56 protein-coding genes and 1 pseudogene (1 of these 57 only partly in view) are annotated in these 54,384 nt (G+C 58.7%); 32 read left to right on the forward strand and 25 right to left on the reverse strand.

The annotated features are described in order from the left end of the window. Together rep and VSQ83_RS00010 are read left to right on the forward strand one after the other, a co-directional pair. Positions 1-2,010 (forward strand): DNA helicase Rep, encoded by a 2,010-nt coding sequence (gene rep / locus VSQ83_RS00005; protein ID WP_133075044.1) that lies wholly within the window; start codon positions 1-3, stop codon positions 2,008-2,010. Positions 2,011-2,066: 56 nt separating this feature from the next. Continuing rightward, positions 2,067-2,639: a xanthine phosphoribosyltransferase gene (locus VSQ83_RS00010; protein ID WP_133075045.1), complete on the forward strand. Its 573-nt coding sequence runs from the start codon at positions 2,067-2,069 to the stop codon at positions 2,637-2,639. 127 nt (positions 2,640-2,766) lie between these two features. On the opposite strand, the gene VSQ83_RS00015 is transcribed toward VSQ83_RS00010, so the two are convergent. The 6 genes from VSQ83_RS00015 to dadA all read right to left on the reverse strand — a co-directional run bounded on the left by VSQ83_RS00015 (position 2,767) and on the right by dadA (position 8,881). Continuing rightward, complete coding sequence (locus tag VSQ83_RS00015; protein ID WP_326424988.1) at positions 2,767-4,689, reverse strand: acetyl-CoA hydrolase/transferase C-terminal domain-containing protein; 1,923 nt, start codon at positions 4,687-4,689, stop codon at positions 2,767-2,769. A gap of 118 nt (positions 4,690-4,807) precedes the next feature. Further along, entirely contained in the window at positions 4,808-5,221 is a 414-nt protein-coding gene (locus VSQ83_RS00020; RefSeq protein ID WP_133075340.1) for a c-type cytochrome, read from the reverse strand. 181 nt (positions 5,222-5,402) lie between these two features. Then, on the reverse strand, positions 5,403-5,951 hold the full coding sequence (locus VSQ83_RS00025) for a cupin domain-containing protein (RefSeq protein ID WP_019828220.1): 549 nt from the start codon (positions 5,949-5,951) through the stop codon (positions 5,403-5,405). A 127-nt stretch (positions 5,952-6,078) separates the two neighbouring features. Next, positions 6,079-7,152: an alanine racemase gene (gene alr, locus VSQ83_RS00030; protein WP_326398751.1), complete on the reverse strand. Its 1,074-nt coding sequence runs from the start codon at positions 7,150-7,152 to the stop codon at positions 6,079-6,081. Between the two features lie 102 nt (positions 7,153-7,254). Next, positions 7,255-7,608 (reverse strand): RidA family protein, encoded by a 354-nt coding sequence (locus VSQ83_RS00035; protein ID WP_133075048.1) that lies wholly within the window; start codon positions 7,606-7,608, stop codon positions 7,255-7,257. Beyond that, entirely contained in the window at positions 7,580-8,881 is a 1,302-nt protein-coding gene (gene dadA, locus VSQ83_RS00040) for a D-amino acid dehydrogenase (RefSeq protein WP_133075049.1), read from the reverse strand. Before dadA ends, VSQ83_RS00035 begins: the two co-directional genes overlap by 29 nt. Before the next feature lie 156 nt (positions 8,882-9,037). Here dadA and VSQ83_RS00045 point away from each other — a divergent pair, with 156 nt between their 5' ends. Beyond that, positions 9,038-9,526, forward strand: coding sequence for an Lrp/AsnC ligand binding domain-containing protein (locus VSQ83_RS00045; protein WP_016782681.1), 489 nt, complete (start codon positions 9,038-9,040; stop codon positions 9,524-9,526). An 11-nt stretch (positions 9,527-9,537) separates the two neighbouring features. Here the strand turns inward: VSQ83_RS00045 and VSQ83_RS00050 are convergent, their stop codons facing one another. Next, positions 9,538-9,891, reverse strand: coding sequence for a YkgJ family cysteine cluster protein (locus tag VSQ83_RS00050; protein ID WP_133075050.1), 354 nt, complete (start codon positions 9,889-9,891; stop codon positions 9,538-9,540). Between the two features lie 146 nt (positions 9,892-10,037). On the opposite strand from VSQ83_RS00050, the gene VSQ83_RS00055 reads away from it, so the two are divergent. Further along, positions 10,038-11,339, forward strand: coding sequence for an NAD(P)/FAD-dependent oxidoreductase (locus tag VSQ83_RS00055; RefSeq protein WP_326424990.1), 1,302 nt, complete (start codon positions 10,038-10,040; stop codon positions 11,337-11,339). A 103-nt stretch (positions 11,340-11,442) separates the two neighbouring features. On the opposite strand, the gene VSQ83_RS00060 is transcribed toward VSQ83_RS00055, so the two are convergent. Further along, positions 11,443-11,676: a DUF1127 domain-containing protein gene (locus tag VSQ83_RS00060; RefSeq protein WP_133075052.1), complete on the reverse strand. Its 234-nt coding sequence runs from the start codon at positions 11,674-11,676 to the stop codon at positions 11,443-11,445. 169 nt (positions 11,677-11,845) lie between these two features. Between VSQ83_RS00060 and VSQ83_RS00065 the strand changes: the two genes are divergently transcribed. Together VSQ83_RS00065 and VSQ83_RS00070 are read left to right on the forward strand one after the other, a co-directional pair. Then, positions 11,846-13,267 carry an aminotransferase-like domain-containing protein gene (locus VSQ83_RS00065; protein ID WP_133075053.1) on the forward strand — a complete coding sequence of 474 codons (1,422 nt, stop codon included), beginning with the start codon at positions 11,846-11,848 and terminating at the stop codon, positions 13,265-13,267. 34 nt (positions 13,268-13,301) lie between these two features. Further along, positions 13,302-14,852 (forward strand): phospholipase D family protein, encoded by a 1,551-nt coding sequence (locus VSQ83_RS00070; RefSeq protein WP_133075054.1) that lies wholly within the window; start codon positions 13,302-13,304, stop codon positions 14,850-14,852. On the opposite strand, the gene VSQ83_RS00075 is transcribed toward VSQ83_RS00070, so the two are convergent. Together VSQ83_RS00075 and VSQ83_RS00080 are read right to left on the reverse strand one after the other, a co-directional pair. Continuing rightward, a complete protein-coding gene (locus tag VSQ83_RS00075; protein ID WP_133075055.1) occupies positions 14,847-15,995 on the reverse strand; it encodes an MFS transporter in 1,149 nt (382 codons plus the stop codon). The two genes, VSQ83_RS00070 and VSQ83_RS00075, sit on opposite strands and share 6 nt — an antisense overlap. 139 nt (positions 15,996-16,134) lie before the next feature. Then, positions 16,135-17,628: an aldehyde dehydrogenase gene (locus VSQ83_RS00080; RefSeq protein ID WP_133075056.1), complete on the reverse strand. Its 1,494-nt coding sequence runs from the start codon at positions 17,626-17,628 to the stop codon at positions 16,135-16,137. 169 nt (positions 17,629-17,797) lie between these two features. On the opposite strand from VSQ83_RS00080, the gene VSQ83_RS00085 reads away from it, so the two are divergent. Further along, positions 17,798-18,160, forward strand: coding sequence for a cupin domain-containing protein (locus tag VSQ83_RS00085; protein ID WP_133075057.1), 363 nt, complete (start codon positions 17,798-17,800; stop codon positions 18,158-18,160). Positions 18,161-18,389: 229 nt separating this feature from the next. Then, entirely contained in the window at positions 18,390-18,686 is a 297-nt protein-coding gene (locus VSQ83_RS00090) for an I78 family peptidase inhibitor (RefSeq protein WP_133075058.1), read from the forward strand. Between the two features lie 99 nt (positions 18,687-18,785). Here VSQ83_RS00090 and rpmG read toward each other — a convergent pair whose 3' ends face one another. Together rpmG and rpmB are read right to left on the reverse strand one after the other, a co-directional pair. Next, positions 18,786-18,941, reverse strand: coding sequence for a 50S ribosomal protein L33 (rpmG, locus tag VSQ83_RS00095; protein ID WP_003437824.1), 156 nt, complete (start codon positions 18,939-18,941; stop codon positions 18,786-18,788). Between the two features lie 11 nt (positions 18,942-18,952). Next, complete coding sequence (rpmB, locus tag VSQ83_RS00100) at positions 18,953-19,186, reverse strand: 50S ribosomal protein L28 (RefSeq protein ID WP_019410280.1); 234 nt, start codon at positions 19,184-19,186, stop codon at positions 18,953-18,955. Positions 19,187-19,688: 502 nt separating this feature from the next. Between rpmB and VSQ83_RS00105 the strand changes: the two genes are divergently transcribed. Next, positions 19,689-21,275, forward strand: coding sequence for an ABC transporter substrate-binding protein (locus VSQ83_RS00105; RefSeq protein WP_133075059.1), 1,587 nt, complete (start codon positions 19,689-19,691; stop codon positions 21,273-21,275). A gap of 3 nt (positions 21,276-21,278) precedes the next feature. On the opposite strand, the gene radC is transcribed toward VSQ83_RS00105, so the two are convergent. Continuing rightward, the gene (gene radC / locus VSQ83_RS00110; RefSeq protein ID WP_219262017.1) at positions 21,279-21,953 is read right to left on the reverse strand and encodes a RadC family protein; all 675 of its coding nucleotides are present in this window, start codon (positions 21,951-21,953) and stop codon (positions 21,279-21,281) included. 122 nt (positions 21,954-22,075) lie between these two features. Here radC and coaBC point away from each other — a divergent pair, with 122 nt between their 5' ends. The 4 genes and pseudogenes from coaBC (at position 22,076) to argB (ending at position 26,224) form a co-directional block, all read left to right on the forward strand. Beyond that, on the forward strand, positions 22,076-23,284 hold the full coding sequence (coaBC, locus tag VSQ83_RS00115) for a bifunctional phosphopantothenoylcysteine decarboxylase/phosphopantothenate--cysteine ligase CoaBC (RefSeq protein ID WP_326424993.1): 1,209 nt from the start codon (positions 22,076-22,078) through the stop codon (positions 23,282-23,284). A gap of 5 nt (positions 23,285-23,289) precedes the next feature. Further along, positions 23,290-23,745: a dUTP diphosphatase gene (gene dut / locus VSQ83_RS00120; RefSeq protein WP_019828201.1), complete on the forward strand. Its 456-nt coding sequence runs from the start codon at positions 23,290-23,292 to the stop codon at positions 23,743-23,745. A gap of 171 nt (positions 23,746-23,916) precedes the next feature. Further along, positions 23,917-25,293: pseudogene (locus VSQ83_RS00125) on the forward strand (phosphomannomutase/phosphoglucomutase); the annotation flags it as partial. 25 nt (positions 25,294-25,318) lie between these two features. Next, the gene (gene argB, locus VSQ83_RS00130) at positions 25,319-26,224 is read left to right on the forward strand and encodes an acetylglutamate kinase (RefSeq protein ID WP_019828199.1); all 906 of its coding nucleotides are present in this window, start codon (positions 25,319-25,321) and stop codon (positions 26,222-26,224) included. Positions 26,225-26,283: 59 nt separating this feature from the next. Here argB and pyrE read toward each other — a convergent pair whose 3' ends face one another. Next, positions 26,284-26,925 carry an orotate phosphoribosyltransferase gene (gene pyrE, locus VSQ83_RS00135; protein ID WP_133075063.1) on the reverse strand — a complete coding sequence of 214 codons (642 nt, stop codon included), beginning with the start codon at positions 26,923-26,925 and terminating at the stop codon, positions 26,284-26,286. An 82-nt stretch (positions 26,926-27,007) separates the two neighbouring features. On the opposite strand from pyrE, the gene VSQ83_RS00140 reads away from it, so the two are divergent. Continuing rightward, on the forward strand, positions 27,008-27,787 hold the full coding sequence (locus VSQ83_RS00140) for an exodeoxyribonuclease III (RefSeq protein WP_003437806.1): 780 nt from the start codon (positions 27,008-27,010) through the stop codon (positions 27,785-27,787). A 79-nt stretch (positions 27,788-27,866) separates the two neighbouring features. On the opposite strand, the gene VSQ83_RS00145 is transcribed toward VSQ83_RS00140, so the two are convergent. Continuing rightward, positions 27,867-28,235, reverse strand: a complete 369-nt coding sequence (locus VSQ83_RS00145) for a DUF4870 domain-containing protein (protein WP_019828196.1) — start codon at positions 28,233-28,235, stop codon at positions 27,867-27,869. 49 nt (positions 28,236-28,284) lie between these two features. Next, positions 28,285-29,007, reverse strand: a complete 723-nt coding sequence (rph, locus tag VSQ83_RS00150; RefSeq protein WP_016782701.1) for a ribonuclease PH — start codon at positions 29,005-29,007, stop codon at positions 28,285-28,287. Between the two features lie 195 nt (positions 29,008-29,202). Between rph and VSQ83_RS00155 the strand changes: the two genes are divergently transcribed. From VSQ83_RS00155 to VSQ83_RS00180, 6 genes are all read left to right on the forward strand, one after another. After that, positions 29,203-30,066: a YicC/YloC family endoribonuclease gene (locus VSQ83_RS00155; protein WP_133075064.1), complete on the forward strand. Its 864-nt coding sequence runs from the start codon at positions 29,203-29,205 to the stop codon at positions 30,064-30,066. Between the two features lie 13 nt (positions 30,067-30,079). After that, positions 30,080-30,700: a guanylate kinase gene (gene gmk / locus VSQ83_RS00160; RefSeq protein ID WP_019828193.1), complete on the forward strand. Its 621-nt coding sequence runs from the start codon at positions 30,080-30,082 to the stop codon at positions 30,698-30,700. A 168-nt stretch (positions 30,701-30,868) separates the two neighbouring features. Then, complete coding sequence (rpoZ, locus tag VSQ83_RS00165; RefSeq protein ID WP_016782707.1) at positions 30,869-31,132, forward strand: DNA-directed RNA polymerase subunit omega; 264 nt, start codon at positions 30,869-30,871, stop codon at positions 31,130-31,132. A gap of 60 nt (positions 31,133-31,192) precedes the next feature. Continuing rightward, positions 31,193-33,298 carry a bifunctional GTP diphosphokinase/guanosine-3',5'-bis pyrophosphate 3'-pyrophosphohydrolase gene (gene spoT / locus VSQ83_RS00170; protein ID WP_133075066.1) on the forward strand — a complete coding sequence of 702 codons (2,106 nt, stop codon included), beginning with the start codon at positions 31,193-31,195 and terminating at the stop codon, positions 33,296-33,298. A 24-nt stretch (positions 33,299-33,322) separates the two neighbouring features. Next, a complete protein-coding gene (locus VSQ83_RS00175; RefSeq protein ID WP_016782709.1) occupies positions 33,323-33,703 on the forward strand; it encodes a RidA family protein in 381 nt (126 codons plus the stop codon). 67 nt (positions 33,704-33,770) lie between these two features. Next, positions 33,771-34,520, forward strand: a complete 750-nt coding sequence (locus VSQ83_RS00180; RefSeq protein ID WP_326398732.1) for a hypothetical protein — start codon at positions 33,771-33,773, stop codon at positions 34,518-34,520. Between the two features lie 116 nt (positions 34,521-34,636). On the opposite strand, the gene VSQ83_RS00185 is transcribed toward VSQ83_RS00180, so the two are convergent. Further along, entirely contained in the window at positions 34,637-35,494 is an 858-nt protein-coding gene (locus VSQ83_RS00185; RefSeq protein ID WP_133075068.1) for an SDR family oxidoreductase, read from the reverse strand. 189 nt (positions 35,495-35,683) lie between these two features. Between VSQ83_RS00185 and exbB the strand changes: the two genes are divergently transcribed. The 6 genes from exbB (at position 35,684) to VSQ83_RS00215 (ending at position 42,478) form a co-directional block, all read left to right on the forward strand. Further along, positions 35,684-36,664, forward strand: a complete 981-nt coding sequence (gene exbB / locus VSQ83_RS00190) for a tonB-system energizer ExbB (RefSeq protein WP_133075069.1) — start codon at positions 35,684-35,686, stop codon at positions 36,662-36,664. A gap of 6 nt (positions 36,665-36,670) precedes the next feature. Then, positions 36,671-37,096, forward strand: coding sequence for a TonB system transport protein ExbD (gene exbD / locus VSQ83_RS00195; protein ID WP_019828186.1), 426 nt, complete (start codon positions 36,671-36,673; stop codon positions 37,094-37,096). Then, positions 37,093-37,839, forward strand: coding sequence for a TonB family protein (locus tag VSQ83_RS00200; protein ID WP_048361365.1), 747 nt, complete (start codon positions 37,093-37,095; stop codon positions 37,837-37,839). The genes exbD and VSQ83_RS00200 overlap by 4 nt, the downstream gene beginning before the upstream one ends. A 160-nt stretch (positions 37,840-37,999) precedes the next feature. Further along, positions 38,000-38,920, forward strand: a complete 921-nt coding sequence (locus tag VSQ83_RS00205; protein ID WP_133075070.1) for a hydrogen peroxide-inducible genes activator — start codon at positions 38,000-38,002, stop codon at positions 38,918-38,920. A gap of 8 nt (positions 38,921-38,928) precedes the next feature. Then, positions 38,929-41,004 carry an ATP-dependent DNA helicase RecG gene (gene recG, locus VSQ83_RS00210; protein ID WP_133075071.1) on the forward strand — a complete coding sequence of 692 codons (2,076 nt, stop codon included), beginning with the start codon at positions 38,929-38,931 and terminating at the stop codon, positions 41,002-41,004. Between the two features lie 79 nt (positions 41,005-41,083). Continuing rightward, the gene (locus VSQ83_RS00215; protein ID WP_133075072.1) at positions 41,084-42,478 is read left to right on the forward strand and encodes an aminoacyl-tRNA deacylase and HDOD domain-containing protein; all 1,395 of its coding nucleotides are present in this window, start codon (positions 41,084-41,086) and stop codon (positions 42,476-42,478) included. A gap of 181 nt (positions 42,479-42,659) precedes the next feature. Here VSQ83_RS00215 and VSQ83_RS00220 read toward each other — a convergent pair whose 3' ends face one another. The 4 genes from VSQ83_RS00220 to VSQ83_RS00235 all read right to left on the reverse strand — a co-directional run bounded on the left by VSQ83_RS00220 (position 42,660) and on the right by VSQ83_RS00235 (position 45,051). Beyond that, the gene (locus tag VSQ83_RS00220) at positions 42,660-43,040 is read right to left on the reverse strand and encodes a helicase (RefSeq protein WP_133075073.1); all 381 of its coding nucleotides are present in this window, start codon (positions 43,038-43,040) and stop codon (positions 42,660-42,662) included. A 190-nt stretch (positions 43,041-43,230) separates the two neighbouring features. After that, positions 43,231-43,506, reverse strand: coding sequence for an HU family DNA-binding protein (locus tag VSQ83_RS00225; RefSeq protein WP_016782719.1), 276 nt, complete (start codon positions 43,504-43,506; stop codon positions 43,231-43,233). Positions 43,507-43,695: 189 nt separating this feature from the next. Beyond that, positions 43,696-44,844: an NAD(P)/FAD-dependent oxidoreductase gene (locus tag VSQ83_RS00230; RefSeq protein WP_326424996.1), complete on the reverse strand. Its 1,149-nt coding sequence runs from the start codon at positions 44,842-44,844 to the stop codon at positions 43,696-43,698. A 39-nt stretch (positions 44,845-44,883) separates the two neighbouring features. Then, positions 44,884-45,051 (reverse strand): rubredoxin, encoded by a 168-nt coding sequence (locus VSQ83_RS00235; RefSeq protein WP_003437744.1) that lies wholly within the window; start codon positions 45,049-45,051, stop codon positions 44,884-44,886. Between the two features lie 203 nt (positions 45,052-45,254). Between VSQ83_RS00235 and VSQ83_RS00240 the strand changes: the two genes are divergently transcribed. Continuing rightward, entirely contained in the window at positions 45,255-45,818 is a 564-nt protein-coding gene (locus VSQ83_RS00240; protein WP_219262026.1) for a chorismate--pyruvate lyase family protein, read from the forward strand. Then, positions 45,818-46,708, forward strand: coding sequence for a 4-hydroxybenzoate octaprenyltransferase (gene ubiA / locus VSQ83_RS00245; RefSeq protein WP_133075076.1), 891 nt, complete (start codon positions 45,818-45,820; stop codon positions 46,706-46,708). The genes VSQ83_RS00240 and ubiA overlap by 1 nt, the downstream gene beginning before the upstream one ends. A 151-nt stretch (positions 46,709-46,859) precedes the next feature. On the opposite strand, the gene VSQ83_RS00250 is transcribed toward ubiA, so the two are convergent. Both VSQ83_RS00250 and VSQ83_RS00255 read right to left on the reverse strand, forming a co-directional pair. Further along, the gene (locus VSQ83_RS00250; protein ID WP_326424998.1) at positions 46,860-49,241 is read right to left on the reverse strand and encodes a penicillin acylase family protein; all 2,382 of its coding nucleotides are present in this window, start codon (positions 49,239-49,241) and stop codon (positions 46,860-46,862) included. 40 nt (positions 49,242-49,281) lie between these two features. Then, positions 49,282-49,866: a DUF6436 domain-containing protein gene (locus tag VSQ83_RS00255; protein WP_326425000.1), complete on the reverse strand. Its 585-nt coding sequence runs from the start codon at positions 49,864-49,866 to the stop codon at positions 49,282-49,284. A gap of 108 nt (positions 49,867-49,974) precedes the next feature. Here VSQ83_RS00255 and VSQ83_RS00260 point away from each other — a divergent pair, with 108 nt between their 5' ends. Then, a complete protein-coding gene (locus VSQ83_RS00260) occupies positions 49,975-50,916 on the forward strand; it encodes an alpha/beta hydrolase (protein WP_326425002.1) in 942 nt (313 codons plus the stop codon). Between the two features lie 29 nt (positions 50,917-50,945). Here the strand turns inward: VSQ83_RS00260 and VSQ83_RS00265 are convergent, their stop codons facing one another. After that, positions 50,946-51,698, reverse strand: a complete 753-nt coding sequence (locus VSQ83_RS00265; protein ID WP_133075080.1) for a DUF2059 domain-containing protein — start codon at positions 51,696-51,698, stop codon at positions 50,946-50,948. Positions 51,699-51,850: 152 nt separating this feature from the next. Between VSQ83_RS00265 and VSQ83_RS00270 the strand changes: the two genes are divergently transcribed. The 3 genes from VSQ83_RS00270 (at position 51,851) to VSQ83_RS00280 (ending at position 53,778) form a co-directional block, all read left to right on the forward strand. Continuing rightward, positions 51,851-52,486, forward strand: a complete 636-nt coding sequence (locus tag VSQ83_RS00270; RefSeq protein ID WP_133075081.1) for a 2OG-Fe(II) oxygenase — start codon at positions 51,851-51,853, stop codon at positions 52,484-52,486. Further along, positions 52,483-52,974, forward strand: a complete 492-nt coding sequence (locus VSQ83_RS00275; RefSeq protein ID WP_133075082.1) for a DUF523 domain-containing protein — start codon at positions 52,483-52,485, stop codon at positions 52,972-52,974. Before VSQ83_RS00270 ends, VSQ83_RS00275 begins: the two co-directional genes overlap by 4 nt. 90 nt (positions 52,975-53,064) lie before the next feature. Next, the gene (locus tag VSQ83_RS00280; protein WP_133075083.1) at positions 53,065-53,778 is read left to right on the forward strand and encodes a carbonic anhydrase; all 714 of its coding nucleotides are present in this window, start codon (positions 53,065-53,067) and stop codon (positions 53,776-53,778) included. Between the two features lie 161 nt (positions 53,779-53,939). On the opposite strand, the gene VSQ83_RS00285 is transcribed toward VSQ83_RS00280, so the two are convergent. After that, a protein-coding gene (locus VSQ83_RS00285) for a hypothetical protein (RefSeq protein WP_133075084.1) crosses the window boundary here: on the reverse strand, positions 53,940-54,384 show its 3' portion. 191 nt of this gene lie beyond the right edge of the window; 445 of the gene's 636 nt are visible here — the last part of the coding sequence; the start codon falls outside the window, past its right edge — the gene reads right to left on this strand; its stop codon occupies positions 53,940-53,942.

A 54,384-nucleotide genomic window follows, 5' to 3' on the forward strand; every position in this document is an offset into this window, starting at 1 on the left:
ATGTCCCGACTCAATCCCCGGCAGCAAGAAGCCGTGAGCTATGTCGGCGGCCCTCTATTGGTGCTCGCCGGCGCGGGCTCCGGCAAAACCAGCGTGATTACCCGCAAAATCGCGCACCTGATCCAGAACTGTGGCATCCGTGCCCAGTACATCGTCGCCATGACGTTTACCAATAAAGCCGCCCGCGAGATGAAAGAGCGTGTCGGCACCCTGCTTAAAAAGGGTGAAGGTCGTGGCTTGACGGTGTGCACGTTCCACAACCTGGGGCTGAACATTATCCGCAAGGAGCATGCGCGGCTGGGTTACAAGCCGGGTTTCTCGATCTTTGACGAAGCTGACGTCAAAGCGCTGATGACCGACATCATGCAGAAGGAATACTCGGGCGACGACGGGGTCGACGAAATCAAGAACATGATCGGCTCGTGGAAAAACGACCTGATCCTGCCGCCCCAGGCGCTGGAAAATGCGCGCAACCCCAAGGAGCAGACGGCAGCCATCGTCTACACCCACTACCAGCGCACGCTCAAGGCCTACAACGCAGTGGACTTTGACGACCTGATCCTGCTGCCGGTGAAGTTGTTCGAAGAGCACGCCGACATTCTTGAGAAGTGGCAGAACAAAGTTCGTTACCTGTTGGTGGATGAATATCAGGACACCAACGCCAGCCAGTACCTGCTGGTCAAATACCTGATCGGCAAGCGCAATCAGTTCACCGTGGTCGGTGACGACGACCAGTCGATCTACGCCTGGCGCGGCGCCCGTCCTGAAAACCTGATGTTGCTCAAGGACGATTACCCGTCCTTGAAAGTGGTGATGCTGGAGCAAAACTATCGCTCCACCAGCCGTATCCTGCGCTGCGCCAACATCCTGATTGCCAACAATCCGCACGAGTTCGAGAAGCAATTGTGGAGCGAGATGGGCCACGGCGATGAAGTGCGGGTGATTCGCTGTCGCAACGAAGACGCCGAAGCCGAGCGCGTAGCCGTCGAGATTCTGACCCTGCACCTGCGCACCGACCGGCCGTACAGCGACTTTGCGATTCTGTACCGCGGTAACTATCAGGCCAAATTGATCGAGTTGAAGCTGCAACACCATCAGATTCCCTATCGTCTGTCGGGTGGTAACAGCTTCTTCGGGCGTCAGGAAGTAAAAGACCTGATGGCGTATTTCCGTCTGATTGTGAACCCGGATGACGACAACGCCTTCCTGCGCGTGATCAACGTCCCGCGTCGCGAGATCGGTTCGACCACGCTGGAAAAGCTGGGTAACTACGCGACCGAACGCAAAATCTCGATGTATGCCGCCACCGATGAAATCGGGCTGGGTGAGCATCTGGATGCCCGCTTTACTGATCGCCTGGGACGCTTCAAGCGTTTTATGGACCGTGTGCGTCAACAATGCTCAGGCGAAGACCCGATCTCTGCACTGCGCAGCATGATCATGGACATCGACTATGAGAACTGGCTGCGCACCAACAGCTCCAGTGAAAAGGCGGCGGACTACCGCATGTCCAACGTCTGGTTCCTGGTCGAGGCGTTGAAAAACACCCTCGAGAAAGACGAAGACGGTGCCATGACTATCGAGGAAGCCATTGGCAAGCTGGTGTTGCGCGACATGCTTGAGCGCCAGCAGGAAGAGGAAGACGGTGCCGAAGGCGTGCAGATGATGACGTTGCACGCGTCGAAGGGCCTGGAGTTTCCTTACGTATTCATCATGGGCATGGAAGAAGAAATCCTGCCGCACCGCTCCAGCATTGAAGCGGACACCATTGAAGAAGAACGGCGTCTGGCCTACGTGGGTATTACCCGTGCCCGTGAGACGCTGGCGTTTACCTTCGCCGCCAAGCGCAAGCAATACGGCGAGATCATCGATTGTGCGCCGAGTCGCTTCCTCGATGAATTGCCCCCGGACGATCTGGCCTGGGAAGGCAACGACGATACCCCCACCGAAGTGAAGGCGGTTCGCGGAAATACGGCATTGGCCGATATACGCGCGATGCTAAAACGCTAGAATTGACTATTTTTTACTCTACCTTCAGCGCATAAGCGCTATTTGAGGACGTTACGTTGGAAGCACTGCACAAGAAAATTCGCGAAGAAGGCATCGTGCTTTCCGATCAGGTTTTGAAGGTCGACGCCTTCTTGAATCATCAGATCGACCCTCAGTTGATGAAAGAGATCGGCGACGAATTCGCGCGTTTGTTCAAGGATTCGGGTATTACCAAGATCGTCACCATTGAAGCGTCGGGTATTGCTCCTGCCGTGATGACTGGCTTGAACTTGGGTGTACCTGTGATTTTTGCGCGTAAGCATCAGTCCCTGACCCTGACTGAAAACCTGTTGTCGGCCACGGTGTACTCGTTCACCAAGCAGACAGAAAGCACTGTTGCGATCTCCCCGCGTCACCTGCAAAGCAGCGACCGCGTGTTGGTCATCGACGACTTCCTGGCCAACGGCAAAGCCTCGCAGGCACTGATTTCGATCATCAAGCAAGCGGGCGCTACCGTTGCCGGTCTTGGCATCGTGATCGAGAAGTCGTTTCAGGGCGGCCGTGCCGAACTGGACGCACAGGGCTATCGCGTCGAGTCCCTGGCCCGGGTTCAATCCCTGGCTGGCGGTAAAGTGACCTTTATCGAGTAATACCTCGACCACCCTGCCCGGGCTTGCTCAGCCCCGTAGTCGCTGCCGAAGGCTGCGAGCTTTTTATCGGGGCTGACCAACATCAAAAGCTCGCAGCCTTCGGCAGCGACTACGGGCCGTGTCGGGTTTAGCGCCTCGTTGCCTGCAGCCCTGCCAGCAGCAAGCGCTGATAAAGCTCCTCGCGCAGTCCGTCCGGTTCGGCGAGGTGCATACGCTCCAGGTGTTCGGGATATGCCTGCGGCGAGGGCGCGTCCAGTGTGGCTTTGCCCAGCTGGTAAATTTGCGTGAGCTTGAATTTGCTCTTGAGCCAGTTCAGCGCTCGCAGCAGGTCTTGCTCCTGCGCGCTGAAATCACTGCCCAACGGGTACTCGGGGAACAAGTGCGAGTGCCTCGCGGCAATGGCCTGCAAGCGTTCCGGGCTGTTATCGGCAAACCGTGGGTCCAGGCAAAAGTCCTTGGGCAGTTTGCCGATTTGCTGCGCCTGCGCTATCAGCTCGGTCTGGAAGCGCGAGTCGGTGATGTTGAGCAGGGCTTCGATGACGTTGCGATCGGTTTTTCCGCGTAAATCGGCGATCCCGTATTCGGTGACCACGATGTCGCGCAAGTGTCGCGGGATGGTGCAGTGGCCGTACTCCCAGACGATATTGGAACTCACCTCGCCTCCCGATTCGCGCCAGCTGCGCAGCATGATGACCGAGCGTGCGTCATGCAGCGCATGGCCCTGGGCGACGAAGTTGTATTGCCCGCCGACCCCGCTGAGCACCCGCCCGTCTTCCAGTTGATCGGCCACGGCGGCACCGAGCAAGGTGGCGGTAAAGGCACTGTTTACGAACCTCGCATCGCGCCGTTGCAGGCGCTTCAAATCTTCCTGGCCATACAGCTCGTTGATGTAGCTGATGGCAGTCATGTTGAATTCGCTGAGCTTGCTGTGGGGCAGGTCTCGCAGTCGCTGGTAAAGCTCCTGCGGGCCAAGGATGAAGCCCCCGTGGATGCTCACGCCGTCGCTTTGCAGGCTTTCGTCCAGGGTCCCTGCGTTGGCCTGTGCTTGCCGTTCGGCATCGGGATAGACCTTGCGCCGCACAATCCCGGCATCGGCCAGCACCATCAGTCCGTGGACAAACATTTCGCTGCAACCATACAAGCCCCGGGCGAACGGCTCGATACCGCCCTGCTGTTCAATCAGCGTGTGCCAGGGCGTGATGTCGATCTCGTTGAACAGGGCGCGATAGTCGTCATTGTTGCCCTCGCGCGCCAGCAAGGCGGCACTCAGGGCGTCGCCCATCGAGCCAATGCCAATCTGCAGGGTGCCGCCATCCCGTATCAGGGTACTGGCATGTAAACCGATAAGGTGATCTTGCAGGCTTACCGGCATGTTGGGGGTAGAAAACAGCGTAGTGCGCTCATCTTCGTCGATCAGGAGGTCAAAATCCTCAACGTCAAGTTCCGAGTCGCCGGGCATGTAGGGCAGGTCGCTGTGGACCTGGCCGAGCATCAAAATGGTTTCGCCCTCGGCTCGCCGCTTGGCAATCATGGGCAATAAATCGAGGGTGATGTCGGGGTTGCAGCTCAAGCTCAGGCGCCGTGCATCCTGAGGGTTGCGGGCAACCATCTGCGCCACCAGGTTCAGGCCGCCAGCATTGATATCTCGTGCCGCGTGGCTGTAGTTGCTGCTGACATAATCCTGCTGGGCTGGGGGGCTGTTGAGCAAACTCCCCGGCTGCATGAAGAATTGCTCGACGACTATATTGCCGGGCAGGCTGTTGCGATGCAGGTCGGCCAGGTAGTCCAGTTCGATGTAGTCGCCAAATACCCGCTCGACAAAAGGCTCCAGAAACAGCCGCTGCAAACCATCCCCAAGCGGCGGGCGACCAAGGCTCAGGGCGGTGTAGATCGTGAGCCGGCGCTCGGGTAACAGTTTGATCCGCTGATACAGCGCGTTGACGAACCGGTTGGCCTTGCCCAGCCCCAGCGGCAGGCCCAGGTGAATATGCATGGGTAGTCGCGCCAGGACATCATCGACTGCGCGCTCGATCGAACAGGACTGCACCATCTGACCCCTCCTTATCAATCCTTGAATATAGACGTGATAGACATCAGGGGGGGCTGACTGACTCAAATCCCGGGCACAAAAAAGCCGCCCATCAGCGGCTTTTTCAGAGAGGTGCGGTTTACTTCAAACCGGACATCTTCTCGATGGCGCCTTTAAGGTCTTCATCGGAGCACGTCATGCAGGTGCCTTTAGGCGGCATGGCGTTGATACCGGTGATGGCCTTGGCCAGGATGCCATCAAGACCGCCCTGGTGATCAGCGCGCTCTTTCCAGGCTGCGGTGTCACCGATTTTCGGTGCGCCCAACAGGCCGGTGCCGTGGCATGCGCTGCAATGCTTGGCAATGATGTCGTCGGGGGTCATGCCGCCGCCACCGCCCACAGAGGCAGTCACTTCCATGCCTTTGCATTCTTGCCCTTGAACACAGACTTTACCGACTGGCTCAAGACGTTTTGCGATGTCATCGTTCGTTGTTGCCTGAGCGCTGACTGCCCAAAGGGCCATTACTGTTGCTGGTACGGCCAGCATTTTCATAATTAGGTTCACGCGTACACCCTCAATGGTGGCTAGTCACGCCCACAACCACGGTTTCGCGGGCGGGCGAAAGTATAACGGTTAGCCCGCCACTCTGAAACAACCCTAAAGACAAAGGGGGAATAGAGCTGGCGAAATGCATCTTCGGGTGCCTCTGCAAGCAGGCAGGGCGCCTCTGTTCTTAGAAGTTCGCCGGGGTGGCTGCGCTGATTAGTCGCGCCGCAACGTCGAACGGATTACGGAAACGGTGTGGCTTTGAGCTTTCGAAATAGTAGCTGTCACCAGCTTCGAGCACGAAGGTTTCAAGCCCCACGATTAACTCTAGGCGACCTTCCACTAAAATCCCGGTTTCTTCGCCTTCATGGGTCAGCATTTCGTCCCCGGTATCGGCACCCGGTGGATAAATCTCGTTGAGAAAGGCGATGGCCCGGCTTGGATGTGCCTTGCCGACCAGTTTCATGGTCACGGCGCCATCGGAAATGTCGATCAGCTCGTTGGCTTTGTACACAATCTGAGTCGGGTTTTCTTGAAGGATCTCTTCGGAAAAAAACTCGACCATGGACATGGGGATGCCACTCAGCACTTTTCTCAGGGAGCTTATGGACGGGCTCACGCTGTTCTTTTCGATCATCGAAATGGTGCTGTTGGTGACGCCCGCGCGCTTGGCGAGTTCACGTTGTGACAGGCCTTTCAGTTTGCGGATGGATTGCAGTCGTTCACCGACGTCCAATGCGGGAGCCTCCTAGGGGTCAGATTCAGGTCGAGAAGTCGCCATCATGGCGATAGCGTTCAGTATTTACAACACTTCGACTTCAAACCTGGGTGCCCATCAGCCCCCGCACTTTGGATACAACCGATCAGCTCCCGGAATAGAGGCGTGGCGCTCGTTTCAGGTTGCAGAAAATCTGGTAAGGAATGGTGTCTGCCTTGGCTGCCACTTCACTGGCGAGGATGTTTTTGCCCCACAGCTCCACTGTCGAACCCAGGCCTGCCTGCGGCACATCGGTGAGATCGATGCACAGCATGTCCATCGACACACGGCCCAGCAATTGGCTGCGTACACCGGCCACCAACACGGGCGTACCGGTGGGGGCCTGACGCGGATAGCCGTCGGCATACCCCATGGCGACCACGCCAATGCGCATCGGCTTCGGGGTAATGAATTTGGCGCCGTAGCCCACGGGCTCACCGGCGGGCAATTCGCGGACGTTAATCACCTTGGATTCCAGTGTCATCACCGGCTGCAGGCGTGATGCAGTGGCCTGGGGTTCGTCAAATGGCGAGGTGCCATACAGCATCAGGCCCGGGCGTACCCAGTCGCTTGGCACGCGTGGCCAGCCGAGTACAGCCGGCGAGTTACGCAAGCTGATTTCTGCCGTCAAGTCGGCGCGAGCGCCCAGGAACACAGCGACTTGCTCCACGCTTCGGGTGCAATCGAGTTCATCGGCGCGGGCAAAGTGACTCATCAGCACGATTTTCGCCACATTGGCACTGGCCTGCAGACGCTGGTATGCAGCCTTGTAATCATTGGGGTGCAAACCGACGCGGTGCATGCCGCTGTCCAGTTTCAGCCACACGTGGATCGGTTTGGCGAGTCTGGCCTGCTCGATGGCATCGAGCTGCCACAGCGAATGCACCACGCACCAAAAGTCGTGTTCGACGATCAGTGGCAGTTCATCGGCTTCAAAAAAACCTTCGAGCAGCAGGATGGGCGCGCCAATACCGGCGGCGCGCAGTTCCAGTGCTTCCTCAATACAAGCGACGGCAAAACCGTCGGCTTCAGCCTCAAGGGCCTGGGCGCAGCGCACGGCTCCGTGGCCGTAGGCATCGGCCTTGATCACAGCGAGGGCTTTGGCCCCCGTGACTTCACGGGCCAGTTGGTAATTGTGACGCAGGGCTTGGAGGTCGATCAGGGCACGGGCTGGGCGCATGGCGGCGGGCTTCTAACGGCTGTTGAATAAAAAAACCGGCGCTGACCCGCGGCGTTAACCGCGTGCCGCGCCGGAAGAGGGACTGTTACTTGATCGAAAAACCTAGGGCAGTGCTGCCACAACAGACAATTCGACCAGGATTTCAGGTTCGCACAACTTGGCTTCGACGGTAGCGCGGGCCGGTGCAACGCCTTTAGGCAGCCACTGATCCCAGACGCTGTTCATGCCGGTAAAGTCGGCATCAATGTCTTTGAGGTAGATGGTTACCGACAGGATGTTGCTTTTGTCGGTACCCGCCAGGTCCAGCAAGTGCTCGATGTTGGCCAGTGTTTCACGGGTTTGCTGCTCAATCCCGGCGTTCATGTCGTCACCGACTTGACCAGACAGGTAAACAGTACCGTTATGGGCAACGATCTGGCTCATGCGTTCATTGGTGAGCTGGCGCTGGATTGCCATGTTTTGCAGTCTCCTGGTGGTTGCCGTAGCGGGAAATATCAAGGCCTTCGGCGCTGATTTGTGGTGTCTTCCTGGCCATCACATCCGCAAGGAAGCGACCGGAGCCGCAGGCCATGGTCCAACCGAGCGTGCCATGACCGGTGTTCAGGAACAGGTTTTTGAACGGGGTCGCACCCACAATCGGCGTGCCGTCCGGCGTAGTAGGACGCAAGCCGGTCCAGAAGCTGGCCTGGCTCAAGTCACCGCCCTGAGGATAAAGGTCGTTGACGATCATCTCCAGGGTTTCGCGTCGGCGCGGGTTCAGCGACAGATCGAAGCCGGCGATTTCAGCCATGCCGCCAACACGGATACGGTTGTCGAAACGGGTGATCGCGACCTTGTAGGTCTCGTCGAGAATAGTCGACGTCGGGGCCATGTCCGGATTGGTGATCGGGATGGTCAGCGAGTAACCCTTGAGCGGGTAAACCGGGGCCTTGATGCCCAGCGGCTTGAGCATCTGCGGCGAGTAGCTGCCCAGTGCCAGCACGTAGCGATCAGCGGTTTCGAGCTTGCCGTCGATCATTACGCCATTGATGCGGTCGCCTGCGTAGTCCAGACGCTGGATGTCTTGACCGAAGCGGAATTCAACACCCAGGTTCTTGGCCATTTCGGCCAGGCGGGTGGTAAACATCTGACAGTCGCCGGTCTGGTCATTGGGCAGACGCAGGGCGCCGGCCAGAATGTCGGTCACGTTGGCCAGTGCGGGTTCAACCCGGGCGATACCTGCACGGTCGAGCAGTTCGAACGGAACGCCGGATTCCTTGAGAACCGCGATGTCCTTGGCCGCGCCATCCAGTTGGGCCTGGGTGCGGAACAATTGAGTGGTGCCCAGGTTGCGAGCCTCGTAGGCGATACCGGTTTCGGCGCGCAGTTCGTCGAGGCAATCACGGCTGTACTCGGACAGGCGAACCATGCGCTCCTTGTTCACGGCATAGCGGCTGGCGGTGCAGTTGCGCAGCATTTGCGCCATCCACAGGTATTGGTCGATGTTGGCAGTGGCCTTGATTGCCAGGGGCGCGTGGCGCTCCAGCAGCCATTTGATTGCCTTCAGCGGCACGCCCGGCGCTGCCCACGGGGAAGCGTAGCCTGGCGACACCTGGCCGGCGTTGGCAAAGCTGGTTTCCATTGCAACGGCTGGCTGACGGTCAACGACGACCACATCGAAACCGGCTCGGGCCAGATAATAGGCGCTGGCAGTACCAATAACGCCGCCACCCAATACCATAACTCGCATATTCATATCCCTCATCGCGGCCAGCCGCAGACGTTTATTGTTCAGAGCGAAGATGAGCGCAGTATATGAAGCATTGAGTAGTGGAATTCACTGTATAAGCAGCTATATTTGGCGACAATTCTCGGGCACAACCCTTTTCACGGAGGAGAATCTCCTATGCGTACAAATCACCAAACAAAACGTGAATTGGACAAGATTGACCGCAATATTTTGCGCATCCTTCAGGTCGATGGCCGCATCTCGTTTACCGAGCTGGGAGAGAAGGTCGGGCTGTCCACTACGCCCTGTACAGAACGGGTAAGAAGGCTGGAGCGTGAAGGCATCATCATGGGCTATAACGCCCGGCTCAACCCGCAGCACTTGCAGGGCAGCCTGCTGGTTTTTGTTGAGATCAGCCTGGACTACAAGTCTGGTGACACCTTTGATGAATTTCGCCGCGCGGTGCTGAAGTTACCTCACGTGCTGGAGTGTCATCTGGTGTCGGGAGATTTCGACTATCTGGTCAAGGCGCGGATCAGCGAGATGGCTTCATACCGCAAGTTGCTGGGCGACATCCTGCTCAAATTGCCCCACGTGCGTGAGTCCAAGAGCTATATCGTGATGGAAGAAGTGAAAGAGAGCCTGAACCTGCCGATTGCCGATTGAACCCTGCGGGCTTAAACCAGCACCTGGCGCGTACTGGCGATGTATTCATGCACCAGCTTCTCAGCGCTGGGATGAATCATCTCCACCGGGCGTCGGCCGTTGGGGCAGGGCAGTGTGGGCGTGGTGCCGAACAGGCGACAGATCAATGGTCGCTCTTCATACACCGTGCAGCCATTGGGCCCCAGGTGCACACAGTCAAGCTCGTCCATCGCGGCTTCCTGCTCGGCAGCAGTCTTGCGCGGCAAGCGGGCCATTTCTTCGGAGGAGGTGGTCACCGGTCCGCAGCAGTCATGGCAACCCGGCACGCAGTCAAACGAGGGGATTTGCTGCCTGAGAAAGCGGATCTTGTGACTGTTGCAGCTCATCCAGAACGTACCGATTTTGAAAAGGCCGCAAAGTCTGCCTGAAAACCCCGGCTCTAGACAGGGCCGTCCAGCTGTTCTTGCCCCGTGGGAATGGCCCGGCTTATGCTCCGTCAAATTTTCCAAACATCAATAATCAGGATTCGCCCATGAGCGCCCCGGTTCAGCGCAGCCAGCACACCGCCTCTTATTACGCCGCCAGCAGCCTGCCGCAGCCCGATCATCCGGTGCTGCAGGGTGATGTGGTGGCGGATGTGTGCGTGGTGGGTGGCGGCTTTTCCGGGCTCAACACCGCGTTGGAGCTTGCCGAGCGCGGCATGAGCGTCGTTTTGCTCGAGGCTCACAAGATCGGCTGGGGCGCCAGCGGGCGCAATGGCGGTCAATTGATTCGCGGTGTCGGCCATGGCCTTGAGCAGTTTGAAGGGGTTATCGGCAAAGACGGCGTACGGCAGATGAAGTTGATGGGGCTGGAGGCGGTGGAAATCGTTCGCCGTCGCGTAGAGCGCTTCAATATCGCCTGCGACCTGACATGGGGCTACTGCGATCTGGCCAACAAGCCGCGTGACCTTGAAGGTTTTGCCGAAGAAGCCCAGGAACTGCGGGGTTTGGGCTATCGCCACGAAATCCGTCTGTTGCAAGCCAGCGAGGTGCATAGCGTGGTGGGCTCGGATCGTTATGTCGGCGGCCTGATCGATATGGGCTCGGGGCATTTGCATCCACTCAACCTGGCGCTGGGCGAAGCGGCGGCAGCTGCTCAGCTGGGCGTGAAGCTATTTGAAAACTCCACCGTGACCCGTATCGATTATGGCCCTGAAGTAAGGGTACACACGGCGCAGGGCTCGGTACGGGCCAAAAGCCTGGTGCTGGGCTGCAACGCCTATTTAAAAGACCTGAATCCGCAACTCAGTGGCAAGGTACTGCCTGCGGGCAGCTACATCATCGCCACCGAGCCGCTGAGCGAAGCCCAGGCCCACGCCTTGCTGCCGCAGAACATGGCGGTGTGTGATCAGCGGGTGGCGCTGGATTACTACAGGTTATCGGCGGATCGACGTTTGCTGTTTGGGGGGGCTTGTCACTATTCGGGTCGCGATCCTCAAGACATTGCGGCGTATATGCGGCCCAAAATGCTTGAGGTGTTCCCGCACCTCAACGACGTGAAAATCGATTACCAGTGGGGCGGCATGATCGGCATTGGCGCCAACCGCTTGCCGCAAATCGGCCGCCTGCAAGAGCAGCCCAATGTGTATTACGCCCAGGCGTATTCAGGGCATGGGGTCAACGCGACTCACCTGGCGGGCAGGTTGCTGGCCGAAGCCATCAGTGGTCAGCACAGCGACGGTTTTGACCTGTTCGCCAAAGTCCCGCACATCACCTTCCCTGGCGGCAAATACCTGCGCTCGCCGTTGCTGGCGCTGGGGATGCTGTGGCATCGGCTCAAAGAGCTGCGTTAAAAAACGGTGGGAGCGGGCTTGCTCGCGATTCAGGCGCCGCAGTGCGCCTGATACAACGCGGCGCTTGAATCGCGAGCAAGCTCCCTTGCATGCAGCGCAGTATTCACGAACGCCAAAAAGGTTTGCAGCCTTCGCGTCGGGCCATTTCGCGGCTCAGGCCCACGTCACGCAGTTGATTCTCGTCCAGGTTGAGCAGCACGCGGCGGCTGCGTGCGCGGTGCCAGAACAGGCTCCAGCGCCCCAGCGCTGCAGGGGCGTTAATGATTTCCCTGGCCTCGTGTTCGGCCAGTAATTGTTGGCTGTGCAGCGTCAGGCGGACATCGCTCAAACCATTCATCAGACAGCTCCTTTTGACTCGATTACCATGAGTCAGCATGATGGCCTTACGCTCAAAACCATGACAGATTCAGCAAAGTCATTTTATATCCATACAGATACGGCCTTTTAGACGCTGAATCCTCGGTTTTCAGCTCATCTGTACTGGTCAGCACTCCTGGAGTCCGGCAATGTCCCTTTACGTCAATCTCGCTGACCTGCTCGGTACGCGCATCGAACAGGGCTTTTATCGTCCTGGCGACCGATTGCCATCAGTGCGGGCGCTAAGCGCCGAGCATGGCGTGAGCCTGAGCACGGTGCAGCAGGCGTATCGGTTGCTGGAAGACAATGGGCTGGCTTCGCCACGCCCCAAGTCCGGGTACTTCGTGCCAATGGAACGTGAGCTGCCTGCCTTGCCGGGCATGGGTAAACCGGCTCAGCGGCCGGTGGAAATTTCCCAGTGGGAACAAGTGCTGGAACTGGTGCGTTCCGTGCCGCAGAAGGACGTGATCCAGTTGGGACGGGGCATGCCTGACGTCACTACGCCAACTATCAAGCCGCTGTTGCGCAGCCTGGCGCAAATCAGTCGTCGCCTGGATTTGCCCGGTCTGTATTACGACAACGTGTACGGGGTGCTGGGCCTGCGTGAGCAGTTGGCGCGTCTGTTGCTCGATTCGGGCTGCCAGCTGGGTGCTGAAGACCTGGTGATCACTACCGGCTGCCATGAGGCGCTGTCGTGCAGTATTCGCGCGGTGTGTGAGCCGGGTGACATCGTGGCGGTCGATTCGCCGAGTTTTCATGGCGCCATGCAAACCCTCAAGGGGTTGGGCATGAAGGCGCTCGAGATCCCTACCGATCCGCTGACCGGCATCAGTCTCGAGGCGCTGGAGCTGGCGCTGGAGCAGTGGCCGATCAAGGCGATCCAGATTACGCCCAGCTGTAACAACCCGCTGGGCTACATCATGCCCGAGGCTCGCAAGCGGGCGCTGGTGATACTGGCTCAGCGTTTTGATGTGGCGATTATCGAAGACGATGTGTACGGCGAACTGGCTTATACCTATCCGCGTCCGCGCACGATCAAATCCTTCGACGATGATGGGCGGGTCTTGCTGTGCAGCTCATTTTCCAAAACCCTGGCGCCCGGCTTGCGCGTTGGCTGGGTCGCGCCGGGTCGTTATCTGGAGCGGGTGCTGCACATGAAATACATCAGCACCGGTTCCACAGCGCCACAGCCGCAACTGGCCATTGCCGACTTTTTAAAGAACGGCCATTTCGAACCGCACCTGCGCAAAATGCGCAGCCAATATCAGCGCAATCGAGACCTGATGCTGGGCTGGATCAGTCGCTACTTTCCACCCGGCACTCGCGCCAGTCGGCCCCAAGGCAGTTTTATGCTCTGGCTGGAGCTGCCGGAAGGGTTTGACAGCTTGCGCCTCAACCGCGCGCTGCTGGATCAGGGGGTGCAGATTGCGGTGGGCAGTATTTTCTCTGCCTCGGGCAAATACCGTAACTGCTTGCGCATGAACTACGCTGCAAAGCCTACGCCTCAGGTTGAGGAGGCGGTGCGCAAGGTCGGGATGGCGGCCAGTAAACTGTTGGCAGAAGCTGTTTAATCACCCTGTGACGTCTGGCCCGAGGCTCTACACGTTGAAATCACTCTGTGCATTGTTTTTGGCTGTATTGCTGGGAGGTTGTGCCACTTTGGACGTGCCCCGTGAGCCAACCCAGGCGTTGCCAGCCGCAGACTCGGCCTTTGGCCGCTCCATCCAGGCCCAGGCCGCGCCCTATCAGGGTCGCTCCGGATTTCGCCTGCTGCCCAACAGCGGCGAAGCGTTCAGGGCCCGTGCAGAGCTGATCCGCAATGCGCAAAGCAGCCTCGACTTGCAGTACTACATCGTCCACGACGGGTTGAGTACGCGCATGCTGATTGATGAACTGCTCAAGGCGGCAGATCGCGGCGTGCGCGTGCGGATCCTGCTCGATGACACCGCCAGTGATGGCCTGGACGATATCCTGGCGACACTTGCGGCCCATCCCAATATCCAGATCCGGCTGTTCAATCCTCTGCAGTTGGGGCGCAGCACGGGCGTGACCCGAGCCATGGGGCGGCTGTTCAACCTCTCGCGCCAGCACCGGCGCATGCACAACAAACTCTGGCTGGCCGATAACAGCGTGGCGATTGTGGGTGGGCGCAATCTGGGTGATGAGTATTTCGATGCCAAGCCCGAGCTGAACTTCACCGATATCGACCTGCTCAGCGTTGGCCCGGTGGCAGAACAATTGGGGCACGGTTTCGATCAATACTGGAACAGCGCCCTCAGCCAGCCGATTGGTGATTTTGTCTCGTCGAAACTGTCTGTGCATGAATTGGGCAAGGCGCGTAAAAAACTCGAGGCCTCGCTCAAGCGGGCGCAGCAACGCAACCCGGCGCTTTATCAAGAGTTGGCATCCTATGAGACCAACCCGCAGCTGGATGTTTGGCGCAAAGAGCTGATCTGGGCCTGGAATCAGGCGCTGTGGGATGCGCCGAGCAAGGTACTGGCCAGGGGGGAGCCAGACTCCCACTTGTTGCTGACCACGCAGTTGGCGCCGGAGCTGGCGGGAGTGAACCAGGAACTGATCCTGATCTCGGCCTATTTTGTGCCGGGTGAAACCGGGTTGGTGTACCTGACGGGTCGAGCGGATGCGGGGGTCGATGTACGTTTATTGACCAACTCACTGGAAGCGACGGACGTACCCGCTGTTCACGGCGGCTACGCCCCTTATCGCAAAGCGTTGCTGGAACACGGGGTCAAACTGTTTGAACTGCGTCGCCAGCCGGGTAGCAACGGAGGCAGTGGACTGCACCTGTTCAAGCACGGGATGAGTTCGGATTCGAGCCTGCACAGCAAGGCGATGATTTTTGACCAGCAGAAATCATTTATTGGCTCTTTCAATTTCGACCCGCGTTCGGGGTTGTGGAACACCGAGGTCGGTGTGTTGGTGGACAGCCCGGAACTGGCCGCCGAAACCCGCAAGCTGGCCCTGCAAGGCATGGCTCCGGCCTTGAGCTATGAGCCAAGGCTTGAGCAGGGCAAGCTTGTCTGGGTGACTGAAGACAACGGCCAGTTGCACACCTTGCATCGGGAGCCGGGCAACTGGTGGCGGCGGCTCAATGCCTGGTTCAGCAAGCGTGTGGGGCTGGAAAAGATGCTATGAAGCCGTTGCTTGCTCCGCGCCGAATGCTCCCTGGCGCAACACCAGAATCACCAGTACCAGCGCGCCTGCGGCCATGAACAGCGGCAAGGCGTGCCCGCTGATCCACTGGCTGCCCGCACCGGCGGCCAATGGCCCGATCAGGCAGCCGATACCCCACAGTTGCGCGACGTGGGCGTTGGCGCGCACCAGGGCATCATCACGATAGCGCTCGCCGATCAGGATCAGTGACAAGGTGAACAAGCCGCCGGCACTGGCACCGAAGATCACCCACAGCGGCCAGATCAGCAGGGTATTGAGCAAGAACGGCACCGCCAGGCTCGACAGCATCAGCAGTACTGCGCAGCCGGTAAACAGCGAACGGCGGGACAGACGGTCGGCCAGCGCCCCTATCGGCAATTGCAGCAGGGCATCGCCCACCACAACGGTGCTGACCATCGCCAGTGCAATATCAGCGGTAAAGCCCTGGCGCAGGCAGTAGATGGGCAAAAGCGTAAGAATCATTGCCTCAAAAGCAGCAAACAGCGCTACGGCCCACGCAATAGCCGGTAAGCCTCGACAGAATCCCAGTAAATCCTTGAAGGTCACGCTGCAGGATTCGGTGGTGGGTGCGCCGTCGCGACCCATGAGCAGTAAAGGCGCAAGGGTCAGCAATGCAACGCCGATCCAGAAACCGTAGTCATCTTCAGAGCCGACCAGGCCCAGCAGCAGTGGCCCGGACAATTGGCTCAAGGCATAGGCCGAGCCATACAGCGCGACCAGGCGGCCGCGCCATTGCTCGACCACCAGCTGGTTGATCCAGCTTTCGCCGAGAATAAAAATAATCGTGAGTACCACGCCGATCAGCAGGCGCAGTACCAGCCACACCGGATAGCTGGGCAGTAACGCCAGCAGCCCGATGGACAGCGCCCCACACCACAGACACAGGCGCATCAGGCCGGGTGTGCCAAAGCGTGCAGCCAGCTTGCTTGCCAGGCTGGCGCCGACCAGCACACCTATCGCCGGCATGGCGGCCATGACGCCAATTGCGAACCCGCCATAACCCCAGCTTTCAAGCCGAAACGATACCAGCGGCATGCTCACGCCCAGTGCCAGGCCGACACTGAGAACCGAGGCCAGAACGGCGAAATACGTCGCCCAACGCATGTCTGTGCTCCAAATGTGTGGTGTAAAAACCAGTGTGGGAGCGGGCTTGCCCGCGATGAAGGCACCGGGGTCTGTCAGTCAGACCTCAATGCTGCCATCGCGGGCAAGCCCGCTCCCACAGGGTGTTGCGTTAAGGCTGTTACAGCTTGATCCAGGTGGATTTCAGCTCGGTGTATTTGTCGAACGCGTGCAACGACTTGTCACGCCCGTTGCCCGACTGTTTGAAGCCGCCAAACGGTGCGGTCATGTCGCCGCCATCGTACTGGTTGACCCACACGCTGCCGGCGCGCAGGGCTTTGGCGGTCAGGTGAGCCTTGGAGATGTCAGCTGTCCACACTGCTGCGGCCAGGCCGTAGGGCGTGTCGTTGGCGATCTGAATGGCTTCTTCGGCACTGTCGAAGGTGATCACCGACAGCACGGGACCGAAGATTTCTTCCTGGGCGATTTTCATCGCATTGCTCACGCCATCGAAAATCGTCGGTTCAACGTAGGTGCCGCCGGTTTCCTGCAGGATTTGTTTGCCGCCTGCTACCAGTTTTGCGCCTTCGCTGTGACCGGACTCGATGTACGACAGCACGGTGTTCATTTGCTGGGTATCAACCAGAGCGCCCACGGTGGTTTCCGGGTCCAGCGGGTTGCCGGGCTTCCAGCCTTTGAGGGCCTGGATCACCAGCGGCAGGAATTTGTCCTTGATCGAGCGCTCCACCAGCAGGCGCGAACCGGCTGTGCACACTTCACCCTGGTTGAAGGCAATGGCGCTGGCAGCGGATTCGGCCGCAGCCTGCAGGTCCGGTGCGTCGGCGAAGACGATGTTCGGGCTCTTGCCACCCGCTTCAAGCCAGACGCGCTTCATGTTGGATTCGCCGGAATAGATCATCAGTTGCTTGGCGATCTTGGTCGAGCCGGTGAATACCAGGGTGTCGACATCCATGTGCAGGGCCAGGGCCTTGCCGACGGTATGGCCATAGCCAGGCAGTACGTTGAGTACGCCCGCTGGAATACCGGCTTCAACGGCCAGAGCTGCGATACGGATGGCAGTCAGTGGGGATTTTTCAGACGGCTTGAGGATCACCGAGTTACCGGTCGACAGAGCCGGACCGAGTTTCCAGCAGGCCATCATCAACGGGAAGTTCCACGGCACGATCGCGGCGACAACGCCAACGGCTTCGCGGGTCACCAGGCCCAGTTGGTTGTGGGGGGTGGCAGCGACTTCGTCGTAGATCTTGTCGATGGCTTCACCGCTCCAGCTCAGCGCGCCGGCGGCACCTGGCACGTCGATGCCCAGGGAGTCACTGATCGGCTTGCCCATATCCAGGGTTTCAAGCAGGGCCAGTTCTTCGGCGTTTTGTTTCAGCAGGCCGGCAAAGCGGATCATCGTGGCCTTGCGCTTGGCCGGGGCCAGGCGGGACCAGACACCGGACTCAAACGTCTGGCGTGCATTGTCTACGGCTCTCTGGGCGTCAGCGCTATCGCAGCTGGCAATTTTGCCCAGCAAACGGCCATCGACCGGGCTCAGACACTCGAACGTTTCATTGGAGACCGCATCGGTGTACTCACCATTGATGTAGGCACGGCCTTCGATTTTCAGCTCTTGGGCCCGTTGTTCCCAATCAGCACGCGTCAGGGTGGTCATTCGAGTGTCCTCCTCTTATTGAAATGGAAGCGTCACCCTAAACCAGTGGCCCAGGAACTTTCAATATATTTGACACATGAGTCGCAAACGGCATGGCTTGTTCGTTTTAATAAACATAGACTTTGGTTTTTCTGGCCACATACACCGCAATTTCGGGGGGACAAGAACCATGAGCATCGCAACCATCGTCGATTTCAGCACTGCCAACACCCAGGCTGACCGCTTCAGCCCGGCACCGGAAAAGGTGCTCAAGGGCGCTCCCGAACAAGTTATCCACAACCATTACAACAGCCCGTGCGGACAAATGAGTGCGGGCGTGTGGGAAGGTGCTGTGGGTCAATGGACGGTCAATTACACCGAGCATGAATACTGCGAGATTGTGCAGGGCGTTTCTGTCTTGCGTGACCATGACGGTAACGCCAAGACCCTCCGGGCCGGTGATCGTTTTGTCATCCCGGCAGGGTTTCGCGGGACGTGGGAAGTGCTTGAACCATGTCGGAAGATTTACGTGGTGTTTGAACAGAAGGTTTGAAACCGCTGATCCAGAGCGCTTTAAGAGCCCTGCCTGATATTGAAGGCGGGGCTTTTTTATGGGCATTTGCCGCACCTTGAAAGACAAACCAGGAAACACGTCGCCGCGGATATGGGCGTCAAAGTGAGCCAGTCTTTGGAGGGCAAGGCGTTGCGGTGCCAAATACTCATGGACGAGCAGGCACTGTCAGCCCCCGCACTCACAATGGATTTTTTAACAAGGATGAATCATGTCGAAGACTACTGTTTCCAAAAGTGCCGCGCTGGCGGCAAGCATGATGCTCGCAGCGTTTTCACTGCCTGCGATGGCTGCTGAAGAGGGCCTGTGCGATAAGAATCTGGCGCTCAACTATGTGGTTGCACCAGAAGTGACGCCGCAGTTGGTGGAGTTGTGGCGCAACACTTACGGCGCTCGGGAGGTCCGCGTGGAGGTCCCTGGCAAGGGCTATACCAAGGAGTTCAACAGCTATCGCCTTAGGGTGTTGGTCAATGAAGGCAACAAGCTCAGCTCGCTGAGCTGTGGTTGAACAGGGTGCGGTAACGGTGCGTAAGTGCAGCTAAACCGCAGGCAACAAAAAAGGCCCGTATCGTGAGATATGGGCCTTTTTTGTAAGAAGAAAAACCAATTACTTGATTTTGGCTTCTTTGTAGATCACGTGCTTGCGAACCCGCGGATCGAATTTTTTGATTTCGATTTTGTCCGGAGTGGTGCGCTTGTTCTTATCAGTGGTGTAGAAATGGCCTGTACCAGCGCTCGACACCAAACGGATCAATTCACGCATGATTAGCTCCCTTAGATCTTGCCAGCACGGCGGATTTCGGCCAGCACGACAGTAATGCCACGCTTGTCGATGATACGCATGCCTTTAGCAGATACGCGCAGACGAACAAAACGTTTCTCTTCTTCAACCCAGAAGCGGTGATGCTGCAGGTTCGGCAGGAAACGACGACGGGTTTTGTTATTTGCGTGGGAAATGTTATTCCCAGTCACCGGACCCTTACCGGTAACTTGACAGACTCTCGACATGCCTCAGCCCTCTAAAACCACATGCCCAACCCGGCATGGGTTGGCCGCTTAATCTCTCAGTCATGGCGCCAGGCGCCGCGTTTCTTTAAGGGTCTTACCGGCTACACCTACAAACGCAGGAACCGGGCCCCTAGAAAAGAGCGCTGCTTTATACCAGAAAGACTAAAGAGCAACAACAGGCAGTGTGATTTGCTGTAATTAATGAAGCCGCCATTTTAACGCCAATCCACGCGGCGTCTATGCCTTAAAGCGTTTTACCGCTCGTCGCGGGGAGAAGATTTTCAGGCGAAGTGTGTACCTGTAATCGCTGCCGAAGGCTGCGGAAAGGTCCGTACAGACCCGGGAAAACGGGTTGCTTCGCAACCCTTCGCAGCCTTCGGCAGCGACTACGGGGCTTCAAACGCTATTAAAAAGTAGTCATTTGAGTAGCGGAACACTAGGGTAGGACTTTTCCAGACTGCACTTGCAGATGGGCCTCATCGACTTGTAAAGGAAACAGATCATGCGCCTCGCTGCCGTCCCCTTTTTGCTCACCTTTTGCCTGACCCCCTTGGTACAGGCGGCCACTTTGAGCGTTTGCACCGAGGCCAGCCCCGAAGGGTTCGATGTGGTGCAGTACAACTCGCTCAGTACCACCAATGCCTCGGCAGACGTGCTGATGAACCGCCTGGTGGACTTTGACGCCCAAGCCGCCAAGCTGGTGCCGGGTTTGGCGCAAAGCTGGTCAGTGTCCCCTGATGGCCTTGTGTACGACTTTAAGCTGCGTCCTGGCGTCAAGTTTCACAGCACGCCCTATTTCACCCCGAGCCGAGCGTTGAATGCCGATGACGTCCGTTTCAGCTTCGAGCGCATGCTCGACCCTGCGAATCCGTGGCACAAGGTGGCTCAAAGCGGTTTCCCCCATGCCCAGTCCTTGCAGTTGCCTGAGCTGATAAAAAAGATCGAGACGCCGGACCCGCTGACAGTTCGCTTCACTCTCAGCCGTCCTGACTCCACCTTTCTGCCAGCACTGAGCATGGGTTTTGCGTCGATCTACTCGGCCGAATACGCCGACAAACTGATGAAAGCCGGCACCCCGGAGCTGATGAACAGTCAGCCGATCGGCACCGGGCCTTTTATATTCAGCCGTTTCCAGAAAGATGCGGTAGTGCGTTACAAGGCCAATCCTGACTACTTCGCAGGCAAACCCGCTGTGGATGGGCTGATTTTTGCCATCACGCCGGACGCCAACGTGCGGCTACAAAAATTGCGCCGCAATGAGTGCCAGATTGCGCTATCGCCCAAACCACTGGACGTGGCGGCAGCGATCAAGGACCCCGCGTTGTCGGTCACGCAAACCCCTGCCTTCATGACCGCGTTTGTGGCCATCAACAGCCAGCATCCGCCTCTGGACAAGCCTGAGGTGCGCCAGGCCATCAATCTGGCTTTCGACAAGGACACTTATCTCAAGGCCGTGTTTGAAAACAGCGCCCAGGCTGCCAACGGTATTTACCCGGCCACAACCTGGAGCTTCGCCAAGGATTTGCCGGGGTATGCCCACGACCCTCAAAAAGCCCGCGAACTCCTGGCCAAGGCTGGCTTCAAGGACGGTTTTAAAACCACCATCTGGACGCGTCCGACGGGCAGCGTGCTCAATCCGAACCCAAGTCTGGGGGCGCAGTTGTTGCAGGCCGATCTGGCCAAGATCGGTATCCAGGCCGACATTCGAGTGATCGAGTGGGGTGAGCTGATTCGCCGCGCCAAGGCGGGTGAGCACGACCTGCTGTTTATGGGCTGGGCCGGTGATAACGGCGATCCTGACAATTTCCTGACGCCACAGTTTTCATGTGCGGCGGTGAAGTCCGGGACCAACTTTGCCCGTTATTGCGACAAGGCTCTGGACAGTTTGATCAGCGAAGGCAAAACCCTGACCGATCAGGACAAACGCAGTGCCTTGTATCAGAAGGCCCAGGCGCAGATCCAGCAGCAGGCGCTGTGGCTGCCGCTGGCGCATCCGACAGCCTACGCACTCACCCGTAAAGACGTTCAGGGCTATCAGGTGAGTCCTTTTGGGCGTCAGGACTTTTCGACGGTCAGCGTTAAGCCTTGAACGCTACATCCAGCCGTGTTCAACCATTGAAAGGGGTTGGCCGTCGCCGATAATGAAATGATCCAGCACCCGCACTTCGATCAGATCCAGCGCCTGGATCAAGCGTTTGGTCAACGTGCGGTCGGCCTGGCTGGGCTCGCTGATGCCTGAAGGGTGGTTGTGGCAAAAAATTACCGCTGCCGCGTTGTGTGTGAGGGCCCGCTTGACCACTTGGCGCGGGTAAACACTGGCGCTGTCGATCGAGCCTCTGAAGAGCACTTCGAAGGCGAGCATGCGGTGTTTGGAGTCCAGAAACAGGCAGCCAAAGACCTCATGAGGCTCATGGCGCAGCAGCGATTTCAGATAATCCCGTACCGCTTGCGGGCTTTCCAGAGCGCTGTCCCGGCGCAGGCGTTCTGCCAGGTGGCGACGGCTCATTTCGAGTACCGCCTGCAACTGGCTGAACTTGGCGGGCCCCAGTCCGAGATGGCGGCAGAATCCGCGAAGGTCGGCTTCCAGCAAGGCCCGCAAACTGCCGAATTCAGTGAGTAAATGACGGGCCAGATCGACTGCGCTTTTGCCTGAAACCCCCGTGCGCAAGAAAATGGCCAGCAACTCGGCGTCGGAAAGACTGGATGAGCCGTGCTCCAAAAGCTTCTCTCGCGGGCGCTCCGCCGCAGGCCAATTACGAATGCTCATAACACCTCCTTGTGAGTGGGCGCCGCTGTTCCCTGGCAGGCGCTGTGTTATCTTAGCCCATCATTTTTGCGTGGCATTTGGCCATTTTTCACGCAGTCATCATCGAACTAAAAGGCAGGCCTATGCAGCGGCTGTATCGAAAACGCATTGTTTTGGGCGTCGGCGGCGGCATCGCGGCTTACAAGAGTGCAGAGCTGGTTCGTCGTCTGCTGGACCAAGGCGCAGAAGTACGGGTTGTCATGACCCGCGGCGGCAGCGAATTCATTACGCCTCTGACCATGCAGGCGTTATCCGGGCACCCCGTTCATCTGGATTTGCTCGACCCTGCGGCTGAAGCAGCCATGGGCCACATCGAACTGGCCAAGTGGGCCGATCTGGTGCTGATTGCACCTGCGACCGCTGACCTGATCGCCCGCCTTGCCCAAGGCCTGGCAAATGACCTGTTGACCACGCTGGTGCTCGCCACTGATGCAACGGTGGCCATTGCGCCGGCGATGAACCAGGCCATGTGGCGTGATCCGGCCACCCAGGCCAATATACGGCTGCTTGAAAGCCGTGGTCTGCGTGTGTTTGGCCCGGCCTCCGGGAGCCAGGCCTGTGGCGATGTGGGCTTTGGCCGCATGCTCGAAGCCGATGATCTGGTGCACTGCGCCGCCGAGTGTTTCCAGCGTCAGCTGCTGACCGGCAGGCACGTACTGATTACCGCAGGCCCGACCCAGGAAAACATCGACCCGGTGCGTTACATCACCAACCACAGCTCCGGGAAAATGGGCTTTGCCCTGGCCGAAGCGGCGGTTGAAGCGGGTGCCCGCGTGACCCTGATTACCGGCCCGGTTCATTTGCCGACCCCTGATCGGGTCAGCCGCATCGACGTGGTCAGTGCCCGTGACATGCTCGCTGCCTGTGAGGCGGCGATTCCTTGTGACGTGTTTATCGCTTCTGCTGCTGTTGCGGACTACCGCCCGGAAGTAGTCGCCCCGCAAAAACTCAAGAAAGACCCTACCAAGGGCGACGGCTTGTTGCTGCAGATGGTGCGCAATCCAGACATTCTGGCCACCATCGCTTCGCGTCCTGATCGCCCTTTTAGTGTCGGCTTCGCCGCAGAAACCGAGCATCTGCTCGATTACGCTGCCCGCAAGCTCAAAGACAAAAACCTCGACCTGATTGTTGCCAACGATGTGGCTAACCCCAGCATTGGCTTCAACAGTGAGGAGAACGCGTGCAGCGTGATTGACCGCGAACTGCACGCCACTGTGTTTGCCCAGACCAGCAAGGGCAAGATTGCCCGCCAGCTGATCACTTTTATCGCCGAACGTCTGAACCAGGTTTAACTCGTATGCACGCTTTGCAAGCCAAGATCCTCGATCCACGCATTGGTAACGAATTCCCGCTGCCGCAGTACGCCACTCCAGGCTCCGCAGGCCTGGACCTGCGTGCCATGCTTAAACAAGACACCGTTCTGGAGCCAGGCCAGACCCTGCTGATCCCGACGGGCCTGTCGGTCTATATCGGCGATCCCGGCCTTGCCGCCCTGATCCTGCCGCGCTCGGGCCTGGGCCACAAGCATGGCATCGTGCTGGGCAACCTGGTCGGCCTGATCGACTCCGATTACCAGGGCGAACTGATGGTGTCGTGCTGGAACCGTGGCCAGACCGCCTTCAACATCACTATCGGCGAGCGCATTGCTCAATTGGTACTGGTGCCGGTGGTGCAGGCGCACTTTGAGCTGGTCGAAGAGTTCGACGAAAGCCAGCGCGGTGCTGGCGGCTTTGGTCACTCAGGCAAGCTCTGACCGTGCAATATCAGGTCAGGCGCTCTGCCTGGCCTGATCAGTTCGGCGTGGTAATTCAGGATGAAATTCACGCAGATGTATTTACCCTCTTTGTTGTCCACATTGATGTCGCCCCCTCCCGAATCCTCAGAACATGGAGTCCCCACTGCAATGATTAGCCAAGCTTCGGTCGCCCCCCAATTTCCTGACAGCATTTTTCGCGCGTACGACATTCGTGGCGTGGTCCCCCAAACCTTGACCGCCGAAACTGCGTATTGGATTGGCCGAGCCATTGGAGCCGAGAGTCTGGCCAAGGACGAGTCCAATGTGTCAGTGGGTCGGGACGGTCGTTTGTCCGGCCCTGAGCTGGTCGAGCGTTTGATCCAGGGTGTGGCGGACAGTGGCTGCAAGGTCAGCGATGTGGGGTTGGTACCAACGCCTGCGCTGTATTACGCGGCTAACGTGTTGGCTGGTAAGTCGGGGGTGATGCTCACGGGCAGCCACAACCCGTCGAACTATAACGGATTTAAAATCGTAATCGCGGGCGATACTCTGGCCAACGAACAAATTCAGGCACTGCACACGCGTTTGAAAACCAACGATCTGAGCTGGGGCGAGGGCAGTATCGAGCGTGTAGATATTCTTTCGCCCTACGCTGATGTAATTACACAGGACATCAAGCTGGCCAGGCGTTTGAAAGTGGTGGTGGATTGCGGCAACGGTGCTGCGGGAGTGATTGCCCCGCAACTGATCGAGGCTCTAGGCTGTGAAGTGATTCCTTTGTTCTGTGAGGTGGATGGGAACTTTCCTAATCACCATCCGGACCCGGGAAAACCGGAAAATCTGGTGGACTTGATCGCCAAGGTCAAAGAAACCAACGCTGATGTAGGGCTTGCCTTTGATGGTGATGGCGACCGCGTGGGTGTGGTGACTAACACAGGCACCATGGTGTTCCCGGATCGTTTGCTGATGCTGTTTGCCCAAGATGTACTTGAACGCAATCCTGCGGCCGAGATCATTTTCGATGTGAAATGCACACGCCGCTTGGCGCCTTGGATCGAAGAGTATGGTGGCCGGCCGCTGATGTGGAAAACCGGCCACTCGTTGATCAAAAAGAAGATGAAGGAAACCGGTGCCCTGCTGGCAGGCGAGATGAGCGGGCATATCTTTTTCAAGGAGCGCTGGTTCGGTTTCGACGACGGCATTTACAGCGCTGCGCGCCTGCTGGAGATCCTCAGCAAGCGCCAGGAGACGGCTGAAGAGCTGTTTGAGGCCTTCCCGAACGATATTTCTACGCCAGAGATCAATATCGATGTGACGGATGAGAGCAAATTCAGCATCATTGACGCTCTGCACGACGCCCAATGGGGTGACGCCGCCGAGCTGACATCCATTGATGGTGTGCGGGTTGATTACCCTCATGGCTGGGGCCTGGTTCGCGCATCCAACACCACTCCGGTGCTGGTGCTGCGATTCGAGGCCCAAACCGAGGCCGAACTGCAACGCATCAAGGACGTCTTTCACGCTCAACTGAAGCGTGTGGCCCCTGATCTTCCACTACCGTTTTGATCGACTTGTTCTACCGGAGCCCTGAATGACCCTCGAACGTGATGCCGCCTCCAACGTCGCCAAGGTTTTGTCCGAAGCGCTGCCCTACATTCGCCGTTACGTCGGCAAGACGCTGGTGATCAAGTACGGCGGCAACGCTATGGAAAACGACGAACTGAAAACCGGTTTTGCCCGTGACATCGTGTTGATGAAGGCCGTGGGTATCAACCCGGTCGTGGTACACGGTGGCGGGCCGCAAATCGGTGATTTGCTCAAGCGTTTGTCCATCGAAAGTCATTTCATCGACGGGATGCGCGTGACTGACTCGCAAACCATGGATGTGGTGGAGATGGTGCTTGGCGGTCATGTGAACAAGGAAATCGTTAACCTGATCAACCGTCATGGCGGCAGCGCCATCGGTCTGACCGGCAAGGACGCGACCCTGATTCGCGCCAAGAAAATGGTCGTGACACGTCAAACGCCAGAAATGACCAAGCCTGAAATCATCGACTTCGGTCATGTGGGTGAGGTCATCGACATCAATACCGACCTGTTGCACATGCTGACCAAGGGCGATTTCATCCCGGTCATCGCACCAATCGGTGTGGGCGCCAATGGCGAGTCCTACAACATCAACGCTGATCTGGTGGCGGGCAAGGTTGCCGAAGCCCTCAAGGCCGAGAAGCTGATGTTGCTGACCAACATTGCAGGCTTGATGGACAAGGAAGGCAAGGTGCTGACCGGTCTGACAACTGCTCAGGTGGATGACCTGATTGCCGACGGCACCATTTACGGCGGCATGCTGCCAAAAATCCGCTGCGCGCTGGAAGCCGTGCAAGGTGGCGTGACGACTGCGCATATTGTCGACGGTCGTGTACCGAATGCCGTGTTGCTGGAAATCTTCACCGACACCGGTGTGGGCACGCTGATCACCAACAGCAAACCGCTGTAGGCAGAACTGAAAAAGCCCCGCCCGGCAATCGCCGGGCGGGGCTTTTTTATGGGCGGGGGTTAAATCCCGTACTGCGCCCGGTACGCTTCAACAGCTGGCAGGTACTGCTTGAGCGTTTCGTCTTCGGCCAGGAACTGCAGAACCTGGTTCAACGAAACGATGCTGATCACCGGAATGCCGAAGTCGCGCTCGACTTCCTGGATGGCCGACAGCTCGCCATTGCCGCGCTCCTGGCGGTTCAAGGCAATCATCACGCCTGCTGCCTTGGCGCCTTGGGCCTGAATGATCTGCATGACTTCACGGATGGCGGTGCCGGCCGTGATCACGTCGTCGATGATCAGGATATCGCCTTCGAGCGGCGAGCCAACCAGGCTGCCACCTTCGCCGTGGGCCTTGGCTTCCTTGCGGTTGAAGCACCACGGCATGTCGCGGTCGTGGTGCTCGGCCAGTGCTACGGCCGTGGTCGCAGCCAAGGGAATACCCTTGTAGGCCGGGCCAAAGAGCACATCGAAGGAAATGCCGCTGTCAACGATGGCAGCCGCATAGAAGCGCCCCAGTTGAGCCAGCGCAGAACCTGTATTGAACAGGCCGGCATTGAAGAAGTAAGGACTGGTACGCCCCGACTTCAGGGTGAACTCACCGAAGCGCAGGACGCCGCGATCGATGGCAAAACGGATGAAGTCGCGCTGATACGCTTGCATGAAAAAAGCCCCAGATACCACGGATTTAGCTAATTAGTAAGACCGCGTGTATCATACACGCACGTGATTTTTGGGGCCATTTATGCGGATCATCAGTGTGAACGTCAATGGTATTCAGACGGCAGTCGAGCGCGGTTTGCTCAGTTGGCTGCAAGCTCAGAATGCCGACGTTATCTGCCTGCAGGACACCCGCGCCTCCGCCTTTGAACTGGACGATCCAGCTTACCAGCTCGATGGCTACTTTCTTTATGCCTGCGAAGCTGAAGTCCCTGCCCAAGGCGGTGTGGCTTTGTATTCGCGGTTGCAACCGAAAGCAGTCATCACTGGGCTTGGCTTCGAGACGGCCGATCGCTACGGGCGCTACCTGCAAGCCGATTTCGATAAGGTCAGCATCGCGACCTTGTTGCTCCCTTCGGGGCAGAATGGCGATGAAGACTTGAACCAGAAGTTCAAGCTAATGGACGACTTTGCGCGCTACCTTGATAAGCAGCGTCGCAAGCGTCGTGAGTACATCTACTGCGGATCGTTGTATGTGGCGCAGCAGAAGCTCGACATTAAAAACTGGCGTGACAGCCAGCAATCGCCTGGTTTCCTGGCGCCTGAACGGGCCTGGATGGATGAGATTGTCGGCAACATGGGCTATGTCGATGCCCTGCGCGAAGTCAGTCGTGAGGGCGATCAGTACAGCTGGTGGCCGGACAACGAACAAGCCGAGATGCTTAATCTGGGCTGGCGTTTCGACTACCAGTTGCTGACACCAGGCTTGCGTCGCTTTGTACGAAGCGCTCGCTTGCCGCGTCAGCCACGGTTTTCGCAACATGCGCCATTGATCGTGGACTACGACTGGACACTGACTATCTAAGTGTTTGTCGCCGTCATAAAAAATGCCCGTATCGAAAGATACGGGCATTTTTTTGTGCGCAACCCACAAGGTAAATATGTTACTTCAATGGGCGCCAGGTGAAGGGGTAGCGGTACACCACCCCGTCATTGGCCTTCACGCCTGCGATCACCACCAGCACCACGGCACCGATCAGCACCAGGCCGAGCAAGGCGAAGCCGACCAGTATGAACATCAGCACGTAGCAAATGGCAGACGCAATCGCCACGGTGATCTGAAAGTTCAGTGCTTCCTTGCCCTGGTCGTCGATAAAGGGATCGCTTTCACGCTTGAGCTGCCACAGGATCAGTGGGCCGATCAGGCTGCCAAACGGAAACCACATCCCGAGAAACGCCGAAAAGTGACAAAACATGGCCCATTTACGAGCGTCGCGGCTCGGTTGGGGTTTTGAAAGGTCCAGCTCACTCATAGCGTTCTCCGGTGGGTCGTTTGAAGGCTTTGACAATCAATCCGGCTGTTTAGTCCGCCAATGCCGCTTGCTGCAGGGCGAAAATTTCATTCATGCCTTTTTGAGCCAGTGCGAGCATGGCGTTCAGCTCTTCAGGCTGGAACGGCGCGCCTTCTGCAGTGCCCTGAACTTCGATGAAGCCACCGCTGCTGGTCATCACAACGTTGAGATCGGTTTCGGCTGCCGAGTCTTCAGGGTAGTCCAGGTCAAGGACCGGTACGCCCTGGTACATGCCGACCGATACCGCTGCGATCATTTGCTTGATAGGGTCGCCGCCTTTGAGGCCGCCACGCTTTTTGATGATTTTCAGTGCGTCTACCAGTGCAACCATGGCGCCAGTGATGGACGCGGTGCGGGTGCCGCCATCTGCCTGGATCACGTCGCAGTCGACGTACAGCGTGATATCGCCCAGCTTGGACATATCCAGCGCTGCGCGCAGGGAACGACCGATCAGGCGCTGGATTTCCAGGGTGCGCCCGCCTTGCTTGCCGCGGCTGGCTTCGCGTTGGTTACGGTCGCCGGTGGCGCGTGGCAGCATGCCGTATTCGGCAGTCAACCAGCCCTGGCCCTGGCCTTTAAGGAAGCGCGGTACGCCGTTCTCGACGCTGACGGTGCAGATGACTTTGGTGTCACCGAACTCGACCAGTACAGAACCCTCTGCGTGTTTGGTGTAGTTGCGGGTGATGCGGATCGGACGGAGCTGATCGGCAACGCGACCACTTGGACGTTTCATGTGGGATACCTGTACGGGACGGAAAACTGCCGAACATTATAAAGGAAAGGCTATGGCGGTGCAGGACGCGTCGGCTTGTCATCAGGTTGAACGTATTTACGACTGACGTCATTTGGGGCCACCGGCTGCACTGCGTTACAATCGGCGGTCTTAATTGCCGTCAGGCTTAATTCATTGAATCGCGAGGTACCGTCCATGGTGCATAGCATGACCGCCTTTGCCCGCGTCGAAAGCGCCGGCACTCAGGGCACCCTGAGTTGGGAGCTGCGCTCGGTCAACAGCCGCTACCTGGAGCCGCACCTGCGACTGCCTGAATCTTTCCGTGACCTCGAAGGTGCGGTGCGTGAAGCGCTGCGTCAGGGGATTTCCCGGGGAAAGCTGGAATGCACATTGCGTTTCACCGAAGAAACCACTGGCAAGCCGCTGCAGGTCGACCGTGAACGTGCCGCGCAACTGGTGGCCGCAGCCGAGACCATTGCCAGCCTGATCAAGCAGCCAGCACCGCTCAATCCACTGGAAGTGCTGGCCTGGCCCGGCGTTCTGGTGGCGGATGCAAGCGACCCGCAAGCTTTGAATACCCAGGCCCTTGCATTGTTCAAGCAAGGCCTTCAAGAACTCAAGAACGGCCGCGAGCGCGAAGGCGCGGAGCTGGCCCGTTTGATCAGCGAGCGTTTGACGGCGATTGAAGGCGACGTCGAAACCTTGCGTGAGCTGGTGCCACAGATGCTCGCCACCCAGCGCCAAAAGGTGCTCGATCGTTTTGCCGATATGAAGGCTGAGCTTGATCCGCAGCGTCTTGAGCAAGAAATGGTCATGCTGGCGCAAAAAAGCGACGTGGCCGAAGAGCTGGACCGCCTGAGCACTCACATTCTTGAAGTGCGGCGTGTGCTCAAGTCGGGTGGTGCTGCGGGTCGCCGTCTGGACTTCCTGATGCAAGAACTGAATCGCGAGGCCAATACCCTGGGCTCCAAGGCATTCGATCCACGCAGCACTCAAGCAGCGGTCAACCTCAAGGTGTTGATCGAGCAGATGCGTGAACAAGTACAGAATATTGAGTAAGGCATCCCCTGACATGAACCACAGCACTGGCACCCTTTATATCGTTTCTGCCCCTTCTGGCGCAGGCAAGACCAGCCTGGTCAAAGCGTTGATCGACGTTGAGCCGCAGATCCGGGTTTCGGTTTCGCACACGACCCGCGCCATGCGCCCAGGTGAAGTGAATGGCGTGAACTATCATTTCGTCGAGCGCGAAGAGTTCGTGAAAATGATCGAACACGGTGACTTCCTGGAGCGCGCCGAGGTCTTCGGCAACCTTTACGGCACCTCGCAAAGCCATTTGCAGCAGACACTGGATGAAGGTCACGACCTGATTCTGGAAATCGACTGGCAGGGTGCGGAGCAGGTCCGCAAGTTGATGCCGCAGGCGCGTTCGATCTTTATCCTGCCGCCAAGCCAGGAAGCCCTGCGTCAGCGTCTGGACAACCGCGGCCAGGACAGCGACGAAATCATTGATGGCCGGATGCGCGAAGCCGTGAGTGAAATGAGCCACTATGTCGACTATGACTATCTGATCATCAATGACGATTTTGCTCTGGCACTCGAGGACCTGAAGGCCATTTTTCGCGCCAATCGGCTCCAGCAAAAACGTCAACAGCAGCGTTTTGGCAAATTACTGGCCGAACTGCTCGGTTAAACAGCACTTCCCAAAACCCCTGTAAGGGCTTTACATTGGCGCTTACAGAGGTTTTTGGGACAGTGGCCGAAAAATCAGCGCTTCCCTAATGGCTGGTGATTTTTTAAACTGTTCAGTCCGCTCGCCCATCCGGGCAGCGCGCATATTGCATTTGCTACGAGGAAGACCATGGCCCGCGTAACCGTTGAAGACTGTCTAGAACACGTGGATAACCGCTTTGAGCTGGTCATGCTCTCTACCAAGCGTGCCCGTCAACTGGCCACCGGCGGTAAAGAGCCACTGGTGCAGTGGGAAAACGACAAGCCTACCGTTGTTGCCCTGCGTGAAATCGCAGAAGGCCTGATGAGCTACGAGTTTATCGCCAACGCTGAAATCGTCGAAGACGAACCGCTGTTCGCAGCGTTCGAGGACGAGTCCAACGAGGCGAACTAAGCCTATGCCCGGTCGACGTAGCACGGCGAAGGGTAAAAAGTTTTGGCAGGAGGTTTCCTCATGCCGAGCATAGACGCCCTCGCCGATCGCTTGTCGGCGTACCTCGGCCCGGACCAGGTCAATCTGGTCCGCCGGGCGTACTTCTACGCAGAACAAGCCCACGACGGCCAACGCCGACGTAGCGGCGAGCCTTATGTCACGCACCCGCTGGCAGTGGCAAACATCCTTGCCGACATGCATATGGACCATCAAAGCCTGATGGCGGCCATGCTGCATGACGTAATTGAAGACACCGGTATTGCCAAGGAAGCGCTTGTCGCGCAGTTCGGCGAAACCGTGGCCGATCTGGTCGATGGAGTCAGCAAGCTGACTCAGATGAACTTCGAAACCAAGGCCGAAGCCCAGGCTGAAAACTTCCAGAAGATGGCCATGGCCATGGCGCGCGATATCCGCGTGATCCTGGTTAAGCTGGCCGATCGTCTGCACAACATGCGTACCCTCGAAGTGCTGTCCGGCGAAAAACGCCGACGGATTGCCAAGGAAACCCTGGAAATCTACGCGCCCATTGCCAATCGGCTGGGTATGCACAGCATTCGTATCGAATTCGAAGACCTCGGTTTCAAGGCGATGTACCCGATGCGCTCCGCGCGCATTTATCAGGCGGTAAAGCGCGCCCGGGGCAATCGCAAGGAAATCGTCAACAAAATTGAAGAGTCGCTCAGCCACTGCCTGGCCATCGATGGCATTCAGGGCGAAGTCAGCGGCCGTCAAAAACACATCTACGGCATCTACAAGAAGATGCGCGGCAAGCGCCGGGCCTTCAACGAGATCATGGATGTTTACGCGTTCCGGATCATCGTAGACAAGGTCGATACCTGCTACCGCGTGCTGGGTGCTGTACATAATTTGTACAAACCCCTGCCGGGGCGTTTCAAGGACTACATCGCCATTCCCAAGGCCAACGGCTATCAGTCGTTGCATACCACGCTGTTTGGCATGCATGGCGTACCGATCGAAATTCAGATCCGTACCCGTGAAATGGAAGAAATGGCCAACAACGGTATCGCTGCCCACTGGTTGTACAAATCCAGTGGCGACGAGCAGCACACGGGCACTCACGCCCGGGCGCGGCAGTGGGTCAAGGGCGTGCTGGAAATGCAGCAGCGCGCAGGCAACTCCCTCGAATTTATCGAAAGCGTGAAGATCGACCTGTTCCCGGACGAGGTCTACGTGTTCACGCCCAAAGGCCGGATCATGGAGCTGCCCAAAGGCTCCACAGCGGTCGATTTTGCTTACGCGGTTCACACCGATGTCGGCAACAGCTGCATTGCGTGCCGGATCAACCGTCGTCTCGCGCCGCTGTCCGAGCCGCTGCAAAGTGGCTCCACGGTCGAAATCGTCAGTGCTCCCGGTGCCCGTCCCAACCCGGCCTGGCTCAATTTTGTGGTGACTGGCAAGGCGCGTACGCACATTCGTCATGCTCTCAAACTGCAACGCCGCTCCGAGTCGGTCAATCTGGGCGAGCGCTTGCTGAACAAGGTGCTTAACGGCTTCAACAGCTCGCTGGACAAGATTGCGGCCGAGCGCGTTCAGGCGATGCTCCAGGAATACCGCCTGGAGCAAATCGAAGACCTGCTCGAAGACATCGGGCTGGGCAATCGCATGGCCTACGTGGTGGCCCGGCGTCTGCTGGGCGAAGGCGAGGCGCTGCCGAGCCCTGAAGGTCCGCTGGCGATTCGCGGTACAGAAGGTTTGGTGCTCAGCTACGCCAAATGCTGTACGCCGATCCCGGGGGATCCGATTGTTGGCCATCTGTCGGCAGGCAAAGGCATGGTTGTGCACCTGGACAACTGCCGCAATATCAGTGAAATCCGCCACAACCCCGAAAAGTGCATCCAGCTGTCGTGGGCCAAGGACGTTACCGGCGAATTCAACGTCGAATTGCGCGTCGAGCTGGAACACCAGCGCGGCCTGATTGCGCTGCTGGCCAGTAGCGTCAACGCCGCCGACGGCAACATCGAAAAGATCAGCATGGACGAACGCGATGGTCGCATCAGCGTGGTCCAACTGGTGGTCAGCGTGCACGACCGTGTGCACCTGGCTCGCGTGATCAAAAAACTGCGCGCCCTTACCGGGGTTATCCGCATCACTCGTATGCGTGCGTAGCCATCTAATTACAAGGAGTCACCCATGTCCAAGACTGTTATCACCAGCGACAAGGCACCTGCTGCAATCGGTACTTACTCTCAGGCGATCAAAGCTGGCAATACTGTCTACATGTCCGGTCAAATCCCGCTGGACCCAAAAACCATGGAACTGGTTGAAGGTTTTGAAGCCCAGACCATTCAGGTATTCGAAAACCTGAAGTCGGTAGCTGAAGCCGCTGGTGGTTCGTTCAAGGACATCGTCAAGCTGAACATCTTCCTGACTGACCTGAGCCATTTCGCCAAGGTCAACGAGATCATGGGCACATACTTCGAACAGCCTTACCCGGCCCGCGCCGCCATCGGTGTTGCCGCCCTGCCAAAGGGTTCGCAGGTAGAGATGGACGCTATTCTGGTAATCGAGTAACACCCTCGGCGCAGCGTTTTCATGCTGCGCCACCCCCCGCTCTTCCTTGTTTCAAAAGGACCCCGCCATGCGCAAAGCGCTCGTGTTGTCACTGCTCACTTTTGTTTTGGGTGGTTGTGCCAGCGTACCCGCCCACCGCGACATCAGTGGTGTCTGGATCAATCAGGCCGCGATCGACGCAGCTGCCAATGGTGGCAACTTGCGCGAAGCCCTGCTGGCCTATGGGCCGAACCTGGAATGGGACATCGACGTCAAAAACGCCACCGCTCACTACACCAACGGCTTTGAGTCAGTGGAAGGCAAACTGCTGCCTGCCGATGATGGCATGTGGCAAGTCAGCTTGTATGGCAGTGAATCCACCGGCTTGAGCCTGGAAGGAGAAACGCTGATCCAGGCCGAGACGGAAGCAGAGCCGCGCCAGCCTTTTGTGCGCTCACAGGTCAACGTTGCAAGCGACGCGCCACTGGGTACGAGTTTTGAGGCGGCGCTCAACTCCGCTTATATGGGCGGGCAGTGGCGTGTCGTCAGTGGTGTGGGCCAGGGCAACCCTGTGACGTTTTCAGCGAACGGTCAGGTCAAGGGCCTGCCCAATATCCAGCGTTACGTGTTGTGCCTGGCGGGCGATTGCGCCTCGATGAGCGGCGAGTACGACAGCCTCTGGTTGCAGCAGGGTGAGTTGGGAGCGGCGCACATTTTTGTCCGCGATGGCCGCAAACTGGAAATCTTCCAGGCGCTGGATGCTTCTGCTCCGGATGACATGCCCCAGTTTTACCCGGGCAAGCGCGAGTGGTTGTTAGAGAAGCTGTTGCCCAATTAAATGCTGTGTGGGAGCGGGCTTGCTCGCGATCCAGTCGGCGCGGTCTGCCAAGCAAATGGCGGCGATATCATCGCGAGCAAGCCCGCTCCCACAAAGAACCCAGCCAACATCAAGCCTCAGTCCTTCTCCCCCAGAATCTCGGCATACCCCTCGCGAAAGCTTGAGTAGCGCGGCTCCCAGCCCAGCGCCTTGGCGCGTGCGTTGCTGCAACGCTTGCTGCCTGCCCGGCGGACGCTTGTCTCGGCAGCCCATTCAGTCACGCCCAGGCGCTCGCGCAGCCAGCTCACTACCTCGGCCAATGGCACCGGCGCGTTGTCGACACCGATGTAGCAGTCATCCAGGGCTTTACCCTGGCGGTCTGCCTCAAGCAAAAAGGCCAGAAGCCCGCCTGCGTCATCGGCATGGATACGGTTGCCATACATCGGCGGGTCGGTGGGCACGCGATAACCTTTGCGCACCTGCCCCAGCATCCATTCACGGCCAGGCCCGTAGATCCCGGTCAGGCGCACGACGCTGGCCGCGATACCGCTGCTGATCGCCACCTGCTCAGCCTCGAGCATGATCCGCCCCGAGTAGGCTGTTGCCTGGGCTGGGGACGTTTCGTCCACCCACTCCCCATCCTTTTGGGCAAAAACGCTGCTGCTGGACACAAACAACAGGCGCTTTGGCCGCTGGCCGTTCTGCTCAAGCCAGCCCAAGGTGTTTTTCAATCCGTCGACATAGGCCGCCTGATAACCCGCCTCGTCATGATCGGTCGCAGCCGCGCTGTACACCAGATAGTCGATCTGGCCGGTTGGCCAGTGCGCCGGGCATTGCTCACTGAACAAGTCGCCCGCCACCCCGATGACACCCGCAGGCAAACGGTCGATGGAGCGTCGCAGGCCATACACCTGCCAGTCATCACCGAGCAACTGAGTGGCCAGGCGGCTGCCGATATCACCGCATCCGGCGATCAATACAGAAGCTTTTGGCATCGCAAAATTCCTAATGAAAAGTTACAAAACGACGTGATTTGACACGACCTAAGTCGTGACTTTCGAAAAAAACAGATGCTATTGCTTTTGTTAACAAGAATTACTTGCAATAATAACGCATCATTTTGCCCTTGGTCTTACACCGCGTTGTAGGGCATTACCTCATTACTTTCCTCAGGTCCGGCTAGCATGACACGCAATCATCCCACCGCTTCGCCAACCCAGCCTTTGAGCCCAACACGCGTCTGGCGTGGGGTTGCGGCGCTGATGTTCAGCTTGATGTTGGCACCTGTCGCGGCCTTTGCCGACGAGCCTGCTGCCCCTGCCGTTCAGGCTGCTACTGCAGCTGCTGCCCCTGCACCTGTCGCTACCCCGGGTGCGACTGATCCTACACTGGTTGAGGGCGCTGTTGCCCCGGCCGATGACGCGCCGCAAATTGTTGCCGAAGAAGAAAACAGCCTGGGCATGGCCCATGATCTGTCGCCTTGGGGCATGTACAAGAACGCGGACATCGTCGTCAAAATCGTGATGATCGGTCTGGCTATCGCTTCGATCATCACCTGGACCATCTGGATTGCCAAAGGCTTTGAAGTGCTGGGCGCCAAGCGTCGTCTGCGCGTTGAAATCGCCAACCTGAAAAAAGCCCGCACCCTTAAAGAAGCCAGCGACACTGCGGCCAAGGAAGGCACGCTGGCCCACCTGCTGGTCCAGGACGCCCTTGAAGAAATGCGCCTGTCGGCCAATAGCCGCGAAAAAGAAGGCATCAAGGAGCGTGTGAGCTTCCGTCTTGAGCGTCTGGTAGCCGCGTGCGGTCGTAACATGAGCAGCGGCACGGGCGTACTTGCCACCATTGGTTCCACTGCACCGTTCGTAGGTCTGTTCGGTACGGTATGGGGCATCATGAACAGCTTCATCGGTATCGCCAAAACCCAGACCACCAACCTGGCCGTTGTTGCGCCGGGTATTGCCGAAGCCCTGCTGGCCACGGCACTGGGTCTGGTTGCCGCGATCCCTGCCGTAGTGATTTACAACGTTTTCGCCCGCTCCATCACCGGCTACAAAGCCCAGGTGGCTGATGCGTCTGCTGAAGTGTTGCTGTTGGTTAGCCGTGACCTCGATCACCTGCCGCCTGAGCGTAGCTCGCAACCGCACATGGTGAAAGTGGGGTAATCGGCCATGGGCCTGCATTTAAAAGAAGGCGATGACGATCTCGCCGAGAACCATGAAATTAACGTCACCCCTTTTATCGACGTGATGCTGGTACTGCTGATCATCTTCATGGTGGCAGCACCGCTGGCCACTGTGGATATCAAGGTTGACCTGCCCGCTTCGACGGCCAAACCGGCGCCTCGCCCCGAGAAACCCGTGTTCCTCAGCGTCAAGGCTGACCAGCGGCTGTATCTGGGCGAAGAACCGGTCACGGTTGAAGCGTTGGGCCCGACCCTGGATGCCAGGACCCACAACAACAAAGACACGACGATCTTCTTCCAGGCCGACAAGGGCGTGGACTACGGTGACTTGATGAGCGTGATGGATGCTTTGCGCGCAGCCGGTTACTTGAAGGTGGGTCTGGTCGGACTTGAGACGGCAGCCAAGAAATGACCATAGCGCGCCAAAAGATGACGCGTTACGCAACCAGCCTGGCCGTGGTATTGGGTGTCCATGCAGTGGCAGTGATTCTTGCCCTGCAATGGTCCAGCCCGCGCGCGATCGAACTTCCGCCGCAAGCGATGATGGTTGATCTGGCACCACTGCCGGCACCGCCTCCTCCTGCGCCGCCAAAAGTGGTGACACCGCCACAACCGCCGGCGCCAGTGGAAGAGTTGCCGATACCCAAGCTGGCCGAAGCGCCCAAGCCGAAGATTTCTGTACCCAAGCCGGTCAAGCCCAAGCAAAAGCCTCAGCCGCCCAAGCCTGTGGAAAAACCGGACCCGGTCAAAGAGAAACCTTCAGAAGAGAAACCCAGCGACGCGACGCCGACCAAGAACACCAGCGAGAAATCCGCTGCACCGGCCCCGGGGCCGTCTGCGCAACAACTGGCGGCCAAAGCCAGTTGGGAAGGCACCTTGCTCAGTCACTTGGGCAAGTACAAGAAGTACCCGCCTGCTGCGCAATCCCGTGGCAAGGAAGGCCTGAACCGTCTGCGCTTCGTGGTGGATGCTGAAGGCAAGGTACTGTCCTACGAGTTGGTAGGGCGTTCAGGCAATGCTGATCTGGACAGGGCGACCCTGGAAATGATTCGCCGGGCACAGCCATTGCCCAAGCCGCCGCCCGAGATGCTGACCAATGGCAGCATCGAGATCGTGGCACCCTTCGTTTATTCCATCGATAAACGTCGGCGATAACACCGCAAAGGGCACCTCAGGGTGCCCTTTGTGCATCTGCGAGCAAGATAAATCAGCCCTGCCTTTGATTAGCGACTGTAGCTCTTGGGGCAATGTCTGATAACGTGCGTCTATCGATTGCAGCCGCTATGCTTGGCCCGCAACCACAGGGACGCACGCTATGACGCTTACAGAATTACGCTACATCGTTACCCTCGCCCAAGAGCAACATTTCGGCCACGCTGCCGAACGTTGCCACGTCAGCCAGCCGACCCTGTCGGTGGGTGTGAAAAAACTGGAAGACGAACTCGGTGTGCTGATTTTTGAGCGCAGCAAAAGTGCGGTACGCGTAACCCCGGTGGGTGAAAGTATCGTGGCTCAGGCACAAAAAGTGCTGGAGCAGGCGCAAGGTATTCGCGAGTTGGCACAGGCGGGTAAAAACCAGCTGACGGCCCCGCTCAAGGTCGGCGCGATCTACACCGTGGGCCCGTACCTGTTCCCGCACCTGATTCCACAACTGCACCGGGTTGCCCCGCAGATGCCGTTGTATATCGAAGAAAACTTCACCCACGTCCTGCGCGACAAGCTGCGTAACGGTGAGCTGGACGCGATCATCATCGCGCTGCCGTTTCAGGAAGCCGACGTGCTGACCTTGCCGCTGTACGACGAGCCGTTTTACGTGCTGATGCCCAGTGAGCACCCGTGGACCAAAAAAGAGACCATCGACGCCAGCCTGCTGAACGACAAGAGCCTGCTGTTGCTGGGCGAAGGTCACTGTTTCCGCGATCAGGTCCTGGAAGCGTGCCCGACCGTGGCCAAAGGCAATGATGGCGCCATGCACACGACGGTTGAGTCCAGCTCGCTGGAAACCATCCGCCACATGGTCGCGTCCGGCCTGGGTATCTCGATTCTTCCGTTGTCGGCCGTCGACAGTCATCACTACGCACCCGGTATCCTGGCTGTGCGCCCGTTGACCCCTCCGGTGCCGTTCCGAACCGTCGCCATTGCCTGGCGCGCCAGCTTCCCGCGGCCCAAGGCAATTGAAATCCTCGCCGACTCGATCCGCCTGTGCTCGGTGGCCAAGCCGCCTGCTGAGAAGTAATTACGCCGATGACCGAGTTGTCGAAAGTGTCGGTCACTGCGCTCAAGGGCGTGGGCGAGGCCATGGCCGAGAAACTGGCCAAGGTCGGACTGGAAAACGTCCAGGACGTGCTGTTCCATTTGCCGCTGCGCTATCAGGACCGGACCCGCGTGGTGCCGATTGGCGCCTTGCGCCCCGGTCAGGATGCGGTGGTTGAAGGACGGGTTATCGGTGCCGATGTGGTCATGGGCAAGCGCCGCAGCTTGCTGGTGCGCATCAACGATGGCACTGGCGGCCTGAGCCTGCGCTTCTATCACTTCAGCAATGCGCAAAAGGAAAGCCTCAAGCGCGGCACTGAAGTGCGCTGCTACGGCGAGGCCCGGCCAGGAGCCTCGGGGCTGGAAATCTACCACCCCGAATACCGCGCCATTACCGGTGACGAACCGCCGCCCGTCGATACCACCCTGACGCCGATTTATCCCACCACCGAAGGCCTGACCCAGCAGCGCCTGCGCCAGTTAAGCCAGCAAAGCCTGGCCATGCTTGGCCCGAGCAGCCTGCCCGACTGGTTGCCGCCGGAACTGGCCAAGGACTATCAACTGGCCCCACTCGACCAGGCCATTCGTTATCTGCATCAGCCGCCCGCCGATGCCGATGTTGAAGAACTTGCCCTGGGCCATCACTGGGCGCAGCACCGCCTGGCCTTTGAAGAGCTGTTGACTCATCAACTGTCCCAGCAGCGCTTGCGCGAGAGCCTGCGCTCCCAGCAGGCGCCCGCACTGCCCAAGGCCACAAAACTGCCGGTGCAGTTTCTTGCCAATCTGGGCTTCCCGCCGACGGGAGCCCAGGCTCGGGTCGGCAACGAAATTGCCTATGACCTCAGTCAGCCCGAACCCATGCTGCGCCTGATTCAGGGCGACGTAGGCTCCGGCAAGACGGTGGTTGCGGCGATGGCGGCATTGCAGGCGCTTGAGGCGGGATATCAGGTGGCATTGATGGCACCGACTGAAATCCTTGCCGAGCAGCACTTCATCAACTTCAAACGCTGGCTGGAGCCTCTTGGGCTGGAGGTCGCGTGGCTGGCCGGCAAGCTCAAAGGCAAGGCTCGCGTGACGGCGATGGAGCAAATCGCCAGTGGCGTGCCCATGGTCGTGGGTACCCATGCGTTGTTTCAGGACCATGTGCAGTTCCACAATCTGGCGCTGGTCATCATCGACGAACAGCACCGCTTTGGCGTGCAGCAACGTCTGGCCCTGCGCAACAAGGGCGTGGGTGGTGTGATGTGTCCGCACCAGTTGATCATGACCGCTACCCCTATTCCGCGCACTCTGGCCATGAGCGCTTACGCCGACCTCGACACCTCTATTCTCGACGAACTGCCCCCTGGTCGAACCCCGGTCAACACCGTACTGGTGGTCGACACGCGACGCATCGAAGTGATTGAGCGAGTGCGTGCCGCCTGCGCGCAGGGGCGACAGGCCTACTGGGTCTGCACCTTGATCGAAGAATCCGAAGAGATGACCTGTCAGGCCGCCGAAACCACCTTTGAAGACCTTTCCAGTGCCTTGGGAGAGTTGCGCGTGGGTCTGATCCACGGGCGCATGAAAGCGGCTGAAAAAGCGGCTGTCATGGCCCAGTTCAAGGCCGGTGAGTTGCAGTTGCTGGTGGCGACCACGGTCATTGAAGTGGGCGTCGACGTGCCCAATGCCAGCCTGATGATCATCGAAAACCCTGAGCGGCTGGGCCTGTCACAACTTCACCAACTGCGTGGGCGTGTAGGTCGTGGCAGCGCCGCGAGCCATTGCGTGCTGCTGTATCACCCGCCGCTGTCGCAAATTGGCCGCCAGCGTCTGGGCATCATGCGCGAGACCAACGACGGCTTTGTGATCGCCGAAAAAGACCTGGAACTGCGCGGCCCTGGAGAAATGCTGGGCACCCGCCAGACTGGCCTTTTGCAATTCAAGGTTGCCGACCTGATGCGCGATGCCGACCTGCTGCCCGCCGTGCGGGAGGCCGCCCAGGCATTGATTGAGCGCTGGCCTGGGCATGTCAGCCCCTTGCTGGATCGGTGGCTGCGTCACGGCCAGCAATACGGACAGGTTTAAAACACTATTCAGTAAATGGTCCGGCTGCCGATCTAGTAACGGCTTATCAAATTTGAGTTGTACAGAACGGATGCAGACCATGACTGAAGTTGCCAGCGCCCCTGCCGTTGCGAGTACGCCGTCTGTTATCGGGCGCTTGCTCGGTGACTTGGCTATCGCCTATCGCGAAGTCCCTGACCACCCGGCGCTCGATCCCGCGCGCAAGGTTCAGGCTGTACTGCTCGATGACGCGGTCGGCATCCTCATGGTGCTGTTCACGCAGAGCCATTTGCTGGATCTGAACCGTCTGGCTGACTTGATCGGGCGCCGCATGACCGCCGTTGCCCCCGATCGCCTGCAGGCCATGCTCGACAAACATGGCCTGAGCCTGTTGCCAGGGCTGCCAGCGCTGATCAACTCGCCCTGCCTGTACGAAGAGCAATTGCTGCAACAACCCACACTGCTGATTAGCGCAGGTGAGCCGGGGCGGTTGCTGGAAATCACTCGGGAAGATTTCAAATACCTGCTCAAAAATGCCAGCGTCGGTCGCTTTGGCGAGCCCCTGAGTGCGATCAAACTTGATTACACAGGGGACGATGGCGAGGCCATCACCCGAGCCGTTCAGGCATTCACGGCACGCCGGATTCAGCAGCGGCTCGAAGCGACCATCGAGTTGCCACCGTTGGCTGAGAGCGTGCGCAGAATGATGCGGCTGCGTTCCGATCCCGATGTCACCATCGATGAGATCACCAGTGTTGTTGAAACCGACCCGGCACTCGCGGCACAAGTCATGAGCTGGGCGTCGTCGTCGTACTACGCATCACAAAGCAAGATTCGCTCGGTCGAAGACGCCATTGTGCGAGTGCTGGGGGTCGACCTGGTGATCAACCTGGCGCTCAGCCTGTCGTTGGGCAAAAGTCTGAGCCTGCCCAAGGACAATCCGCAATCGAGCACACCCTACTGGCAACAATCGATCTATACCGCAGCGGTGATTGAAGGGCTGACCCGCGCCATGCCTCGGGAACTGCGTCCTGAAGTCGGCATGACTTACCTGGGCGGGCTGTTGCACAACTTTGGTTACTTGCTGTTGGCCTATGTGTTTCCGCCGCATTTTTCGCTGATTTGCCGTCATCTCGAGGTTAACCCGCATGTCAGCCATAGCCTGATTGAACAGCATTTGCTGGGCATCAGCCGTGAGCAAATGGGGGCCTGGTTGATGCGGTTTTGGGGCATGCCTGAGGAGCTGGCGATTGCGGTGCGCTTTCAACATGATCCGGCCTACATCGGTACCGATGCCCACTATCCGAATCTGGTGTGCGTAGCGCTGGGGTTACTGCAAAACCGCGGAATTGGGCATGGTGCGTGTGCGCCGCTGCCAGATGCGTTGTTTGAGCGTTTGGGGGTATCGCGGGACAAGGCCGAAGCGGTCGTCAGCAAAGTACTGGAGGCTGAAGTGTTGCTGCGTGAAATGGCAGCGCAGTTCGGTCAGGCCTGAAGCCCGGTCTGCACCATTTCAGTAGCCGCTGAGGAGCGAAGCGAGGCTGCGATCGGCTGCGAAGCAGTCGTAAAGCCAACCTTCACTATTTGTCAGGAAAATCGCGTACTCAGGTTTTGCGATCGCTGCGCAATCGATCGCAGCCTCGCGGAGCTCGTCAGCGGCTACAAATATCCGAGACCTACGCCTTCGTCTTCTTACGCGGCTTGAGGTATTTGGTCAGGCCCTGGAACCAGATCACCAGCGCCGGGTTGCCCTTGATCTGAATCGACTTGTCCTGAATCCCGGTCATGAACGCCAGTTGCTTGTTCTTCGCTTGCAGCGTGGCGAAGCCGTAGGCGGCATCCTTAAAGGCGATGGCAAACGCAGGCTCGGGGTACAGGCCGCCGTGGCTGGTGATGCGCTGGTTTTTGACCTTGAAGTGACGGGCCACTTTGCCATCGAGGGTTTGCAGCTGGAACACCAGATCCTTGTCAGCCAGCTGTTGCTGGAAAGCAGGATTCTTACGGCTGGCTCTGCCCATTAGAAAGCCAAGCATCCAGAGCAGAAAACGAAATTTCATGTACGCGGCCTCGAGGGAATAAAAAATGGCCGGCGCAGTGTAACGATTTGAGCGAAGAACGCCACATGTCTGCATGGATGGGCGTAGATGGGGTAGGTTTTGCCACTTATGGCCGCATAATCGACCCGGTTGCAGTCAAGAATGGGCCGCCAGGGTCGCCAGCTTGCCCATTCTTCATGTCGCCAAGGGCTTAAGGATTAACGCTGTCCTTGAGGAACTTGCCCGGCTTGAACGCTACCGTGTTGCTGGCCTTAATGGTGACCGGCTGACCGGTTTGCGGGTTTTGTCCGGTACGGGCACCGCGATGACGCTGAATAAAGGTACCAAAGCCGACCAGCGTGACGCTGTCTTTGCGATGCAGGGCCTGGGTGATTTCTTCCAGCACTGCATTGAGTACGCGGTTGGCTTGTTCTTTGGTGAGGTCGGCCTTTTCAGCAATAGCGGCGGCGAGATCTGGTTTACGCATGATGAAGCCTCATTGACGGTTTTTTGTTGTTATGTCCGTGCTGCTCTCTATGGAGCAGCGCCCAAGGCGCCGCAGGCTCTAAACTGCGGCAGACCGGTGTGAGAATGGCATGCGGTCAAGGCCGGCGCCAGCCTCTGCACAGGCTTTGTTGAGTCAAGGCAGTGCCATATCCGACAGAGTGCGCCGTGTTTACGCCAAAAGTGCAGGCAGCTCTTTGTTCAGTGCGAGTTTTTCGCGAACGGCTTCGCCGGTCAGGGCATAGCCGAGCAATTTGCCATCGGCATCGCGGCACAGCGCCTTGATATCGGCGCCCTGACCTTCCACGGTCCACACGCCGTCACGGCCGCGCGGCACAGGTGATACCACCAGCGGGCAAACCGGGGTCTTAACGGTAATGGGCATAGCGCCATAACTGACCGTCGTCGGGTTGCCTGCCAGCGTTTGCGCCAGTGCACGGGCGCAGCTCATGAGCGGCATCACGTACAACAGATTCAAGCCATCGACCTCGGCACAGTCACCCAGTGCGTAGATGTTGGGGTGGGATGTTTGAAGCTGGCGATCGACTTCGACCCCGCGATTGACGTTGATCCCGGCTGCGGCCGCCATATCAATGCGTGGGCGCAAACCGATGGCTGACACAACGACATCACACTGGACTACGCTGCCATCCGACAAATGCGCGTCGAGCCCGGCATCGGTGCGTTGCAGTCGAGTCAACACCGGCCCCAGATGAAAGCGTGCACCCAGGCTCTCTAGGCCTGACTGGACCGCAGCCGCGGCAGCGGGATGCAGCAGGGTTGGCATCACTTGCTCACAGGGCGCGACCAGATCGACCTCATAGCCCCCTGCGATCAGGTCATTGGCAAACTCACAGCCGATCAAGCCAGCCCCCAGGATCAGTACCCGGCGCTTGCCTGCCGCCGCGGCCCTAAAGCGCGCGTAATCTTCAAGATCATTGATCGGGAAAATGGCGTCCTGGGCATCGCCCTCTACCGGCACCTGCACCGTTTGTGCGCCCCACGCCAGGATCAGGTCGCGATAGGGCACGGCTTCTTCGCCAATCCACAATTGCTTGTGGCCCGGGTCGATCCCGCTGATGCGAGTGTGGGTGCGCACCTGGGCCTTGAGTTGTTCGGCCATCGCCTGGGGCGTTGCCATGCTCAGGCCATCGGCTTCCTTGTTCTTGCCAAAGCCGGTAGACAGCATGGGCTTGGAGTAGGAGCGCCCGTCATCGGCCGTGATCAGCAGCAGTGGGGTTTCGCTGTCCAGCTTGCGAAACTCGCGGGCCAGGTTATAGCCAGCCAGCCCGGTGCCAACGATCACGACAGGTGCGTTCATTCCAATCTCCAAAAGTGAATCAGGTTTTAAAAGGGTCGATCAGTTGATTTCAATCATCTCGAAATCCATTTTGCCGACGCCGCAGTCCGGGCACAGCCAGTCTTCAGGTACGTCTTGCCACAGGGTGCCCGGTGCGATGCCATCGTCCGGCCAGCCGTCGGCTTCGTTATAAATCAGTCCACATACAATGCATTGCCACTTTTTCATCGGGGTACTTCCTAGAGGTTCAGGCTTGGACGAGACCACAGACTTATCAACAACCGCCGAGTTGCTCGTCAAATTCAGGGCGTTTTGTACTGATGACCACAGGCAGATGCAAGCACCAATACTGCCAAAAGGCCCAAGGCCGCTCAATCAGGGACCGGCGTGATAAGCTCGCCGACCTCAATGGCTGCCAATTATGACCCACTGTGCCGCACATAACTTCTGCGCTTGTCTCCCCCGTCTGGCTTGAGCAAGGCCAACTTCCTGCCCTGCCTGACGCACAAACGTTCGACTGGCTGTTTGATGAGGGTTCTCTGACCCGGCGTCTCACTGCGATTTCAGACGATTCCTTCAGCGTGCTTCCACTTTTTGAGGGCTGGCAGATGTTGCGCCCGGACGAATGTGCTGCACTTGAACTGCCCCAGGGCATTCAGGGCTGGGTGCGTGAAGTGTATTTGCGCGGGCACGGCCAGCCGTGGGTGTTTGCTCGCAGCGTGGCGGCCAAAAGCTCGCTGCAAGAGGGCGGCCTGAATATGGACGAGCTGGGCACCCGCTCATTGGGCGAGTTGCTGTTTAGCGATCAGGCCTTTGAGCGTGGGGCGCTGCAGGTGTGTCACTACCCGCGCCACTGGTTGCCACGGGTCGACCAGGTCGATCACCTGTGGGCCCGCCGCTCGCGCTTTGTTCGCGGGGCACTGAGTGTGCTGGTGGCCGAAGTGTTTTTACCCAAACTGTGGACCGCCCTCAGTGCCCGGTCGGAGAACAACTGATGTACATGCGCCTGCTCAAATCACTCAACCGGTTGAACCCTCGCGCCTGGGACTTCATCCAGCTGACCCGCATGGACAAGCCCATCGGCATCTACCTGTTGCTGTGGCCGACCCTGTGGGCACTGTGGGTTGCCGCCAAAGGTGTGCCCTCGCTAAGTAATCTGCTGATCTTTGTATTCGGCGTGATCCTGACGCGAGCGGGCGGCTGCGTGATCAACGACTTCGCCGATCGCAAGGTGGATGGTCACGTAAAAAGAACGGAACAACGGCCGATGGCCAGCGGAAAAATCAGCAGCAAAGAGGCGTTGGTGTTTTTTGCCCTGCTGATGGGGCTCAGCTTCCTGCTGGTGCTGTGCACCAATGCACCGACCATCTGGTTGTCATTCGGCGCGCTGGCACTGGCCGCGACCTACCCGTTCATGAAGCGCTATACCTACTACCCGCAAGTGGTACTGGGTGCTGCGTTCTCGTGGGGCATCCCGATGGCCTTCACCGCCGAAACCGGCAGTTTGCCTGCTGCGGCATGGTTGCTGTACATCGCCAACCTGCTGTGGACGGTGGGCTACGACACTTACTACGCCATGACCGACCGCGAAGACGACCTGAAAATCGGTGTCAAATCCACGGCGATCCTGTTTGGCGATGCTGATCGCGTGATTATCCTGAGCCTGCAGGGTCTGGCCCTGGGCTGTCTGCTGCTGGCAGGTTCGCACTTTGAACTGGGCGGCTGGTTCCACCTTGGGCTGTTGGGCGCGGCGGCGTGTTTTGTGTGGGAGTTCTGGTACACCCGCGACCGTGATCCGCAGCGCTGCTTTAAAGCTTTCCTGCATAACCACTGGGCAGGCTTGTCGATTTTTGTGGGGATCGTGCTGGATTACGCACTGCGCTAGCCAAAAGTGATGTGTAGCCGCTGAGGAGCGCAGCGACCGTAAATCCTCCATCCGGGTTTCCCTGAGACGGTGCAGTGTCCGGTTTTACGACGGCTACGCCGCCGAACGCAGCCTCGCTGCGCTCCTCAGCGGCTACAGAAAACTTCAACTCTCACCGCACCGGCATCAGCCACAAGGTGCTGCGGGTGTTGAGCTGGATTTCGGCTTCGTCCATATGAGGCTTGTCGTAGTCGCCTTCGATGTAGGACTCGGCCTGATCACGGTAGTGTTTGTCGAAGGGCACGCCGCTTTGACCCACCGGGTTGATGGTCAGCCCGTGGGCCGGGTCGGCAAAGTCGATCAAGCGCCGCGTTGATGGGCCGTAGGTCACCGGCCACGGTGCGTTGCCGAGTTTGGCGCTGAGGTTGTTCGGCACTTCGTGACTGCCGGGAGCGGCGAAGGGACCGACGTTGAACAGCCAGTCCAGAGGCTTTTGTCGACCCAGCGGGTGCTCGTGGGTCAGGGTGTGGGCCCGGCCCCAGCGCCATTGTCCGGGGTCGTCGCCCAGGACGGCCTTCAAGTGGGCAATGCTGGCCTGCCAGGCCACTTTGACCGTGTCAGCGCGGCTCTCTTTTTGCGGTGTCGTGCGGTTGTCCCACCACGGCGAGTCCGGGCTTGCGGCCAGGCGTGGCAAGGCAGCATCAACCACTCGCGTCGTCAGCAGGGTGTCAAAAAAGGCGTCGCCCAATTTGTCGCGCATGGTGGCTTCAGTGAGGCTGTACAAGAACTGGTTGAACACGGTGGCGGCAATCGAATCGAGCGGGTAATCACCTGTCCATTGCGCCAGTTGTTCTACCAGTTTGCGCTCGGCTGGAACCGTGACGACTTCGCGCAGTACGGGCAACAGGGGTTTGAGCACACGCTGGCCGTAGTCTGTGGCGGTTCCCAGTTGCAGGGCCTGGCTGTTTTTGAGGTTCCACTTCACGCTGTTATCGCTGAGCTGGCGATTTAGCTGCTGGCCACGGTCCGCCAGGTTGTAGTAACCGGGAATCTCGATGCCAGCAGGGGATAACGGCTGGAAGTTGGCTGACACGATATAGCCTCGTGCCGGGTTTTCTTCCTGGGGGTTGGCGCTGAACGGGTAGAAACCGTCCTTGTCAGCCTGGTTGGTGCTGCCGTCCAGAATGAACGCCGGGTTGACCCCGGCCGGGCGCTTGGGTAATTGCGCCGCTGCCCACCAGCCGATATCGCCCTTGGCGTTGGCCCATAGCAGATTGAGTCCCGGCGCCTGAATAAAGGTTGCGGCCGTGCGCGCCTTGCTCAGGCTGTCGGCACGGTTGAGCTGATAGAAGCCTTCCAGGATCGGATTTTTCGTTTCCAGAAAACCCCACCACATCGCGATCGGCGTGTTGCCCGCCGTTGCGCCCAGCACGTCATTGATGATCGGCCCGTGGGGTGATTGGCGCAGTGTAAGCGTGACCGGTGCCTCGCCCTTGACGGCAATCTGCTGCTCGGTGCGGGTCATGTCGACCCACTGGCCGTGGTACCAGACCTGATTGGGATTGTCGGGGTTGGTCTTCTCGGCGATCAGGTCCAGATCGTCGTTCTGGAACATGGTCAGGCTCCAGCCGAAATCCCGGTTGTTGCCCAAAAAGGCGAACGGAACCAAGGCTTGATGGTAGCCGTACAGCTCAAAATCCGGTGCCGAAAGCTGTGCTTCGTACCACACAGAGGGTGTCGAAAAGCGGATGTGCGGGTCGCCTGCCAGCAGCGGTTTGCCACTTTGGGTGCGTTTGCCCGCCACCACCCATGCATTGCTGCCCTCGAACTGTGGCAAGCCTGCCTGGCTCAGGGCCTGATCGCTCAGTCGGGCCAGCGCTCCCAGGGTTTTCCAGTCATTGGCCGCCAGTGCCGGGGCCAATACGCCCTGGGGTTGCCAGTCGAGGTCGAAGATTTTCAGGTAGTCGCTGCCCAGTTGATCGCGCACGTACGTCAGCAGCGGTTCGGTACGAAAGGCGGCGGCAAAACTGTAGGCCATGTAACCGGCAACGCTGATGGTGTCTTCGGCGGTAAAGGGCCGTGGCGTGATGCCCAGCAGGTCGAACTCCACGGGGTTTGGATTGTTGGCCTGGAACTGATTGATCCCGTCCAGATACGCCTGCAAGGCCAGAAAAGCCGGGGATTGAGGATCCAGCTCCGTCAGGTAACTGGCAGCCCGCTCGCGGATGCGCAGGCTGCGAAACAGTTTGTCGGTATCGACCAGCTTGGGCCCCAGCACCTCGGCCAGCTCACCCCGCGCCAGGCGACGCATGATTTCCATCTGAAACAGCCGGTCCTGGGCCTGCACATAGCCCAGGGCGCGATACAGGTCAGCCTGGTTGCCAGCCCGAATATGCGGCACCCCGCGCTCGTCATAACGCACCGTGACCGGCCCCTGCAGTGCAGCAAGCCCGACTTGGCCCTGGCGTGTCGGCAGTTTGCTTTGCACGTACCAGAACCCGCCGCCTGCGATGGACGCGACGACAAGAGCGATAAGAGTCAGGCTGCGTTTCATGGAACTACTCCTTGTTCTGCTCAAGTGCACCGGGACGCTATCAACGTGCGGCGTTATCAGCCTGCCACGGGCAATAGCAGCCCACGGCCATGGTGTGGGTGGCCTTGACCGGACGGCCTTCGCTCAGGGCTTGCAGGATGGGTTCGATAAAGCTGTTGCTGGCGTTGCAGGTGGCACCTTCGCTGTAGGGACCGAAGTAGGCCAGTTGGCCGCTGCGGTCCCAGATGGCCACGGCCGGGCTGGCGCTCAGGCGTTCGGCGCCGGGCAGGCTGGCCAAGGGCTTGATGGCGCCCAGGGTGGAGGGCAACTGGCCTTGAGTGCCGGGCTTTTTCACTGAGTAGAACTCGACACCTTGCGGGACGTAATGGGCCAGCAGTTCACCGAGATGCCGCTGGTTGCCAACGTTACACGGGCAGGCCGGGTCCCAGAAATGCACCACTCGAATCGCACCCGGGCCGGACAGTTCGCCAGGCAGGCTCAGTACGTCGCCTGCAAATAGCGCGGTTTGATCGCTGAAAGCGCGAATGTAGCGGCCCTGGAACCAGTCGTAAGCGAGCCACAACCCCACTGCGCAGATCAGCGTCAGCAGGCAGGCCAACAGAGTTTTCAGCGTGGGCACCGGCATGCAAAAGCTCCTTGAAGGTCGCGTAGCTTGCCATGCCTGACCTGACAGATGAATATCGATGGTCTATAAAGCCTGTTTTGCGCCTGTGCGCCCTGTCTGGAAGCCCTTATGCCTGCCCCGTTTGCCCCCGATTCCTTGCGCGCCAGCTTGCAGCCGTTGGCCGCGGCTCAACCGTTATCGAGAGAGGGTCTGGCGTATCAGCACTTTTATGGGCTGGATTTTCCTCTGCGTCCGGCTGCGGTCAAACGCCAGTTGGGTCGCTTTAGCGCTGGCGGCTTCGAACTGGTCAGTCAGGTGTGGTGGCCCGACACCCCGCCTGTGGCGACCCTGTTTGTGATTCACGGTTTTTATGACCACATGGGGCTGTATCGGCATGTGATCGAGTGGGGATTGAACCGGGGGTTTGCCGTGATTGCCTGTGACCTGCCGGGGCATGGGCTGTCGAGTGGAGAGCGGGCCAGCATCGATGATTTCACGCAGTACCAGGCAGTCCTGCAAGGGTTGTTTATCGAGGCGCAATCGTTGCAATTACCCCAGCCTTGGCACCTGTGCGGGCAAAGCACGGGCGGGGCGATTGTCCTCGATCACTTGCTGAACCACGGGGAGCACAGCCCGGCTCAAGGGCAGGCCATTTTGCTCTCGCCACTGGTTCGCCCCAAAGGCTGGGGCTGGTCAAAGTTCAGTTATTACTTGCTGCGCCCTTTCGTCAAAGGGATTGCCCGGCGCTTTAGCGAGAACTCCAACGACCCGAATTTCCTGGCATTTCTGCAAGCCGATCCGCTGCAGCCGGTACGTTTGCCAACGGCGTGGGTGGGGGCACTGGCGCGCTGGATTCCGCGTATTGAAGGCGCATCACCGAGTGTGCGCCAGCCGTTGGTGATTCAGGGCGAAGCCGACAAGACGGTGGACTGGCAACATAACCTTGAGGTACTGAACGCGAGGTTCAAGCAGCCGCAGATACTGCTATTACCTGAAGCGCGCCACCATCTGGCGAATGAAACGGCAGAAATCCGCGCGAGGTATTTTGCGTTTCTGGATAAGTTCTTTTGAACTTGATAGTGAGCCTGTAGGGCTTAAGCCTACTGGCTCAGGTTTGAGGTACTTTGCCCGACTGCCAACCCGGCGCGGATCGCGGCCAGAGCTGCCTGGTAATAGGTCTTGCCTTCAGGTGACTCAGCAAAGGTGACGAATTCTTCCAGCTCCGGGTCAGACAGGTCGCGATACACGTAGAGCAACGTGTTATCCAGCTCACCGGCGATCTGGTCCATCAACCGCTGGCGCTGGCCATTCAACATGCTTTGCGCCTGCCCGCCACCCAGCAGCCCCGGGATCATCGAGCTCAAGCTGTCGGCGGCAACGCCAGCAATGGCCAGGCTGACTTCAGCTCCGGCTTCACGGGCAGGCAGTGCGCGGGATAAATGATTGATCAGCAACTGACGAGTGGCGCTGGCTTCCATGCGCGGCAAGCCTTGTGCGTGCTTGGCCAGTTGATCGCGGCGTGTGGCCAGCAGTTCGGCGGCCACGATCTTGCGACCCAGCGGCGACTGAAAAAAGGCCAGGGCAGGATCAGGATCTGGCAGGTGTTTGCGCATCTGGTCCCTGGCCCGTTGGTCCATTGCATCAGGCGCAAAACGCTGGTTGCTGTTGTTGACCAGTGCCTGATAGACCGCAGGCGGCAAGTTGTTGCTGTAGCGCTGCTGAGCGGCGCTCAGGGCATCATTGAAATGCGCGCGTTGCTGCGGCCAGCCGGCGACCGTAAACAGATCATCAAGGTTATCTGCCCATGCGGGTAACGTACAAAACATCATTAACAGTAAAAACAAGCGGCGCATGAGGGGCTCCTGTCTGCAGGGCGCTATTGTCCGGGTGTGGCGTAGGACTTGTCGAGAATTCGTCTCGCTCTAATGGGCTTTAAATGCACAGGTGAAATTTTTCGACGTTGCCGGCCAGACGGAGCTGTCAGATTTTGAGGCGGCTCGATACTATGCGCGCCATGCCAATACCCTCTGATCACCCGCTGTTTCTACGCATCGTCGACGACCTGTACGCGCAGGGATGGTCACAGCAAACTATTTTCCTGCCCGAGGCTTTGACCCTCGAGCTGGCGGCTGAGTGCCATAAACGTTCTGCTGAAGGTGAACTCACTCCCGCAGCGGTTGGGCGCGGCCTGACCCAGGAGGTTCGCGAGGGTATACGGGGTGACCATATCCAATGGTTGGAGCCGGGAGAGGCTTTGGCCTGTGACAGTTATCTGGAGTTAATGGAAAGCCTGCGAATCGCCATGAATCGCAGGCTTTTTTTGGGCCTGGAAGACTTTGAAAGTCACTTTGCGCTGTACCCGCCCGGTGCGTTCTACCTCAAGCATCTGGACCGCTTTCGCGACGATGACAGGCGCATGGTGTCGGCCGTGGTGTACCTCAATCAGAGCTGGCTGCCCGAGCACGGTGGGCATTTGCGCATGTACCTCGAAGGAAATGTCGACTATGACGTGTTGCCGACCGGTGGTTGTCTGGTGGTGTTCCTCTCGGGTGAGATCCCCCACGAAGTGATGCCAGCGACCCGTGACCGTTTGTCGTTGACCGGTTGGTTTCGTCGTCGTGCCACCGAGATAGTTCTATGAGCCACAAACTGTTGATCAGCCGCTGCCTGCTGGGCCATCCCGTGCGCTACGACGGCGGCGCCAGCGGCCCGTATGCGCAATTGGCCCGGTGGCAGGCTGAAGGTCGGGTCATTGCCTTGTGCCCGGAAGTGGCGGGTGGTTTGCCGACACCCCGTGCGCCGGCGGAAATCCCCGGCGGCCAAGGAGTTGAAGTGCTTGCGGGCAGAGCGCCGGTGATGACTGTCGAAGGCGAGGATGTGACCGCAGCCTTTTTATCCGGGGCCCGGCAGGCGCTGGCGCTGGTGACGCAGCACGGCATCCGCATCGCCATCCTCAAGGCCAACAGCCCGTCTTGCGGCAATGTGCAGACGTATGACGGCAGTTTTGGCGGCGTGAAGGTCGAAGGTCAGGGCGTGACGGCGGCGTTATTGATCGGTGCCGGGGTTCAGGTGTTCAGTGAACTGGAGCTGGAAGACGCGGCAAAAGCGCTGGCAGCCCTGGATTTGTAGTCCGTTGCTGAAAGTTGCTACGGGTTGTGTATTTTCAGCAGGATTTGAGTTCAGGTAACATTCGTCTCCACTTTGCCCAGGGATATACCGATGACTGACAAGCCTAAACCACAGCCCTCGGCCGCGGCTGAAAGTGCTGATACAGCACTGCACCATATCGTTGATGGCTTTCTGCACTTTCATCACGAAATCTTCCCTGAACAAGAAGCCTTTTTCAAAAAACTCGCCACGGCACAAAGCCCGCGTGCGATGTTTATTGCCTGTGCCGATTCGCGAATCGTGCCGGAGCTGATTACCCAGAGCGCGCCGGGTGATTTGTTCGTGACCCGTAACGTTGGCAACGTCGTACCGCCATACGGTCAGATGAACGGCGGTGTTTCGACGGCCATCGAGTACGCGGTGCTGGCACTGGGCGTGCAGCACATCATCATTTGCGGGCATTCCGATTGCGGCGCGATGCGTGCAGTGCTCAACCCCGCCAGCCTGAAAAAAATGCCGACGGTAAAAGCCTGGTTGCACCACGTTGAAGTGGCCAAGACCATGGTTCAGGACAATTGCAATTGCGCCAACGAAGCCGAAAGCATGCACGTACTGACCGAAGAGAACGTGATTGCCCAGTTGCAGCACTTGCGCACGCATCCGTCGGTGGCGTCACGAATGGCCAACGGGCATCTGTTTATTCATGGCTGGGTTTACGATATCGAAACCAGTCAGATCAAGGCCTACGACGCCGACAAGGGCGCCTTCCTGCCGCTGGATGGCACCACTGCGATCCCGAGCGCGACGCCTAAAGCACGGTTTTAAACGGCGCGACACTTGTAGCCGCTGACGAGGCACGAAGGCTGCGATCGGCGGCGTAGCCGTCGTAAAGACGAATTGCACAGTGTGTCAGGCAGAACTTGCACTCAGGCTCTGCGCCGCCGAACGCAGCCTCGCTACGCTCCTCAGCGGCTACAAGCTTGTGATTACAACGCCAACCCGACACCCAATTGCTTGGACAGGCAAGGCCAGCGCTTCCAGGCCGCGCCGGTCTCGGGGCTGGTCAGGCGCTCGCGGTAGGCTTCGACCGATTCCAGAGCGAAGCTTTCGTCATTGAGCATCAGGTCAACAGCGTGATGCACGGCGGCGTCCAGCTGGTTGGCAAAGTCTTCGCCAATCAATTGGTGGGCAATCAGGTTGGCCACCGTCATGTCCAGCGGGATCAGTGGCTGCTGGAAGTGCTTGATGTAGAGGTCGTTGACCTCTTCGACCAGACGGTGCGCCAGGTAAGCCTCATCCAGCAAACCCTCAAGGCCTTCGTGACCCGCGAGCAGTGGCAGTGGCTGGGCAAAAAACTGTTCGGCGATTTTCAGTATCGGCTTGATTTGCGATTCGATACCGGCCTCGCGAGCAACCTCATTGGCCGCATCG

The sequence above is a fragment of the Pseudomonas sp. DSV-1 genome (assembly GCF_035830915.1).
Classification (GTDB): domain Bacteria; phylum Pseudomonadota; class Gammaproteobacteria; order Pseudomonadales; family Pseudomonadaceae; genus Aquipseudomonas.

What these genes read in the sequence shown, in the direction of transcription:
- VSQ83_RS00185 (WP_133075068.1), bottom strand. Translation starts at nt 35,494, where the DNA reads ATGCCAAAAGCTTCTGTATTGATCGCCGGATGCGGTGATATCGGCAGC.
- rph (WP_016782701.1), bottom strand. Translation starts at nt 29,007, where the DNA reads ATGAAACGTCCAAGTGGTCGCGTTGCCGATCAGCTCCGTCCGATCCGC.
- pyrE (WP_133075063.1), bottom strand. Translation starts at nt 26,925, where the DNA reads ATGCAAGCGTATCAGCGCGACTTCATCCGTTTTGCCATCGATCGCGGC.
- VSQ83_RS00035 (WP_133075048.1), bottom strand. Translation starts at nt 7,608, where the DNA reads ATGGCAATCCAGCGCCAGCTCACCAATGAACGCATGAGCCAGATCGTT.
- exbB (WP_133075069.1), top strand. Translation starts at nt 35,684, where the DNA reads ATGACACGCAATCATCCCACCGCTTCGCCAACCCAGCCTTTGAGCCCA.
- VSQ83_RS00180 (WP_326398732.1), top strand. Translation starts at nt 33,771, where the DNA reads ATGCGCAAAGCGCTCGTGTTGTCACTGCTCACTTTTGTTTTGGGTGGT.
- VSQ83_RS00270 (WP_133075081.1), top strand. Translation starts at nt 51,851, where the DNA reads ATGCGCGCCATGCCAATACCCTCTGATCACCCGCTGTTTCTACGCATC.
- dadA (WP_133075049.1), bottom strand. Translation starts at nt 8,881, where the DNA reads ATGCGAGTTATGGTATTGGGTGGCGGCGTTATTGGTACTGCCAGCGCC.
- VSQ83_RS00260 (WP_326425002.1), top strand. Translation starts at nt 49,975, where the DNA reads ATGCCTGCCCCGTTTGCCCCCGATTCCTTGCGCGCCAGCTTGCAGCCG.
- VSQ83_RS00250 (WP_326424998.1), bottom strand. Translation starts at nt 49,241, where the DNA reads ATGAAACGCAGCCTGACTCTTATCGCTCTTGTCGTCGCGTCCATCGCA.
- argB (WP_019828199.1), top strand. Translation starts at nt 25,319, where the DNA reads ATGACCCTCGAACGTGATGCCGCCTCCAACGTCGCCAAGGTTTTGTCC.
- VSQ83_RS00075 (WP_133075055.1), bottom strand. Translation starts at nt 15,995, where the DNA reads ATGCGTTGGGCGACGTATTTCGCCGTTCTGGCCTCGGTTCTCAGTGTC.
- VSQ83_RS00020 (WP_133075340.1), bottom strand. Translation starts at nt 5,221, where the DNA reads ATGAAAATGCTGGCCGTACCAGCAACAGTAATGGCCCTTTGGGCAGTC.
- VSQ83_RS00060 (WP_133075052.1), bottom strand. Translation starts at nt 11,676, where the DNA reads ATGAATGGTTTGAGCGATGTCCGCCTGACGCTGCACAGCCAACAATTA.
- VSQ83_RS00140 (WP_003437806.1), top strand. Translation starts at nt 27,008, where the DNA reads ATGCGGATCATCAGTGTGAACGTCAATGGTATTCAGACGGCAGTCGAG.
- spoT (WP_133075066.1), top strand. Translation starts at nt 31,193, where the DNA reads ATGCCGAGCATAGACGCCCTCGCCGATCGCTTGTCGGCGTACCTCGGC.
- rpmG (WP_003437824.1), bottom strand. Translation starts at nt 18,941, where the DNA reads ATGCGTGAATTGATCCGTTTGGTGTCGAGCGCTGGTACAGGCCATTTC.
- VSQ83_RS00145 (WP_019828196.1), bottom strand. Translation starts at nt 28,235, where the DNA reads ATGAGTGAGCTGGACCTTTCAAAACCCCAACCGAGCCGCGACGCTCGT.
- VSQ83_RS00065 (WP_133075053.1), top strand. Translation starts at nt 11,846, where the DNA reads ATGTCCCTTTACGTCAATCTCGCTGACCTGCTCGGTACGCGCATCGAA.
- VSQ83_RS00225 (WP_016782719.1), bottom strand. Translation starts at nt 43,506, where the DNA reads ATGCGTAAACCAGATCTCGCCGCCGCTATTGCTGAAAAGGCCGACCTC.
- dut (WP_019828201.1), top strand. Translation starts at nt 23,290, where the DNA reads ATGCACGCTTTGCAAGCCAAGATCCTCGATCCACGCATTGGTAACGAA.
- ubiA (WP_133075076.1), top strand. Translation starts at nt 45,818, where the DNA reads ATGTACATGCGCCTGCTCAAATCACTCAACCGGTTGAACCCTCGCGCC.
- VSQ83_RS00220 (WP_133075073.1), bottom strand. Translation starts at nt 43,040, where the DNA reads ATGAAATTTCGTTTTCTGCTCTGGATGCTTGGCTTTCTAATGGGCAGA.
- VSQ83_RS00205 (WP_133075070.1), top strand. Translation starts at nt 38,000, where the DNA reads ATGACGCTTACAGAATTACGCTACATCGTTACCCTCGCCCAAGAGCAA.
- VSQ83_RS00050 (WP_133075050.1), bottom strand. Translation starts at nt 9,891, where the DNA reads ATGAGCTGCAACAGTCACAAGATCCGCTTTCTCAGGCAGCAAATCCCC.
- rpoZ (WP_016782707.1), top strand. Translation starts at nt 30,869, where the DNA reads ATGGCCCGCGTAACCGTTGAAGACTGTCTAGAACACGTGGATAACCGC.
- gmk (WP_019828193.1), top strand. Translation starts at nt 30,080, where the DNA reads ATGAACCACAGCACTGGCACCCTTTATATCGTTTCTGCCCCTTCTGGC.
- VSQ83_RS00015 (WP_326424988.1), bottom strand. Translation starts at nt 4,689, where the DNA reads ATGGTGCAGTCCTGTTCGATCGAGCGCGCAGTCGATGATGTCCTGGCG.
- VSQ83_RS00105 (WP_133075059.1), top strand. Translation starts at nt 19,689, where the DNA reads ATGCGCCTCGCTGCCGTCCCCTTTTTGCTCACCTTTTGCCTGACCCCC.
- coaBC (WP_326424993.1), top strand. Translation starts at nt 22,076, where the DNA reads ATGCAGCGGCTGTATCGAAAACGCATTGTTTTGGGCGTCGGCGGCGGC.
- VSQ83_RS00215 (WP_133075072.1), top strand. Translation starts at nt 41,084, where the DNA reads ATGACTGAAGTTGCCAGCGCCCCTGCCGTTGCGAGTACGCCGTCTGTT.
- radC (WP_219262017.1), bottom strand. Translation starts at nt 21,953, where the DNA reads ATGAGCATTCGTAATTGGCCTGCGGCGGAGCGCCCGCGAGAGAAGCTT.
- VSQ83_RS00280 (WP_133075083.1), top strand. Translation starts at nt 53,065, where the DNA reads ATGACTGACAAGCCTAAACCACAGCCCTCGGCCGCGGCTGAAAGTGCT.
- VSQ83_RS00235 (WP_003437744.1), bottom strand. Translation starts at nt 45,051, where the DNA reads ATGAAAAAGTGGCAATGCATTGTATGTGGACTGATTTATAACGAAGCC.
- VSQ83_RS00255 (WP_326425000.1), bottom strand. Translation starts at nt 49,866, where the DNA reads ATGCCGGTGCCCACGCTGAAAACTCTGTTGGCCTGCCTGCTGACGCTG.
- exbD (WP_019828186.1), top strand. Translation starts at nt 36,671, where the DNA reads ATGGGCCTGCATTTAAAAGAAGGCGATGACGATCTCGCCGAGAACCAT.
- VSQ83_RS00090 (WP_133075058.1), top strand. Translation starts at nt 18,390, where the DNA reads ATGTCGAAGACTACTGTTTCCAAAAGTGCCGCGCTGGCGGCAAGCATG.
- VSQ83_RS00155 (WP_133075064.1), top strand. Translation starts at nt 29,203, where the DNA reads ATGGTGCATAGCATGACCGCCTTTGCCCGCGTCGAAAGCGCCGGCACT.
- rpmB (WP_019410280.1), bottom strand. Translation starts at nt 19,186, where the DNA reads ATGTCGAGAGTCTGTCAAGTTACCGGTAAGGGTCCGGTGACTGGGAAT.
- VSQ83_RS00055 (WP_326424990.1), top strand. Translation starts at nt 10,038, where the DNA reads ATGAGCGCCCCGGTTCAGCGCAGCCAGCACACCGCCTCTTATTACGCC.
- alr (WP_326398751.1), bottom strand. Translation starts at nt 7,152, where the DNA reads ATGCGCCCAGCCCGTGCCCTGATCGACCTCCAAGCCCTGCGTCACAAT.
- VSQ83_RS00085 (WP_133075057.1), top strand. Translation starts at nt 17,798, where the DNA reads ATGAGCATCGCAACCATCGTCGATTTCAGCACTGCCAACACCCAGGCT.
- VSQ83_RS00080 (WP_133075056.1), bottom strand. Translation starts at nt 17,628, where the DNA reads ATGACCACCCTGACGCGTGCTGATTGGGAACAACGGGCCCAAGAGCTG.
- VSQ83_RS00175 (WP_016782709.1), top strand. Translation starts at nt 33,323, where the DNA reads ATGTCCAAGACTGTTATCACCAGCGACAAGGCACCTGCTGCAATCGGT.
- rep (WP_133075044.1), top strand. Translation starts at nt 1, where the DNA reads ATGTCCCGACTCAATCCCCGGCAGCAAGAAGCCGTGAGCTATGTCGGC.
- recG (WP_133075071.1), top strand. Translation starts at nt 38,929, where the DNA reads ATGACCGAGTTGTCGAAAGTGTCGGTCACTGCGCTCAAGGGCGTGGGC.
- VSQ83_RS00230 (WP_326424996.1), bottom strand. Translation starts at nt 44,844, where the DNA reads ATGAACGCACCTGTCGTGATCGTTGGCACCGGGCTGGCTGGCTATAAC.
- VSQ83_RS00265 (WP_133075080.1), bottom strand. Translation starts at nt 51,698, where the DNA reads ATGCGCCGCTTGTTTTTACTGTTAATGATGTTTTGTACGTTACCCGCA.
- VSQ83_RS00200 (WP_048361365.1), top strand. Translation starts at nt 37,093, where the DNA reads ATGACCATAGCGCGCCAAAAGATGACGCGTTACGCAACCAGCCTGGCC.
- VSQ83_RS00045 (WP_016782681.1), top strand. Translation starts at nt 9,038, where the DNA reads ATGCGTACAAATCACCAAACAAAACGTGAATTGGACAAGATTGACCGC.
- VSQ83_RS00275 (WP_133075082.1), top strand. Translation starts at nt 52,483, where the DNA reads ATGAGCCACAAACTGTTGATCAGCCGCTGCCTGCTGGGCCATCCCGTG.